This window comes from Bacteroides nordii, assembly GCF_019930665.1.
Lineage (GTDB): Bacteria > Bacteroidota > Bacteroidia > Bacteroidales > Bacteroidaceae > Bacteroides > Bacteroides nordii.
The window spans coordinates 2,825,905-2,883,575 of sequence record NZ_CP082886.1 but is presented as its reverse complement, the minus strand read 5'-3'; the positions used below and the strand labels follow the sequence as shown (position 1 = coordinate 2,883,575).

The window sequence follows — 57,671 nt, the reverse complement described above, 5'->3', positions numbered from 1 at the left end:
TTTACTGGCTATTCTAAACTCAAAATTAGGGGAATGGTCTTTTAATCAAATAGGTACAAGAACAGGAATGGGTACCAATAGATGGAAAAAATATACATTAGAATCTCTAGTAGTCAAGACTCCAACATCTGAAGAGAAGACTCAAATTGAAATATTGGTTACTAAAATAATTCACGAACCTAGTAAAGAAAATATTACTGCTTTAGACAATGCTATTTATCAACTTTACCAGCTGACTGATGAAGAGATTTCATTTATTGAAGCTCAATAAATCCTATTGTTTTTCGTTCATTTATAGATAAACCATATAAATCAAATATCATCTCATCTATCTGTATTTCAATGTGTTTTGTAGACTTATTACACTGTTTTAATTTTTGAATCTCCAATACTAAGTCTCTAAATTTGGAGTCCATTTGGGTATTAATTTCAATAACGGGAATTTTATCAAAAAATATTTTGCTCAGCTCTCTCGTATCTCCAAACAGTTCAGGAAAATTATCTTTAAAGCAAAATTTGAAAAGGCTCGAATTGAAGAAAGCAGATAAAAATCCGATATTATTCCCTGTTATTATAAAACATTTCTGATTAACCATATATCCATCAATATCCAAGAAGAAAGGCATAAACTTCGTCATATTGGGGTATACGATTTTCTGTTTAGAGAAATCCTCCATATAAATGCAGCTACGTAAGTTGTATGGTGTTATTCCTTTATCTTTTCTTTTCTGTAAATCAGCGATATAGCAATCAAGATGTACTTTTATGTCGGGATAATCTTCAATATTAACCGCAGGAATATTGCCATAACCATTATGGGAATTGATTATCCACAAGTCTGCGAAATCTGCCTTATATCGTTTTATGTCCCTGCCACGTAAAATTGGTCGAATGAGTTCGGCATTTTTAGGCGATTTTTCAATCAGTGTATCTTTTGTCTTTCCATCAATTATGAATGCCTCATTGAAACCTGTTTTTATTCCATAGTTAATCTGAATATCCCAATTTTTCAGAGGTTTACCTACCTTTTCTACCTTTGATTTTATACTTTGCTCTATTGGACTTAGTATTATCCAGCTATCAGATGAAAATATATTTGGCATCAGATTTTCTCTACAGTAATCGCTCGTATAAAATATATTATAATTATATACAGTTATCGATGTAATATATTATCTTTGATATTTTTTATATCAATTAAATGTCTAAACAAATAAATGCATCATATGATTTACGGATACATCAGAGTCAGCACCGATAAGCAGACAACAGAAAATCAAAGATTTGAAATTAATAACTTCGCTACCGATAGGCAGTTTGAAGTAGATGAATGGATAGAAGAAACAATTAGTGCCACAAAAAAGCTTGCGGACAGAAAATTTGGAGAATTGCTTCAAAAGATGACGAAGGAGGATATATTAGTCGTTACAGAGTTATCCAGAATGGGGCGTAATCTGATGCAAATAATGAGTATTTTGCATACATGTATGGAGAAAGAAATTAAAGTATTTACTATTAAGGAAAGGTATGAGTTAGGCAACAATATTAACTCTAAAGTTTTAGCTTTTGCTTTTGGGCTTTCTGCTGAGATTGAAAGAAATCTTATATCTCAGCGTACAAAAGAGGCTCTTGCACGCAAAAAATCAGAGGGGGTAATACTTGGTCGACCCAAAGGAAGTAAATCAAAAACTCATAAACTTACAGGTAAAGAAGATGAAATAAGAGCTTTATTGGCAAAAAAAATTTCAAAGAGTGCTATTGCAAGAATATTAGGTGTTCATCGTCTTACAGTTGCTGAATTTATAAAAAACACCCATATAGGATTTTGAGAAAACTAAATTCAAAATCAGGAGTAACTGAAAGGAAAAGCCCCTGACTTTTACATATCAAGATAATCTAAAATAATAAAAGATGTATGTTGAATTTAGCCATTTTCCAGCTTTTGCGGAGTGCATCGGAGAATGTCGGGTACTTTGCACGTGCATTGTTATACAAGTTGTGTGCTCTCTTCATAATCTCTGATAAATTGTATCGTTTCATATCCGTAATGTTTTATGTTTTGTTTATGATGCAAACGTAATATATAGCGGTACATTAACCCAAATGGAAAGAAATATTTAACATTACTTTAACTGAAAAATGTACTGTAAAAACATTACATTTAATAATAATTCTTATATTTGTACCGTAAACTAAAACATTACGATATGGATTTAAGAATAAAGGAAGTTATAAAAGAAAAAGGCATGACCATAACAGAGCTTGCCGATAAGATGGGAATAAATAGAGTAAATCTGTCTAATATGGTTAATGGTAACCCAACGGTCGAAACATTAAACAAAATAGCGGATGCTTTGGAAGTTTCGGTTACTGAACTCTTTGAGCAATCCAAGACCGGAACCGCCTCTTTGTCCTGTCCTCACTGTGGAAAGAGTATCAATATCAAAGCTGAATGACCATGAATGAAGAAATGAAACAACTATTGAATGAAGTTGATACACTCAAAATACAATTATCAGCTTTGCGTCCGCTCCCTGAAGAAGCACTGAAAAAGATTCAGGATGCTTTGGATATTGAATATACTTACGAAAGCAACCGTATAGAGGGTAACACCCTTACTTTGCAAGAGACTGCCCTTGTTGTAAATGAAGGGGTAACCATATCAGGCAAATCCATGCGTGAGCACTTAGAAGCAATTAATCATGCGGAAGCAATAGACTACATTAAAGACATTGCGAAAAAGGATATAGAGATAAGCGAACATACCATTAAAGAAATACACGCCCTTATTCTTCATGGCATAGATCGTGAGAATGCCGGAAAGTATCGTACTGTCCCTGTTATGATTTCAGGTAGTACACATATGCCACCCCAACCTTATTTGATAGAGAAGCAAATGGAAGACTTTATTATCAAGTTTCAGCAGATGGAAAAAGAAAAGATTCATCCGGTTCTTATTGCTACCTATCTCCATGATGAACTTGTACGCATCCATCCGTTTATTGACGGTAACGGACGTACTTCCCGTCTATTGATGAATCTATATCTCTTACGTAATGGTTATACCCTTATCACATTAAAAGGCAGTAATGAAGCCAAAATAAGCTATTACAGGGCTTTAGAGAAATCGCATACAGAAAATAAACCGGAAGACTTTCGAAAACTTGTTGCTGAGGCTGAAAAAGAGTCTTTGTTACGGTACTTAACTATTATGGAATAGTTGAAATATGAAAAAAGTAAATAAAATTTCATGGAGAGCAAAGACTTTCTGTGAATGGTATGGATACGATGTAAACAAGGTTAGAAATTGTATGAAATTACCAGAATTTGAACTTCTTAAATGTGAAACTACTCAGGAAATTAAAGCTGCAGGAGTAACCAAAGATACTCCATATATGATAAACAACCCTTTACATTATGAAATCTCTAAAGAATAAGGCAAGAATGGATGCAATAATTGTATTTATATCAAAGGATATAGAAAGCATTGAATCAATTTTAAATTTTGGAATTAAAACTTACTATAAATGTAAGGATGAATATATATATTATAAAAAATATCCTCAAATAAGGATGGCAAAAGATGCATTAACTTTGGATTTACTTAAACTGAATTTAATATCTGAGGACTTACAAAAAGAGATAAGAAAAGGCAAAAAGCGTTGGTTCTCAGTGAATGGTGTCGATGTAAGTATTAGGGTTGAAAACGAACTAAAACACATGGAGCGTCTATGTAAAACACTTCCATGTTTTTAAAGATACGTAAAAAGTAACTGTGTGCTATTGATTTAGATGTTTTATGCCACATAACTTAAATTATTTAGTCGTCCCTTAAAAAGTATTTTATTATCTGATATTCAACAATATAATTATCAAACTTCTATTGTAAATCTGCAAGTTTTCGTATCTTTGGGTATTGAAACTTGCAGATTTTTATGATAAATACAACTCCATCTTCTCCGTCTCTGTTCTCATCCCTGGATGATTTACTAAACCAGCAACATCCTTTGTATAAACTCTCTCACAAGATAAACTGGTGCGTATTTGAAAACTCCTTCACGCCTCTTTACTGCTCAGACAATGGCCGTCCGGCTAAACCGATCCGTTTAATGTGTGGCTTGCTGATTCTCAAACATCTGCGCAACATCTCTGATGAGTCTGTAGTTGAACAATGGAGTGAGAACGCCTATTTTCAGTACTTCTGCGGTATGCATGAGTTTGTGCCCTCTTTCCCTTGCGCCTCATCCGAGCTTGTGCATTTTCGCAAACGGATAGGTGAGAAAGGCATGGAACTTATTCTTTCTGAAAGCATCCGTGTGAATGATGACAAGAGTGATGATGACCATCATGCCACCGCCTTTATAGACTCTACCGTACAGGAAAAGAATGTGACTTATCCCACAGATGCAAAATTGCACAAAAAGATAATTGGTAAAGTATTGAAAATTGTAAAAGAACTCAATCTTCCCATGCGGCAATCATACACCTTTGTTTTGAAAGGTATTTATCGGGATCAACGTTTTCGTAATCATCCCAAGAACCGGAGGAAAGCCATAAAAGCCGATAAACGTTTACGCACGATTGCCGGGCGTCTGGTCAGAGAACTGGAGCGTAACTTAGGGCAGAATCGTCAACATGATGAATTGCTATCCATCTTTAAGAAGATACTCTTACAACGCCGTAACTCCTCCCATAAGATTTATTCAATTCATGAACCTGAGGTTCAGTGCATCAGTAAAGGCAAAGAACAAAAGAAATACGAGTTCGGGAACAAAGTCTCCATCATACGCTCTGCCACGGGCGTCATACTTGGTGCCAGCTCTTTCCGCAATGAATACGATGGGCATACGATCCAAAAGAGTCTGGAGCAAGTACGCAGGTTGACGGGTAAAAGCATCAGACGATTAGCCGGAGACAGGGGTTATCGGGGTAGGAAAGAAATAGACGGGACACAAATACTTATTCCCAATGCGCCAAGAGCTAAAGATACATACTACCAACGGAAAAAGAAACATAAGTTATTTTGCAAGCGGGCAGGAATAGAACCAACTATCGGACATCTAAAGGCTGATTATCGTCTAGGACGAAACTTTTATAAAGGATTAGTGGGAGATGCTATCAATGTTATATTAGCAGCGGCTGCATATAACTTCAAAAGAGCCATGAAGGTTCTTATGTGGCTATTGGAAAAAATCAGCGAAACACTCATAAAAGAGAATCTTTCGCTGAAATATACTTTTTAAGGGACGACTATTTAGGTTATGCCTTTTTTTTATAGCAGTCCCAAAAGTTTCATTTTCCGGTATAGTTTTAGTTACCATTTAAGTTTCCTCAAGTAACTAAAGAGGTAACATAAAAAACATACCTCTTTTGAGGTATCGGTAAGCCTCATCACGCACGTGTGTAATGATTATTAAAAAATCTTCCGGAACAGGTGTATGTATACTCTTCAGTTTTTTTTTGTGATTAGCTTTCAAATTAGTATCTTTAACAGCACTAACTTCGGTCAGTGCTGTTTTTAAGCATTTTACGAGCCTTGTATATAGATTTTTTTGAGTGGAGATAGTTGCTTATCCTTTATTGTAAATAAAAAAGTGGTTCGAATTGTAGAGTTCCAAAGCTATAAAATAGGGGGATGAGGTCAATAACTAATTGCTTACTTTTTTTATTTGTTTATGAAACGGTGGCCAAATACTAAATATTAAAAGCTGAACACAAAAACATTGTGCTCAGCTTTTAGCCTGAATGTAAGAGATTGTATGATATTGGCTTTATTTTTTAAGTTTCTTTCCGGGGACATCATGTAATTTCGGACGAGTTGGGCGGATATTATAGGTATTCATCCAATTTTCAAGAATATCACGATGCTTTTGTAACTCATTATTGTAAGTATTTTCCATTGTCAGGTTTCTTGTTTCGCCTCTATCTTCTTGCATGTCAAATAGTTGTTCACGATGATTCCCTTTATCGTAAAGTACATATTTATAACGTTTGCTACGTACCATCCAACCTCTGGTTTTGCTGCCATCAAACTGTGTTTCGGTGATGATATAGTCCTGATGCGGACTTTGTAGGTTTCCTTCTTCCACAATTTTACGAAATGATTTTCCGGTTGCACTCTTCGGTATTTCAGCACCTGCCCAATCACAGATAGAAGCAAAGAAATCTACGCCATTGCTGATGAGCTGAGGCAGTATTTTACCTGCATGCTTCTTACCAGGTAATGTGATGATGAGAGGAATATTGACCACTTCTTCATATAAGGCAGATTTCTGATTCCAGTGGTGAGCACCTATACCATCTCCATGATCGCTGGAGAAGATAACGACTGTATTCTTCCAAAGGTTGTTTTTATCGATAGCATCAATAATTTTTCCGATTTCCTTGTCTACCTTTTCTACCAGACGGTAGTAGTTATACCGGTACATGCGCCAGTCTTCGGGGGTATAGTTGGCTGTAGGATATACATTATAGTTATTTGCTCTTTCGTTTTCTATGATATCAGCATCATAAGGACTTTTTGCAAAATTGGCAGGCAGCCCCGGACAATCCCGAATGTCGGGGGTGTCTATATTGCCATAAGGTAAATTCTGACTTCGTGCATATTCACAAATGTTGTGCGGGTTATCGTACGAAGCGACCAAAAAGAATGGCTTCTTGTGCTCGCGTGAAAGGTATTCGGCACAAGCTTCCGCCAATCCGTCATCGCTATGTTTATATATATTGTCGAAGCCATATTCTTTATCGGGTATATCAAGCAAAGGGATATGCCATTTGCCACCATAAGCACAATCGTATCCGGCATTTTTTATCAATGTACCCAATGTTTGGTTCTTGAGTGAATCGGGCATTGGTGAGCCGTTTACGGATAATCCTACTGCACCGGGATAGTGGCCCGTAAACATTGCACCGCGTGAAGGACCACTAAGGGGAGAGGTACAATAAGCATTGTTGAACATCACACCGGCAGCAGCCAACCTGTCAAGATTAGGAGTATGTAAATCCGGATTTCCGGCACAACTCATGGCGTTGGCTGTTTGTTGGTCAGTGAAGATGTAGATAATGTTGGGGTGTTCGGCAGCAAAAGCCACAGAGGGGCATAACAAAGAGAGTGATGCCAGATACTTCATTGAATTTGGTTTTACCATATTATTTAGTTTTGATAAATAAATCATCTTTGATGAGGATTATTTTCCTGATTGCTAAGTTACTCTTTTTTGTCTGTTTGGATTGATGTTTATGTCCTTTTTGTTCAATGGAATGTTTATTAGGCTATCAATTTTGTGTGAATTACCTGTAATTTTGTGCAAATACTATTTCAGTGTTATGTGATAACTACTTTGAATGTGATTGATATATGTAGTTGGACGGAATGTATATTCAAAAAGAAAGTGGCCTGTTACAGTAATATGTAACAGAATACACTTTCTTTTTACTGGGATTGTAGCGGATTTTTTTCTTCGTGTTCTTATCCGAAGCAGAAGTAATATTCCGAACCGTTACTGATGTAGATGGTATCTTCTCTTTTTTCAATAAAGATACAGTTTTCCCTTGCTAACCATCCGATAGCTAACATTACATCTTCAATAGCCAGATTGGTTATTGTACATAGTTCGTGAACGGAGATTTTCTTCATCTCGTTAAGTACCCGCCATACTTTGCTTGAATTTTCTCCAATTCTTGCTTTTTCCATAATGCAGATATGTTTATTGTTTCCCTGATTATATAACAAAACAGAGGGGTGAAAAAGTCGGGGGGAATGCTTCTGAATGAACACTATAAATGAAATAGCGGTTCTGATTTTGTAACTTTGAAACGAAATAGATACGAAAAGTGGAAAAGTTTCGATAAATGAAAAACGTTTTCCGATATTCGAAAAACGTTTAAAAGATAAGTGAGCCTCTTGTCGGATTCGAACCAACGACCCCGAGATTACAAATCACGTGCTCTGGCCAACTGAGCTAAAGAGGCGTTTTCTGTTTTGCGGGTGCAAAGGTAATCATTTACTCCAAATTTCCAAATAAGGAAATGAAAAAAAATAGGGTGAGAATGCTATTTGATAAGTCATATGATTTGTTTACTTTTGCAAATCAATTAATTAGGTATAAGAGAAAATGAAAAAGATTTTTTTTAATGTGTCTTGTCTGGTCTTATTGGCTACAGGTGTTTTAGCTTGTTCCGGACAAGGAAAAAAGGATAAAGAGAGTGCTGCTACAGATAGCGTATCGGTTGTTATAGGAAATAATAGTGCTATACAGGCTGATAGTACGGGATACATTGTTAAGGTAGGAGAGATGGCTCCTGATTTTACGGTGACGTTGACCGATGGAAAACAGGTGAATCTTTCCACACTTCGTGGGAAGGTGGTAATGTTGCAGTTCACTGCCAGCTGGTGTGGAGTATGTCGTAAGGAGATGCCTTTTATAGAGAAAGATATCTGGTTGAAGCATAAGAATAATCCCAATTTTGCTTTGATCGGTATTGATCGTGATGAACCGTTGGATAAAGTACTTGCTTTTGCAAAAGCTACCGGAGTTACTTATCCGTTGGGACTTGATCCGGGAGCGGATATCTTTGCTAAATATGCACTTCGCGATTCGGGAATTACAAGAAATGTATTGATTGACCGTGATGGAAAGATTGTGAAGCTCACACGCTTGTATAATGAAGAAGAATTTACTTCTTTGGTGCAAAAAATTGATGAAATGCTAAAGAAGTAGTTTCAAAAAGACAAAAGCCGGTGTTGACTGGCTTTTGTCTTTTTGAAACGAACAGAATACTTAAACTTTATTAATCCCTAAACTCATTTTATGGTTATAACTCTCATTATTTTAGTACTATCTGCAGCTTTTTTTATGAGTGGTAAGGTGCGTTCTGACCTCGTTGCTCTTTGTGCATTGATTTCTTTACTTATTTTCCAGATACTTACCCCTGAAGAGGCTCTTTCGGGGTTCTCCAATTCGGTAGTTATTATGATGGTAGGACTGTTTGTGGTTGGTGGAGCTATCTTTCAGACAGGGTTGGCAAAAATGATTAGCAGTAAGATTTTGAAGCTGGCAGGGAAAAGTGAATTGCGATTATTTTTATTGGTGATGTTGGTTACTTCTGCTATCGGGGCTTTTGTTAGTAACACAGGTACTGTAGCGCTGATGCTCCCCATTGTAGTGAGTCTGGCTGTCAGTGCGGGTATGAATCCCAGCCGCTTGTTGATGCCATTGGCTTTTGCAAGTAGCATGGGAGGTATGATGACTCTGATTGGTACACCACCAAATCTTGTGATTCAGAATACATTGACAAGTGTTGGATTTGAACCTTTGTCTTTTTTCTCTTTTTTACCTGTGGGGATCATTTGCGTAGTAGTAGGTACACTCGTGTTGTTGCCTCTTACCAAGTGGTTTCTTTCGAAGAAAGGAAAAAAACAGGAGAGACTCTCTTCCGGAAAGTCATTGAACCAGCTAGTGGCAGAGTATGGATTATCCAGCAATTTATTCCGATTGCGTGCTGTTTCTACATCTGCATTGGTAGGAAAAACAATCATTGATCTGGATGTACGGCGTAAATATGGATTGAATATTCTGGAGGTACGTCGTGGCGATGCTTCTCAGAATCGTTTTCTGAAAACGATTACACAAAAACTAGCCTCCCCTGATACTGTGATGCAGGCTGAAGATGTGCTTTATATTACAGGTGAGGTTGAAAATGTGGATCGGTTTGCTCAGGATTATCTGTTGGAAATGCTCGACGGGCATACAACAGAAGAAGCTGCAAAGGCTGATAAATCACTTGATTTTTATGATATTGGTATTGCTGAGATCGTATTGATGCCTTCTTCCAATCTATCGAACCGTACTGTGAAAGAGGCTGGTTTCCGCGATAAGTTTAATCTGAATGTGTTGGGTATCCGTCGTAAAAAAGAGTATATCCTGCAAGAACTGGGTAATGAGAAGATGCACAGTGGAGATGTACTTTTGGTGCAGGGAACCTGGCTGGATATAGCACGATTGAGTAAGGAAGATGCCGATTGGGTAGTGTTGGGTCAACCTTTGGATGAGGCAGCTAAAGTAACATTGGATTATAAAGCTCCAGTGGCAGCTGCTATCATGCTCCTGATGGTAGTGATGATGGTATTCGATTTTATCCCGGTGGCTCCTGTTACTGCGGTGATGATTGCGGGAGTATTAATGGTACTTACAGGTTGTTTCCGTAATGTAGAGGCGGCTTATAAAACAATAAACTGGGAGACAATCGTATTGTTTGCAGGTATGCTTCCCATGTCTTTGGCATTGGAAAAAACGGGAGCGTCAGAATACATATCCAATAGCCTTGTCAGTGGATTGGGAAGCTATGGGCCGATTGTTTTGATGGCAGGCATTTATTTCACTACCTCACTGATGACAATGTTTATCAGTAATACTGTGACGGCAGTATTGATGGCGCCTATTGCCTTACAGAGTGCTTTGCAGGTAGGGGTTAGCCCCGTGCCCTTCTTGTTTGCTGTCACTGTAGCTGCCAGTATGTGTTTTGCATCTCCGTTCTCAACACCTCCCAATGCTTTGGTGATGCCGGCAGGGCAATATACGTTTATGGATTATATAAAAGTAGGATTACCGCTTCAAATAATAATGGGCGTGGTGATGGTATTTGCATTGCCACTACTGTTTCCGTTTTGATAATATGCTAATATGCCAATATGCCAATGTGCCGATTGCTGTGCAGGGTAATAGCGCAGCCAATTGGCACATTGGCATATTAGTAGCCCATTAGCCCATTATTAATTTAGCCAGATAATCGTAATGTTTTCCTTCTTTGACAAGCTCGGCTTTGAAACCATATTCAGCAGCATAGAGGCTGAGGGTCTGGAAATCGATATATAGCCAGTCGAATGAGTCTCCTTTAATATCTTTATATTGCATTTGAAAATCAATCTCACCATAGTAATCTCCGGCAAGGTCTATTTCAAAACTACCATCCTCGTCTTCAAAAAGATAGCGTAAATCACTTGAGTCCATTAATATACAGCCACCCGGGCGAAGTAACATTTTCATTCTCCGGAAAAAAGCAGGCATATTTTCCAGTCGTCCGATGATACCGGATCCATTCATCAACATTAGGATTGTATCGAATGTGTCAACAAATTGTTCATCGAACAAATTAATAAGTCGGGCGTTAGTAACACCACGTTGTTTCATTACTTCTACAGACAACGGAGAAATGTCGATAGCACATACTTCTTTCCCCATTTCCTGAAGAGCGATGGCATGGCAACCACTTCCGGCACCAACGTCGAGAATACTTCCGTTTGCCAGTTGCAGAGCAGTGCGTTCAAGCAATGGCATTGTTTTGGCATTACGGAAAAGCTGTCTTACGGGGATTTCGTCTTCATCAAACTGTGAAGAGAATACTTGTAAGCGGTTTGCCTTATGATGATTGAAATAGTCGGCTATGGCAGCTCCCATAGGATCTTTGTCTGTTGTGAGTAAGGTTGTTTCCATTACGTCGTTATTGGTTGTTAAGGAAGCAAAGATAGATAATTCGGAGAAAAGGATTATCTTTGTACATTGAAAATATGAATTAAAGAAGTAAGATTATGAGCTTAGAAGATGCAATGATGGGTGGTATCGTTTTCAAAGGAAAGAAAGACGGTCCTAAAAAAGAGGAAGATAAGGTGAAGACGAAAGCTAAGAAAACAACTTATATTAAAGGAACCCATGGCTCTGGCGCTGCAAAAATGAAGGCGGAAATAAGAAGGAAAAGGGCGGGAAGGCATAAGAAATAGTTATTTAGTTGACAGTGGACAATTGACAGTGGACAGTTAGCTGCGCATCATGCCACATTGTAACTATTAACTGTCCACTGTCAATTGTCCATTGTCAACTGTCAACTGTTCACTGTGGTAATATTTCAATCCAGTAATCGTCCGGATCATTGATGAAATACAATCCCATAGCTGTATTTTCAAAGCATACGCAGTTCATCTCTTTGTGATACTGACGGATGGCATCATAATCGCCTGCTACGCGAAAGCAAAGATGGCTTTCGTTTTCTCCTAATTCATAAGCCTCTGTATGTTCTTTCAACCAGGTAAGTTCCAGTAGGAATCCGGTCGTATTATCAGTGAGATAAACCAATATGAATGAACCGTCTTTAGCCTCCTTACGGTGATGCTCTTTCAGGCCGAGCGCTTTTTCATAAAATGCGATACTGCGCTCTAAATTGGTTACATTGATGTTGAAGTGATCAAATCTGCTTTTTATTTCCATATTTAATAATGTGATAATTTGTCAATATGCCAGTGTGCCGATTGTTATGCGGTATATTTATTATAGCGCAGCCAATCGGCACATTGGCATATTAGCATATTGAATAATTATTTAATCCAGGCTTTTACAATTTCTCCTACATATGTACGTGGTTGCCCTTCCAGTGGAGCTTGTGACGGGAGTTTCTTGCATTCAAGAATTACCGAAGGCTCTGTTTGGTTGGAAGGATAGAATCTTACAGAGTAGGTTTCTGCCTTCTCTATTTGCTCGTTGGACTGATCGGGAGAGAATATGGTGAAAACAACAGGTTTACCGTCCATTTTTCCTAATGAACCACCTGCATTGGCAGTCATCATTGTCATGTTGAATGCATCTTTACCGATGGCAATTACAAGTTTGCCTGCACCCATCTGAATAGCACTGGCCGGTACTTGGGAAGGTGCTACTTCCGTATAGCCGGGTATGTTGCCTGACGCAGACGGAGTAGTACTTGCAGATGGGGTAGTAACGGTGACAGGGGTTGCCGGGGTGATAACGATTGGTCCGGGAGCTGTTACTGGCTTTTTTGCAGTTTGTGCTTCTGGTTCTGTTGGTTCTGCTGCTCCCAATGCCTGGGCTGCACTGGCGAATAGCTCATCTGCAAAGTCTATTGTCTTTTTACGCCATTTGGCCAGACCGCGTATCAATTTGGTTTTTGATTTGTTGAGTGCATATTTATCGGTAATCCACTCTTCGGCGGTATATCTTTCGGTTTCACGATAACTGAAACGTATCTTTTCTATTTCCATCAGGCACTGACCGGGTTTGCAGGTTACAGTAATCTGATAGTTTGTCAGTGTGCGGTCCAATGACAAGGCACTCGATCTGAATACGATCCACTCCTCGCCAATTCCCGCTATCATTCCTTTTTCTTTGTCCCAGTACGCAATACGGCTTCCCTGGTTTTTATTCTCTTTCAGCCTGTTTTCCATCCATTTCATCATTCTGTCGAATATCTGATCCTGTGACATACCTGGTATGCTGAATTCTTTGGAAAATACAACTTTCCCATCTACTTCGGGAACCGCACCAACAAGGTATCTGCTGTCGTCATTGTCATCTTTATCTTTCTGTGCCATGATACTTACCGGCAGGCAGAGAAGAAATAATACAAGAAAAAAGTGTGTTAATCTGTTCATAATTCTATGTTTTATTTAGTAATATCAAAAGTTTCTCCTCGGTGAGTGATACTGATAAAATGGCATCCATTGGCCTCTGCTATGCTTCGGAAAGCATTTCCTCCCTCATAATCTTCACTGAAGTGCATGGGTACAAATATAGTAGTTTTTATTTGTTCAATGAATTGTTTGGCTCCTTTCATGTAATCTTTTCCCATCCGCCGGTCTACCGGAAATAAGACGAGGTCAATGGTAGGAGTTTGTTGCTTCAGATATTTCACTTCTGCCAGAAAGTCGCCATTCGCTTTACGTATTTCCTCTTCGGTAGATTCTTCACTCCAATGCCAATTGTTGAGATCGCCGGCATGGAATATATGCATACCTTGCAGGTGAATGAGGAAAGAAATTCCCACGTCTGTCGAACCGAATGCGTCAATTCTCAAAGCATCATCCTCATAGCTTTCTCCTTTATTAATATAAATAGCGTCTTCCTGCTTGGCACGACGATGTTTCAGGATATCTTTTGAGAAAATATAGATGATGTCCGGACGTTGTTCTTTCCACGTCAGTATCTCGCGATTAAAATGATCGGGATGGAAATGGGTAGAAAGAACATATAATTTACCGGGTTTCTGCAATAGATAGTCATGTACGACTCCCCGGTTTCGTTCTGTTTCTGACGAATCTTTATAATAATCAATAATAAGGGTTACACCTTCGGCTTCGATGGCAAAACCACTGTGGTAGATATAATCCAGTTTCATGGGTTAATGGTTTAGGAATGCAATATTACGTATTCTTCTCATTACAAACAAGAAAAAGTAGGAAAATCAAGGAGCCAGCCGTGTTACTTTCCAGGTTCCGTCTTTCTGTAGCGTATACAGAAAGCGGTCATGTAGCCTGTTGGGTCTGCCTTGCCAGAATTCTATCCGGGTAGGAGTGACGGCATATCCTCCCCATTGCTGCGGGCGTTCCACTTCTTTCCCTATCCATTGCGCTGCTTCTTTCACGAAGTTTCGTATTAATTGCATCCGGCTTTTGATGGGCTGGCTTTGTGGAGAGATACGGGCTCCGATACGGCTTTTATATGGACGGTTTTTAAAATATTCATCCGATTCATGAGCCGGAACTTTGGCTGCAATGCCTTCTATATGTACCTGCCTTTCCAGTTGATGCCAGATGAATGACAAAGATACATGCGGATTATTTGCCAGATGCCTGCCTTTACGGCTTTCATAATTCGTGTAGAATATGAACTTGCCATTATGAAGGTCTTTCAATAAAACGGTTCGTGTCGAGGGTTGTCCTTCGGGCGACACTGTGCCTACGACCACTGCAGTAGGTTCGTTTACTTTGGCATCAATGGCTTCCTGGAGCCAGCGGTTAAACAGCAAAAGCGGATTGTCGGGAAGTTCACTTTCCTTCAATCCGCCTTTGGTGTATTCTTGCCGAATGCCGGCGAGATTTATTTCCATGATTTTGATGCTATTACATTGGAACTTCTATTAACAGAATATGCGAGTCTTTCAGAGTCTCAAGCTCAAAACTGTTGGTATCATAGATGCCCATGCCATCCCGGCGTTGCATCACTGTACCATCCACTACTATCTCTCCTTCAATAAGGAAAATGTAAACTCCTCCGTGGGTCTGATGCAGATGGTAACCTAACTTTTTACCGGCTTCCACTTTACCGATAGAGAACCATGTATCCTGTAGTAGTGAGGCGGGAGTACTACCATCGGGTGATACAATCAGTGACAGTTCATTTTTTCGTTCCTGTTCGCGGATACTGTAATCATTGTAAGCAGGATGTGTATTCCGTTCGCGTGGCATGATCCAGATCTGCAGGAATTCCACAGGTTCCGTTTTGCTACCATTCATTTCGCTATGGAAGATACCCGTACCGGCACTCATTACTTGTATATCGCCCACAGTAATCACCCGGTTGTTCTTCTTACTGTCTCCGTGCTCCAGTTTTCCTTTCAGGGGGATAGATACAATCTCCATATTCTTGTGAGGATGTGTCTGGAAGCCTTCTCCGGGAGCAACACGATCATCATTCAATACCCGTAATGCACCAAAATTGATACGTTCCGAGTCAAAGTATTCATCAAAACTAAATGTATGGTGACTATCCAGCCAATCGTAGCGTGAACGTCCGCGGGTATCCGCTTTATGTATTACCTTTTTCATTATTTCTCCTTGGTTTATAAGTTTATATATACAATTAACAATTGCGGATAACGAAAGGTTCTATTTCTTCACTTCATTTAGCAAGGGTTTATGATTTATAAAATCACGGATATTTTGTAAAGTGGTCGTTGCAATATTTCCTAATGCTTCTTTGGTGAAAAAAGCCTGATGAGAGGTAACGATTACATTATTGAATGATAGTAAGCGCGCCAGTACATCGTCGTCGATGATACGGTCGGATTTATCTTCGTAGAAATATTCACCTTCTTCTTCATAAACATCCAATCCGGCAGAACCTACCTTCTTATTTTTTAAACCTTCTATAAGCGCATTGGTGTGGATGAGTTGTCCACGTCCGGTATTGATAATCATTACTCCGTCCTTCATCTTGCTTATAGAGTAATCGTTGATCAGATATTTGGTTTGTTCGGTAAGCGGACAATGTAGTGAAATAATATCCGAGCTATGATACAGTTCGTCCAATGAAGTATATACTACTTGGTTTTCACGGGCGAAGTTATAATCCGGATAGAGATCATATGCCAATATATTCATTCCGAATCCGCGTAGGATATGAATCAGTATTTTAGCTATTTTTCCCGTGCCGATGATGCCGGCAGTTTTTCCATGCATGTCAAAACCCATAAGTCCGTGCAGGGAGAAGTTTCCGTCGCGGGTACGCCAGGAAGCACGTGGTATTTTACGGTTGAGTGATAACATGAGTGCTACGGTATATTCTGCTACAGCATAGGGAGAGTAGGCAGGAACACGTAATACGGTTATTCCGTTGTCGGCCGCAGCATCGAGGTCCACATTGTTATATCCGGCACATCTTAGCGCCAGGAGTTTTACGCCATTGGCTGCCAGCGTGCGGATGACTTCTGCATCAGCTGTATCATTAACGAAGATACAGACGGCATCCACACCTTGGGTTAATAACACATTGTTCTTGTTCAGATGTCCTTTGAAATAACGTATTTCATATCCGAACTCTTTATTTTTTTCGTTGAATGAAGTTTCATCATAGGGCTTGGTACCAAAAAATGCGATTGTATATGCCATAATTTCTATGTTTATTATCCATAATAACACTGGAAAACCTCAATAAGTTCGTATCTGTTGTCTTGCTTTTAAAAGTTCTATTTTAACAGTGTGTTAAATACCTATTTAAGTCACTGTGAAAATGCATAGTTTATACTTCGAAAGTACTATACTTTGCATCACTAAAGATGGATAGTTTGTCCGTATGTTAATATTGTTAATTGGGTTTTGATGCGTTTGTTACAAACGAAACTATTTCGTTTTTTCATCAAATACTTCTTATTAGTGAAATTAAATGCACAAAGATGCTTCTTGTGTGCAATATTATTGTACCTTTGCGCCCGAAATAACTTAAAAAAGATTTAAATGAGAAAATTATCTTTGATTAGCATTGTGTTGCTGATCGTTTCAATTCCAACTTTTGCGGGAGGTCTCCTGACAAATACTAATCAGCATGTTTTATTTTTAAGAATGTTGGCTCGTGATGCTTCAACAGATATTGATGCTGTATATTCCAATCCTGCCGGTCTGGCTTTTATGGAAGATGGATTTCATCTCTCTTTTAATGGTCAGAGTGCGTTTCAGACGAGAACAATAACTTCCACGTTTGCTCCATTTGCCGGGTTCGGTGGAAATGCTACTAAAGAATATAAGGGCGAAGCTTCTGCTCCGTTTGTCCCCAGTTTTTTTGCTGTATATAAAAAAGGTGACTGGGCATTCTCAGGAAGTTTTGCCGTGACAGGAGGTGGTGGTAAGGCTACCTTTAATGAAGGGCTTGGCTCTTTTGAGTCTCAGGTATCTGTCATTCCAATGGCGATGAAAGCAGCTGGAGCGAGCTTAGTAAGTGGAGGATTGCTTCCTGAAAATCCGTTTGCAAATACGAATAAGTATTCTGTAGATAGTTATATGCGTGGAAAGCAGATGATTTTTGGTCTTCAATTGGGAGCCACCTATAAAATAACAGATTATCTGTCTGTTTTTGGTGGACTACGTATGAATTATGTAAGTAATGGGTATGAAGGACATATTCGTGACATTCAGGCTAATATAGGCGATAAAATGGTGAATTTGAACCAGACGTTTACTGCCTATGCAGACCAGTTTAATAAACTGGCGGCAGCAGCGGAAGTTGCCGGACAACCTGAAGCGGCAAAAAAGTATGCAGCAGCTGCTGCAATGGCTAATAAGTATGCGACAAATACTCAAGATAAATATTTGGATTGCGACCAGACCGGTTGGGGAGTAACACCTATTATTGGTGCTGACTTTAAGATGAACAAATGGAATGTTGGTGTGAAATATGAGTTTAATACCAAGCTGAATGTAGAGAATAAAACACGTGTGGATGATACTAAGTTATTTGCTCCGGGTGTAAACACTCCACATGATATTCCAAGTTTATTAACAGTTGGTGTGTCTTATGAAATTCTTCCTGTGCTTCGTGCTTCTGTAGGTTATCATCATTTCTTCGATACTCATGCTAAGATGGCCGATGCTACTAATCTAATTACTGGAGAAAGAACCGGGAAACAGCATTTCATAGATAAAGGTACTAATGAATATCTGGCTGGTATCGAATGGGATGTATGTAAATGGGCACAAATCAGTGCCGGTATGCAACGCACAAAATATGGTGTGGAAGATAGTTATCAAAGTGATATGAGCTTTGCTGTAAGTTCTTACTCTTTTGGTTTTGGTGCCGGTTTCAATATCGCTAAAAACCTGAAGTTGAATATAGCTTACTTCTGGACTGATTATGAAGATTATACAAAGAATTGGAGTGACTACAACGGGATTTCTGCTTTGGCAGGACAAGCCATTCCGGGAACAGATGTTTTCTCACGTACCAATAAAGTATTCGGTATCGGTCTTGACTATAAGTTCTAAATAACACGAACTAATTCTCTTATATATAAAAGGAGATTTCTCTGCTACTTCTATTGAGAAGGCGGTGAAATCTCCTTTTTCGTTTTTATAGAGATGAAATATTTTCTTTTTTAGAAAGAATACTGTACCAACAGATTCATACGGTTCGCATTGCGGGTATCATCATTAAAATCCGTACGCCATCCTCGCAGATACTCGGCACCTACCTGTAGGTTGCTGGTTACATTCCAGAATAAATTAGCTACCAGATACTGTCCTTTACGATATGCTTCCGGATTTTCACTTGGATATCCATGTTCGGAGTAAAGTCTTGACAAACTATAAGTCCCTGATACAAACATATTCTTGCATAAATTATATTGTACTCCTGCATACCATCCGAGCATAGGAAGTGCTTGCATTTTGCCCTCTTTCTCCGGATTTGGAACAAGGTCTACATTCAGATTGCTAAGATCGTTGAGGAACTGCCCGATTCCCTTTCCATAATTAAACTGCCCGAATAGTTGCCATTTCGGAGTAACAGCAAATGTGGTGGATGCCTGCAATCCGAATCCGGTGGTGGAATAGGCTTTCTGATAAACATCACTTGAATAAGTCATACTGCGAAGAATAGCTGCCAGGCGGATGTGGCTGTTCTTATTCCAGTTGTATTGAGCAGAAGCTGCAAAGTCCGGCATACGTTGTGTGCTGATAGACAGTTTGTCGGTGGTTGTTCCGTCTACCGAAGGCATCTCGGCAGCAATACCGAATTTCCAATTTTTCAATCCGCTGTACATATAACTTAACTGGGTGGTACGATAGAATGCAGAACCGTTAGGGCCGGCAAAATCTATGGTAGGGGGAAGTGCTGCTAAATCCATAAACGAACCATAGCTGTATCCTAATGTAAATCCTAAGAATGAAGCGTATGCATTCTGGAGTTCAAATGTTTTCCCATTTCCCCGGAAGTTTCCTGCAGTATAGACAACAAAGTCTCCCAGATTCTTGGTATGCCCTACCAGTTTTAAGAATAGGGTAGAAGTGGTAGCATCCATCTGAAACTGATTTCTTGCATAATCCGTTCCTCTGTTGGGTATAAGTGCCGGATAGAAATCTACATCTTTAACGATACCTCCGAAGTCATATTCTGCCGTAGCGCGTACGTATCCTCCAATACCGAGGGCAAACTTTCCTTTTTGATCTGTCAGCAAGAAGCGGGGAGCTTTGGGTTCGTGAAAGCGTTTAAGTTGTGTCTCCTCCATGATTCGGATAATCTCATCTCCGGCTTTATCCCTTGAGACAAACATGATAGAGTTTGGCTCTTTATCTTCAATGATTACTTTTTTCTGGGCATTTGCGCAGAGTGGGAGTAGTCCCATTCCAAGTAGCAGCGCTACTGTTCTAAATGTTGTTTCCATTATAAGTTAAGTTTTAGGTGAATGTGCAAAGAACAACTAAAATTTGAAAAGGTTGAGACAGCTTTGCCAAAAAAGCGAAGATAAGCTGCACCCCGGCATAAAAAATGAACTCGTTCATTTTATTCTGCCCTCGGTTTGCATTATCTTTGGGAAAAATAGACAAATATTGCGGAAGTATTGCCATAGGTAAATCCTTTTAGAAACTTCATCTTTGCATTCAGTAATAATTTGAATAATAAAACCACAATGGATAAACTGACAAGTAAAATAGTAGGGATGGAATCAGAGTTGCGTCACTTTGCTCTCAAGCTGACTGCCGATCAGGATTCGGCTAATGATTTGGTGCAGGATTGTATGTTGAAAGCTCTGGATAATAAGGAGAAGTTTGTTCATGCGCAAAACTTTAAGGGCTGGATGTACACAATCATGCGTAATCTTTTTATTAATAATTATCGTCGGGTTACGCGTGAAATATCTATGATGGATGATAGTTATAGCATTGGCCGTCAGAATCTGTTGGAGGTAGAAGATGGAGAACGTTTTGAATATGCTTATGATCTGAAGGAACTTCATAAAGTGATTAATGCGGTACCGGAATCTATGCGAAAACCTTTTCTCATGTACGTTGCCGGATTCAAATACAATGAGATCGCAGAGAAAATGGGGCTTCCGATTGGTACGATAAAAAGTCGTTTGTTCTTTGTGCGTAAAAGGCTACAGAAGGAATTGAAAGAATTTGGTAAATAGTGAGCAGTGATGAGTGATTAGTGATAAGTGATTAGCAGGGAGTGATAAACGGTTAGTGATAAGTGAGGAGTGATTAGTGCCATGTGGATTCATGGCGCAGCCCACTAATCACTTATCACTCCTCACTAATCACTATTTTTTTTGCCTATTTCCAAAAGATGCCGTATCTTTGCTGCCCGAATTTAAAAAAAAACGTATGATGCCGTGAATAGCGGTCGTGTATTCTAGAACACCACGTAAAAAACAGGAGTATGAAAGAAAAAGTATCCATTCCCTTCATGTTGCTTGGCATATTGTTTAATGTATGCCTTATTGCAGCCAATCTTCTTGAAACTAAAGTGATTCAGGTAGGTAGTATTACCGTTACTGCCGGATTGCTTGTATTTCCTATTTCCTATATAATCAACGACTGTATTGCCGAAGTATGGGGATTCAAAAAAGCCCGTCTCATTATCTGGAGTGGTTTCGCCATGAACTTCTTTGTTGTAGCATTGGGCTTGATTGCCGTAGCTATTCCTGCTGCTCCTTTTTGGGAGGGGGAAGAGCATTTTGATTTTGTGTTTGGTATGGCACCACGTATTGTCTTTGCCAGTTTGATGGCATTTCTGGTGGGTTCATTCCTTAATGCTTATGTGATGAGTAAGATGAAAGTTGCCAGCGGTGGAAAGAACTTCTCCGCGCGTGCTATTATTTCTACGGTTGTCGGAGAAACGGCGGACTCTTTTATCTTCTTTCCTGTTGCTTTTGGTGGTATTATTGCCTGGCCGGAACTGTTGGTGATGATGGGAATCCAAATCGTGCTGAAATCTATGTACGAGGTTATTATCCTTCCTGTGACAATTCGGGTTGTAAATGCTATCAAGAAGATAGACGGCAGCGATGTCTACGATAAAGATATTTCCTATAATGTACTTAAAATAAAAGACGTTTAATAAGTGATAAGTGAGTAGTGATAAGTGATTAGTAAGCTGCGCTATGATCCGCATGGCACTAATCACTTATCACTACTCACTTATCACTACTCAAAAGTCATAATTTATGATTAATAAAAATACTGCCTTAGTCGTGTTCAGCGGTGGGCAAGATTCAACGACCTGCCTGTTTTGGGCAAAGCGTGAATTTAAGAAAGTGGTTGCCCTGAGTTTTCTTTATGGGCAGAAACATAAGAAAGAGGTAGAACTGGCACGTGAGATAGCCCGTAATGCCGGTGTGGAATTTGAAGCAATGGATGTTTCCTTTATAGGACAATTGGGGCACAATTCATTGACGGATACAATGATGGAGATGGATCAGGATAAGCCTGCCGATAGTTTTCCGAATACGTTTGTACCGGGGCGTAACTTGTTTTTTCTTAGTATTGCCGCCGTATATGCGCGTGAAAGAGGTATCAACCATATTGTGACCGGTGTGTCGCAAACCGATTTCAGTGGCTATCCCGATTGCCGGGATGCTTTTATTAAGTCTCTCAATGTAACATTGAATCTGGCAATGGATGAGCAGTTCGTTTTGCATACTCCGCTGATGTGGATTGATAAAGCACAGACCTGGGCATTAGCTGACGAATTAGGGGTGCTTGACATCATCCGTAATGATACATTGACTTGCTATAACGGTATACAGGGTGATGGCTGTGGGCATTGTCCGGCATGTAAATTGCGTCGGCAGGGATTGGAAGAGTATCTCACCAGAGAGTAACATATATAATCATCGCTTGCCGTACTTCCTCGTGCGGGAAGCACAACTTTTCATTTTATGACTGAATTAAAAGATCAACTCTCCCTTTTGGGTAGAAAAACAGAGTACAAGCAAGATTATGCTCCCGAAGTATTGGAAGCTTTTGATAATAAGCATCCCGAAAATGATTACTGGGTGCGTTTTAACTGTCCTGAGTTTACCAGCCTTTGTCCCATTACCGGACAGCCGGATTTTGCTGAGATACGTATCAGCTATCTTCCGGATGTGAAGATGGTGGAAAGCAAGAGCCTGAAACTTTATCTCTTCAGTTTCCGTAGCCATGGCGCTTTCCATGAAGATTGTGTGAATATCATTATGAAAGATCTTATCCGCCTGATGGATCCGAAATATATTGAAGTGACCGGCATCTTTACTCCGCGTGGAGGTATTTCCATCTATCCGTATGCTAACTATGGCCGCCCGGGAACGAAATATGAGCAAATGGCGGAACACCGATTGATGAATCACGAATAAAAGAGTTGTTATGCTGTACTTTTCTAAAGTAAGGAATTGTGCCAAAAGCTTTTGAAATCGAAGAATTATTCTCATTTTGCTCTTTTATTGGCTGATTCTATAACATGTGCTTTGAGATAAATACTCCTTTTAGAGGACGAATTGCATAAATGTTTGTAATAATATGCGGTCCGTGTTGTATATTTCTGCTCTATCTGCATAGATATGTACTATATCCCGGTATGTAAACCCATTTATCCCGGTAAGATAAGTCCGGTTTCTCTACGAGGAACGGTCCAAGTCTCGTAGAGAAACGCTCCGAGACTCTACGAGGAAAAAATATTTCTTCGGAAATATCCTTTTTTCAGGCTAACTGCTACTGATATTTGATCTGTCTTCAGGTAGAAAAAAGAATTATATCTGCCGGTTTTGATAATATATTGTATGGCAAATGTGAAAGAAAGAAGGAAAATGTTGCCTGATGGACAATAATCCGTGTTATCTGAAAAAATGAATATGAAAATGAAGGCGATTTTAATGACTGGTGTTCCAGTCGGTCCAAACAAGAGGAGTCTGTGGCGTCAGGAATATCACTTTGTCAAATAGTAAATTGAAAAGAAATCCAAGGCAGGCTCCCCGAAGCAATTATTCATGATGATAGGGTCCTCCATTCAATATTGTCATTGCCCGATATATCTGCTCTACAAAGATAAGGCGTATCATCTGATGAGAGAAGGTCATTTTCGACATTGAAATCTTCTCCTGTGCGGCATCATATACTCGCTGTGAGAAACCGTAAGGACCTCCGATGACGAACACCAGCCGTTTGTTCACCGTATTCATCTTCCGTTTCATGTATTCGGCAAATTCGAGAGAACGCATTTCTTTGCCATGTTCATCAAGTAGCACCACCACGTCTCCCGGTTGTAAGGCTTTGCATATAAGTTCTCCTTCTTTCTCTTTCTGTTGTTCCATCGAGAGGCTTTTGGTATTTTTAAGCTCAGGAATGACTTCCATATCGAAAGATATGAAGCGTTTGGTACGTTGGATATAGTCGTTGATAGCAGTAATATAATGTTGTTCTACCGTTCGTCCTACGACGAGCAAAGTCGTTTTCATGCTGATACAGTTCTGATTATCGCACAAAAATAGGTATTTTTTATTGTTTTCTGCAATAAATGCTTACCTTTGCGTATCATTAGATACCAGATTTAGTTGAAAACTGATATCTGAAAAGCTTGTGGTTATGAAAAAACGAGTACTTTTATGGATTGCCGGATTGCTCTTTTCCGCGTCTACGCTTTTGGCACAAGATGTACCGGTGGGTGTAGTTCTGGCATTTAAAAAAGGAAGCTCTCAGGAGCTGAACAAATTCCTGGGTGATAAGGTAGACCTCATCATTCAGAACCGCTCGACGAATGCTGACAAGCAAGCAGCAGAAAGTACCATGAATACTTTTTTTACCGAAAATAAGGTCAGTACTTTTAATGTAAATCATCAGGGGAAGCGTGACGAATCGAGTTTTGTCATTGGTACCCTGACAACTGCTAATGGAAACTTTCGGGTGAATTGTTTCTTCAAAAGAGTACAGAACAAATATTTAATTCATCAAATAAGAATTGACAAAACCAATGAATAAGGAAAAAGAACTTATAGACAAGTTGATTGACCTTGCCTTTTCTGAAGATATAGGTGATGGTGACCATACCACCCTTTCATGTATCCCTGCTACAGCAATGGGGAAATCAAAACTCCTCATTAAAGAAACCGGTGTATTAGCCGGCGTTGAAGTTGCTAAAGAGATATTTCATCGTTTCGATCCCACTATGAAGGTGGAAGTGTTTATCAATGACGGTACTGAAGTAAAACCTGGTGATGTGGTAATGATAGTAGAAGGAAAAGTACAATCGTTATTGCAAACAGAGCGCCTGATGCTGAACGTAATGCAACGTATGAGCGGTATTGCTACTATGACCCGTAAATACGCTCAAAAGCTGGTAGGTACGAATACCCATGTGCTTGATACCCGCAAAACAACACCGGGCATGCGTATTCTTGAAAAGATGGCTGTGAAGATTGGTGGTGGGGTGAATCATCGCATAGGACTGTTTGATATGATCCTCCTGAAAGATAATCATGTGGATTTTGCAGGTGGCATTGATAAGGCTATCACTCGTGCAAAAGAGTATTGCAAGGAGAAAGGCAAAGATCTGAAAATAGAAATTGAAGTACGTAACTTCGACGAATTGCAACAAGTGCTTGATTTGGGTGGAGTAGATCGCATCATGTTTGATAATTTCACTCCTGAGATGACAAAGAAAGCGGTTGAGATGGTGGCCGGCAAATATGAGACGGAATCATCCGGCGGTATCACTTTCGATACATTGCGCGATTATGCCGAATGTGGAGTGGACTTTATCTCTGTGGGTGCTTTGACGCACTCGGTGAAAGGACTTGATATGAGTTTCAAGGCTTGTTGATAACTGATTCTGATAAAATAAAATAGACTTAACCTCCTGTATGCTCAATCTATTGTAGTATGCAGGAGGTTGTTTGTTATAGGTAAGTAATCGTTCAAAATTATATGATACTCTTATTGAAATGCAGAAACTCACAGATTCACGCAAAGCATATCATCGCTCAGGTATAGCGCAGCCATTTAATCTGCGAAAATCTGCGATCATTTGCGTTTCAATAAAATGTTTGAACTAAATTTGAAGTACTACTTAAAGTCTATTGTTTTTTGTCTTTAACTTCTTTTAAATATTATCATTGCAGCATTTCTCAGAATGCTGCGTCTAACTAACAAACGACGCAGAGAGGCGTCCGTAAAAAAGCACTGACATTGGAAAACGAGATAGAACTGATAAAGGACTGTCGGGCAGGGAAAGATTCCGCTCGAAAGGAGCTTTACACCCTCTATTCTAAGCAGATGCTGGCGGTATGTTACCGTTATACGGGCGATATGGATGCGGCCCATGATGTGTTGCACGACGGTTTTATCAAGATATTCACCAATTTCTCGTTTCGTGGAGAGGCGTCACTGTCTACATGGATCACGAGGGTGATGGTAACTCAGGCACTTGATTATCTCCGACGGCAAAAACGCATCACACAGGTGATGGTTCATGAAGAACAACTGCCCGATATCCCCGATATATCCTCTGATAGAGGAAGCAGTATCTCCGAAGAACAACTGATGGCGTTTGTGGCTGAACTACCCGATGGATGCCGAACCGTATTTAACCTCTATGTGTTTGAGGAGAAGTCGCACAAAGAAATAGCAGGCATGCTTCATATAAAAGAGCATTCGTCTACTTCGCAACTTCACCGGGCCAAGTATTTGTTAGCAAAAAGGATTAAAGAATATAGAAACCATGAAGAGAGAAAATGATGAAATAACCGATCTGTTCCGTTCGCGTCTTGGGCATGCCGAGATGACGGTAAGGGATGGCTTTTGGGAAGAGTTGAGCCGTGATGTGGCAGTTAGTAGCCATCAGCGCCGTCGTGTGCTATTCTTCCGGGTAGCTGCGGCAGCCTCTGTTTTATTAGTGCTGGCAGCGTCTTCGGCAGCTTTCTGGTTTTTCTCACCGAAAGAAGAAATAGAAGAGGCATTTACACAATTAGCAGTTTCCGGTGTAGGAAATCTGGATGGTGACCGGGTGAATCAATCGTTCTCACCTGCCCATACCGAACCGGTATTGCAGAAACCGGCTCCCGGTCGGTATGCTATGTTGGTTCAGTCCGAAGGAGAAGAGGATGATTCGATATCAGTAACTGTATCTTTGTCATTCAGCTTTTCATCAACCACCTCAAGTCATCATGGATATGGAAGAGAAACGGAGAATTCCGGAGAAAATATTTGGAAGGCAGGAGTAAACAATGAGCCTGCTACTACTGTTACAGAAGAACAACCAGTGAAGCCGGTGTTGGCAGAGGTAAAGAAACCACGTACCTGGGCTGTGAAAGCTGCTGTTGGTACGGCTCTTCCGGCAGAAAACGGGAAATATAAGATGCCTGTAATGGCAGGTGTCACGGTAGAGAAGATGTTGAACAAGTATCTGGGAGTAGAATCCGGGCTGACTTATTCAAGTCTTCGTTCAGAGAATCAGAATCTTCATTATTTAGGTGTTCCGGTAAAAGTGAATGTGCATCTGGCGGAAACAAAGAAGCTGGATTTGTATGCTTCTATAGGAGGAATAGTTGAAAAATGTATAGCAGGTGCGCCGAATAATGATTTTAAGAATGAGCCTGTACAGTTGGCTGTAATAGCCGGAGTAGGGGTTAACTATAAAGTAAATGACCGGATAGCACTTTTTGCAGAGCCGGGAGTATCGCATCATTTCAAGACGGATTCAAAACTTGAAACGATACGTACAAAGCGTCCCACGAATTTTAACCTTATGTGCGGAATTCGCATGACTTATTAACCATTAAAAGAACGAACGTTATGAAAAAGACATGGATACTGCTGCTCACCGTTTTTGCGGTTCTCGCACTGACCGGATGCAGTAAAGAGACCCTGGACTATAATAATCCGGATGTTGATCTTTTTGTGAAGCAACTCAAAGCCGGAACCTATAATACAAAAAATGACAAAGGGATTGTTGAAGTCCCTCATTTTACCGAAAATGACATTCCCGAATTGCTGAATTATGCCGAGGATATGAGTGTGATCCCCTCATTTCCTTCCGTATATAACAGTAATAGTGGCAAGATCCGTTTGGGCGAATGTATTTTATGGACAGTAGAAAGTATTCGTCTGGGCTTTCCGGCTTCAATGGGGTGCCATATGGTAGAAGTGAATGCCGAAAATTACGAAGCAATCTATTTCTTGTCCGATGAAGAACTGCTGGATGCTGCAGTCCGTTACCGTCGCTGGTGGGAAAACAGACAGTATCCGCGAACGGCATGGACCATTGATCCTTGCTACGATGAGCCGCTCTGTGGTAGCGGTTACCGCTGGTGGTAGGGTAGACTAAACAACTGAACATGGCTAAACGTTTTAATCTATTGCTGCTGATTTTTTCAGTGGCCGGGACAGTACATGCCCGATGGACAAAGAAGGATGTACTACTAACTTATTAAAATGATTAATGCATTAGAGAATGACGAAGCGCTTTATATTATTTATATTAATCAGTCTGACTGCCTCAGTAGTCTGTTCGCAAGAATGGACCACACAGGATTCTATTAAATTGAATCGAATCCTGCAAGGTAGCGAAGAGATTAAACTGAACCCGGAGGCTGTGAAACAGATTGACTTCGGTTCTGACGTTATGGGCACTCCTCTCATGTCTACGGAAAAGAGTTGGATGTTGCCGGATGCGACGCTTCCGTCTGTATTGCCTAATACGTTGCCACTGAATAAAAGACAGATGCTTACCCTGCATCCTTATAAGCCGAATACACCTTATGATTGGGATCCGGTATATCAAAAAAAGATAAAAGTAGGGCAGGATACCTGGCGGGGCGATCCCTTTTATAGGATAAAGACGCTGAGATCCTATACTAACATGGAAAAAGTTCCTCAAAAGCCGAAAAGAACAGGAGGGGTACCATCCGATATTGAAGCTGTGAACCTGCGATATAATCCTTTGATGGGGCAGGCAAATGGTGCAATGGCGGGTGTGGGCATTGGTGGCCTTGATTTTATGTCTATCTTTACAAAAGATTTTTGGGATGTGAAAGGGCGTGAACGACGCGGCCGTACGTTAGAGGTATTGAAAGCCTATGGGGATTCGACTACCAGGCTTATTCCGATGCCTATATTGCAGCCCATCGCTCATTGAACTATCTGAAAGCCCGATTTGTTTAGTAAATAGTTAAGGAGTATTCAGTATTCAAATAATTTAGTTGAAACACAGATTAACGCAAATTTTCGCAAAGAATTAATTCAATTATTGCGTTGCTTTATAGTTTGCGAAAATTTGCGTTAATTCTGCGTTTAATAAAAGACGTATTAGGTATACAAAATAAAATCAAAACAAATTCAGTTTATGAATAGAATTTCTACTCTATTGGGTATTCGTTACCCTATCATTCAGGGCGGTATGGTGTGGTGCAGCGGTTGGCGTCTGGCATCGGCAGTAAGTAATTCAGGTGGATTGGGACTTATTGGCGCCGGGTCTATGCATCCGGAGGTTCTTCGCCAGCACATCCGTAAATGTAAGGCAGCTACCGATTTTCCTTTTGGAGTAAATATCCCTTTGATGTATCCTCAAATTGAGGAGATAATGAATATTGTGGTCGAAGAAGGAGTGAAAATCGTATTCACCTCTGCCGGTAATCCTAAAACGTGGACAGGCTGGTTAAAAGAACGTGGAATAACTGTCGTCCATGTAGTGTCTTCATCTAAATTTGCTGTAAAGTGTGAAGAAGCCGGAGTAGATGCTGTTGTTGCTGAAGGTTTTGAGGCAGGCGGACACAACGGGCGTGAAGAGACAACTACATTCTGTCTTATTCCGGCAGTACGTCGTGCTACGACTCTCCCTTTGATTGCTGCCGGTGGTATTGCTACGAGCGAAGGTATTCAGGCTGCTATGGTGCTGGGAGCCGAAGGTGTACAAATAGGTACCCGTTTTGCACTGACTTATGAAAGTTCTGCCAGTGATGTTTTCAAAGAATACTGTTTGCGGCTGAATGAAGGTGATACGAAATTATTACTTAAAAAATTAGCTCCCACCCGTTTGGTTACGAATCATTTTCGTGATGCAGTAGAAGAAGCTGAGGCGCGTGGTGCTTCGGCAGATGAACTGCGTGAACTATTGGGAAGAGGGCGTGCGAAGAAAGGTATTTTTGAAGGTGATCTTGAAGAAGGAGAACTGGAAATAGGACAAGTAGCTGCTTTGTTTCGTCAGCAACAATCGGTGGCAGAAGTTATGAAGGAACTGACTAAAGAGTTGAAAATTGAAAGTTGAAAATTGAAAGTTAGGCTGCGCTGTAGCTGTTGTTATTGCGCAGCCTAACTTTTAATTTTTTAATAAATAAGACTTTTAACTGTCAATTGTCAACTGTCAATTGTCAACTAAATAATTCCAAAAACATCCGCTATAGCCTTATACACTATTTTTCCTTCTACGATATTAAGGCCGAGTGCTAATGCGGGATCGTCTTTACAGGCTTGTTTCCATCCTTTTCCGGCAAGAGCTTTTACATACGGTAGTGTTGCATTTGTCAATGCTAAGGTAGAGGTATATGGTACAGCTCCCGGAATGTTGGCTACGGCGTAGTGTACGATACCATCTACTATATAGGTTGGGTCACTATGTGTGGTGGGATGTGAAGTCTCGAAACATCCTCCCTGGTCAATGGCTACATCTACTAATACCGTACCCGGTTGCATCATTTTCAGCATATCACGTGTAATGATGTGGGGAGCTTTATCTCCCGGAATAAGTACGGAACCTATCACGAGATCTACCGTCGGCAATTCCATTTTTAATCGTAGTTCCGAAGCATAGAGTGTTTTTACGTTTTTGGGTAATGTTTCGCTTAAATAACGTAAGCGGGCCAGGTTGATATCAGCTATTGTTACGTCTGCTCCCATGCCTGCTGCCATTTGTGCTGCATTACTTCCCACGATACCGCCACCAAGAATCAGTACTTTGGCCGGTTTTACGCCAGGTACACCGCCCAACAAGATCCCTTTACCACCTTGCGGACGTTCCAGAAAACGGGCCCCCTCCTGGGTTGCCATTCGTCCGGCAACTTCACTCATCGGTATTAACAGGGGTAACGAGTGGTCTGCCTTTTCTACTGTTTCATACGCCAGGCATACAGAACCATTCTCCATCATTGCCAGTGTCAACTCTTTATCGGAGGCGAAGTGGAAGTAAGTGAACAGCAATTGTCCCTTTTTAATAAGCTTGTATTCAGGAGCTATCGGCTCCTTCACTTTCACAATCATTTCGGCAATGGCATAAACTTCTTCCATTGTCGGCAGAATCTGTGCACCCACGGCTGTGTATGCCTCGTCCGGAAAGCCGCTGTTGATACCTGCTGTATGCTGTATATATACAGTATGCCCGCATTTCACAACTTCAGCAACTCCGGAGGGTGTCATACCCACACGATTCTCATTGTTCTTGATCTCCTTTGGTACTCCGATAATCATAATGTTACTGTATTAAGGATTAAATATAGGCGAATGTACAGAAAAGATCCTTATGTTATTACTCGTAACCGGATGTTTAACAGCATATTGTCAAAAATGAGTAGCCTTTGACTATTTCTGTTTATAATAGGTCGATCTTGCTGTTTTTTGAATTAATTCTGCCGGTGGGTTTTAATATTTACCCGGAATGACGTACATTTGTGATTCTAAATAGATAAGTACTGTATCCTAATTAAATGATCGTATCATTGAAACGCAGATTATCGCAAATTTACGCAAAGAATATCGTCCCTTAAGTGCAGCAAGCCATCTAATCTGCGAAAATCTGCGATCATTTGCGTTTCAATAAAACATTGGTATAGTATGAATTAAATTTGAAGTACCACTTAATGAACTATATGAAACTATATATTGCAGCTTTGTTGCTTATCTGTAGTGTACAGGCTTTTTCGCAGGAAAAGCCACAGGCATCTTTTGTCCCGCCATTTGACTTTCCGTTGACTTTGAGTGGTAATTTCGGAGAAATACGTACCAATCATTTTCACGGCGGGCTCGATTTTAAGACCGGAGGTGTTATTGGAAAGCCGGTTCGGGCGTTGGCAGACGGGTATATCTCACGTATTCGTGTTACTCACGGATCGGGGTATGTACTCGATGTTTGTTATGATAATGGCTATTCTACCATCAATCGGCACCTTAGCGGATTTACAGGAGCTATTGCAAAGCGGGTAGAAGATTTGCAGTATAAAGAGGAGAGCTATGAAGTGGAGATTGTTCCCGAACCGGGTGAATATCCTGTCAAAGCAGGACAACAGATTGCGTGGAGTGGTAACACAGGCTATTCTTTTGGTCCACACTTGCACCTGGATGTCTTTGAAACGGCTACGGGTGATTATGTAGATCCGATGCCTTTTTTCCTTAAAAAGATCAAAGATACGACTGCACCGAAAGTGGAGGGTATTATGTTGTTTCCTCAACCGGGCAAAGGGGTAGTGGAAGGAAGTCCGGAACATCGTACATTCTTACCTAATGTGGCACATCCTGTTGAAGCCTGGGGAGTGATTGGCACCGGTATCAAAGCATACGACTACATGGATGGTGTACACAATCGTTACGGAGTACATACGGTTGTCCTTACCGTAGATGGGGAAGAGGTGTTTCGCAGCACTGTGGATCGTTTTTCTCAGGAAGAGAACCGGATGATAAATTCCTGGACATGCGGACAATACATGAAGTCGTTTATTGATCCGGGAAATACCCTTCGTTTGCTGAAGGCCTCTAATGGTAATCGCGGTTTGGTGACTATTAATGAAGAAAGAGACTATCAGTTTTTGTATACGCTGACGGATGCGTTTGGTAATACTTCACGATGTCGTTTTACGGTGCGTGGAAAAAAACAGCCGATAGAGCCGTTACAACACCGTGAGAAATATTTCTTTGTCTGGGATAAAACCAATTTTCTGCAAGAACCGGGGTTAACGTTGGTTGTACCCAAAGGAATGCTTTATGATGATGTTGCTTTGAATTATCAGGTAAAAGCCGATAGTGGTGCCATTGCTTTCACCTATCAGTTGCATGATAAACCTGTTTCATTGCATAGCAGTTGTGAATTGCGCATTGGTTTGCGGCGTAAACCAATAGAGGATGCTACGAAGTATTATGTGGCACGTGTAACTCCCAAAGGTTTGTATGGGGCAGGCGGTAAGTATGAAGACGGGTTTATGAAAACGCGCATTCGTGAGTTAGGCACTTATACGGTTGCAATAGATACGGTTCCTCCTGTGATTACTCCGGTCAATCCAAAGAATTGGGCACGTACAGGAGAAATAGTGTATACTATCAAAGATAAGTCTACCGGAATCCGTTCTTATCGCGGAACCATTGACGGGAAGTATGCGTTATTTGGCAGGCCCAATATGATTCGTTCACAGTACGTATACAAGCTTGATCCGAAGCGTGTGAAGAAAGGCGGTAAACATACAGTAGAGATGGTTGCCACGGACGACTGTGGCAATGAAACGGTGGTGCGTAACACTTTCGTATGGTAAATAATCACATAATTAAGTAATATAACAATAATGAACAAGAAACTGATCCTTTGTGCTGCCTTTCTTGTGGCGGCTGTGGCGAATGCTTTCGCCTGTACCAATCTCATTGTCGGCAAGAATGCTTCTGCTGATGGTTCAACCATCGTTTCCTATTCTGCCGATTCATACGGGCTCTTCGGAGAATTATACCACTATCCGGCTGCTACCTATAAGAAGGGAACTTTGCTCGATGTTTATGAGTGGGATACCGGTAAATATCTCGGAAAGATTGAACAGGCACGCCAGACCTACAATGTCATTGGTAATATGAATGAGTTTCAGGTGACTATCGGTGAAACAACTTTCGGCGGACGTCCCGAACTGGCCGATTCTACCGGTATCATCGATTATGGAAGCCTGATTTATATCGGTTTGCAACGTTCGCGTACGGCGCGTGAGGCTATCAAGATTATGACAGATCTCGTGCAGGAGTATGGGTATTATAGTAGCGGAGAGTCTTTCACTATTGCCGATCCTAATGAAATATGGATCATGGAACTGATAGGTAAAGGCCCCGGAATCCGTGGAGCTGTATGGGTAGCTGTCCGCGTGCCCGATGATTGTATTTCGGCACATGCCAACCAGTCGCGCATCCATCAGTTTGATATGAATGATAAGGAGAATTGCCTCTATTCGCCGGATGTGATTTCTTTTGCCCGCGAGAAAGGATACTTCAGCGGTGTGAATAAAGATTTTAGTTTTGCCGATGCCTATGCTCCGCTTGATTTTGGTGCACGCCGCTTTTGTGAGGCCCGTGTGTGGAGTTACTTCAATATGTTCACAGATCAGGGTAAGGCATTCCTTCCCTATATACAGGGTGAGACAAATGACCCCATGCCATTGTTTATAAAACCGAATCGTAAAATCTCCGTGCAGGATGTGCAGAATGCAATGCGTGATCATTATGAGGGAACTCCGTTCGATATTAGCAATGATTTTGGTGCCGGCCCTTATAAAACCCCTTATCGTCTCTCTCCGTTGAATTTCAAGGTAGATGGTCAGGAATATTTCAATGAGCGTCCTATTTCTACCCAACAGAGTGGTTTTGTATTTGTGGCACAGATGCGTGCCAGTATGCCCGATGCAGTGGGTGGAGTGCTCTGGTTTGGTACGGATGATGCGAATATGACAGTTTTCACTCCGGTATATTGTTGTACGGATAAAGTTCCAGTATGTTATACCCGCGTAGGTGGAGCCGATTATATTACTTTCTCCTGGGATTCTTCTTTCTGGATTTTCAATTGGGTATCCAATATGGTATATCCCCGCTATGATCTTATGATTGGTGATATCCGTGCTACACAGCACGAATTGGAAGGTACCTTCCATGAGGCACAGGCCGGTATTGAGAGTATGGCTACCCGTCTTTATCAGAAAAATCCGGATGAAGCAAAAGCTTTTTTGACCAATTATACCAATATGACGGCACAAAGCACTTTTGACACCTGGAAACGGTTGGGCGAGTTCATTATCGTGAAATATGCTGACGGAGTGATTCGTAAAATGAAAGATGGTAAATTTGAGCGCAACTCTATTGGTCAGCCGGCAGGTGTTATCCGTCCGGGTTATCCGAAAGAATTCCTTGAAGAATACGTAAAACAGACGGGTGAACGCTATAAAGTGAAAGAGTAAATAATAGATTATTTAAAATTATTTATTAGGAATTCTTATTTTATTCTTTTACATTTGTGACTCTGAGAAAAGATTAATCAAACATTAACCAATAAATAACAATCTAAATGGAGAATCAGGAACTCATCAAGCAGGTAACTGAGAAAGCCGAAAAATGGCTAACCCCGGCCTATGATGCCGAAACTCAGGCTGAAGTGAAACGTATGTTGGCAAACGAAGATAAAACTGAGTTGATAGAAGCATTCTATAAAGACCTAGAATTTGGTACAGGCGGTTTACGCGGTATCATGGGTGTTGGTAGCAACCGTATGAATATCTATACAGTGGGTGCTGCTACGCAGGGACTTTCCAACTATCTGAAGAAGAATTTCAAAGATCTCTCTCAGATTTCTGTAGTGGTAGGATATGATTGCCGTAACAACAGTGATCTTTTTGCCCGTATCTCTGCTGATATATTCTCTGGTAATGGTATTAAAGTGTATTTGTTTGAGGATATGCGCCCTACACCGGAAATGTCATTTGCCATTCGTCATCTTGGTTGTCAGAGTGGTATCATCCTGACAGCTTCTCACAACCCGAAAGAATACAACGGTTATAAGGCGTACTGGGACGATGGTGCACAAGTATTGGCTCCGCATGACAAAGGGATTATTGACGAAGTAAACAAGGTTACTTCTGCTGCCGATATTAATTTTAAGGGTAATCCTGATTTGATTCAGATTGTTGGTGAAGACATCGACAAACCTTATTTGGATATGGTAAAGACTATCTCTATCGATCCGGAGGCTATTGCTCACCAGAAAGATATGAAGATTGTCTATACACCGATTCATGGTACGGGTATGAAACTTATTCCGCGTGCATTGAAGATGTGGGGATTTGAGAATGTATATACCGTTCCCGAACAGATGATTAAGGATGGTAACTTCCCGACTGTAGTTTCTCCGAATCCGGAAAATGCTGAAGCATTGACTATGGCTGTGAATCTGGCTAAAGAGATAGATGCCGACTTGGTGATGGCAAGTGATCCTGATGCCGACCGTGTAGGTATTGCCTGCAAAGACGATAAGGGTGAGTGGGTACTTATCAATGGTAACCAGACTTGTCTGATGTATCTGTATTACATCATCACTCAGTACAAGAAGTTGGGTAAGATGACCGGCAAGGAGTTCGTTGTGAAGACCATCGTAACTACTGAACTTATCAAGAAGATTGCTGAAAAGAATAATATTGAAATGCTCGATTGCTACACCGGTTTCAAATGGATTGCCCGTGAAATTCGTCTGCGTGAGGGTGAAAAAGTATATATCGGTGGTGGAGAAGAAAGCTATGGTTTCCTTGCCGAAGATTTCGTTCGTGATAAAGATGCCGTTTCTGCTTGTTGTCTCATCTCTGAAATAGCTGCATGGGCAAAAGATAACGGTAAGTCATTGTATGAAATGCTGTTGGATATCTACGTAGAATACGGATTCTCTAAAGAAAAGGGTATCAGCGTAGTGAAGCCGGGTAAGAGCGGTGCCGAAGAGATCAAACAGATGATGGTAGACTTCCGCAACAATCCTCCACGCGAATTAGCTGGTTCTAAAGTAATTCTTTGGAAGGACTTCCAGACTTTGAAGCAGATTGATGCTGACGGTCGTGTGACGAAGATTGATATGCCGGATAAATCAAATGTTCTTCAGTATTTCACAGAAGATGGTGATAAGGTTTCTATCCGTCCGTCGGGAACAGAACCTAAGATTAAGTTCTATATCGAGGTGAAGGGTGAGATGGGCTGTCGTAACTGCTTTGCCAGTGCCGATGCTGCCGCTGACGAGAAGATCAAAGCTGTAATGAAATCATTAGGCATTTAGTGGTGCTTCCCGCACGGGGAGATACGCCGAGCGATAATAAAAAAGCGGCTGGTTTGTGATGAACCAGCCGCTTTTTTATTACTTCATGCCTTTCAAAGACAAATATTTATTGGTATCTGTTTTCAATGTGCCAGTATGGTAGAATTATGTTTGAGAGGAGAAGAGTTTAAATTAGATCATTACTTAGATATAAAGTAGAAAAATCTTAGATAAATGCTGATATGGTGGTAGTGCTTGAAATTTTGAATTGGAAAAGTGTTTCAATAAACGTTCGTTTAATGACACAAAGTTAAAACGTATATCTGAAATGCCAAAATATTCTTATGATTATTTTTGAGGGTATTGAAAAATAGAGATGTAAATTTCTTATATTCAATATATTATCAGATTGATAAAATTGGTGGTTTAACCTATTATTCTATAATCGTTATCTGTTTGAAATCTTTAAAAAAAACATGTGTCATTAAACGAACGTTTATTGAAACACTATTTCTATTTAAATGATTCGTTTACAATATTTTAAGTAATATAGTTATTTCATGTACCTCCTTCTGCGATAGTGGAGTGTTTTGAAATGATATGAATGCATTAAGATCTTCATCAATATTCGCATTACATAATTTAGCCGGGAGGTATTTCACTCTTCTGGTGTCCCCAAAGAATATCCTTTTGTGAACGATAAAACAACTATTTGCTGGTACGCTCTGCGTGTCACTTACGGCCGTGAGCTTACCTTGAAATCATATCTTGATAGCGAGGGTATCGAAAACTTTATCCCTATGCGTTATGAATTTATTTTGAAAAACGAACGCCGCGTACGTAAATTAGTTCCTGCAGTTCATAATCTTATATTTGTTTATTCTTCCCGTAACCGTATTGATGCTATGAAGGAGTTGCACGGTACAACGTTGCCTATTCGTTATATTATGAATCGTGAGTGTCATCGTCCCATTATCATTCCAGACTCTCAGATGCGCAGTTTTATTGCTATTTCAGGGAATCACGATCAAGCTTTACTCTATCTCGATCCTTCTGAGCCGGCACTCCGTAAGGGAACCCGTGTACGTATCATCGGTGGCGTTTTCGCCGGTGTTGAAGGCGAATTTGTTCGTGTGAGGAATGACCGTCGCGTCGTTGTATCCATTGATGGAGTGATGGCCGTTGCCACTACTTTCATTCATCCTTCCCTTGTTGAACCTATTATTGAAAAATAATCATTGATATATGAATTCATTAGAATCTGAAGTTTCCGCCTTGTCTACCTTGGCGGACGAGTTGCTTTATCTCGGTATAGACGATACTCCTATTTACAGCGATGATTTTACTCGCTTGAACCACGAGGTTTTTCAAAAAGCCAATGCCTTATATCACCAGCGCGGTAGTACCTTTGAAGAGGAAGCTTCGCTGTGTCTGGCGCTCTTGAAAGGATATAATGCTACGATTTACAATGATGGGGATAAGGAAGAGCGTATTCAAACAATTTTGAATCGTTGCTGGGAAGTACTTAAACACTTGTCTGCCTCATTGCTAAAGGTACAATTGCTAACGTATTGTTATGGGGAAGTGTTTGAAGAGGAGCTTATCCGAGAAGCATACATAATAATTGAGAGCTGGAACGGTAAAGAGCTATCGGAAGAAGAACAGGGGATTATTGAATATTTGAAGAATCTGGAAGAATATCCGTATCCGAATTGGGAAGAATGTAATTGAATTTTATATGCTTTCCTAACTTTTGTCTAATCGGAATTAAAGTAAAATAATTACAATATAAAAAGATATGAAGGTATTAGTGACGGGTGGAGCTGGTTTTATCGGTTCTAACCTTTGTGAGTATTTACTAAAGGAAGGGCACCAGGTAAGATGTCTTGATAATTTTATTACTGGAAAGGTTGAGAATTTATTACCCTTAATGAAAAAATATCCTGATTCTTTCGAGTTATCTGTAGGAGATATACGTAATATAGAAGACTGTAGAAAGGCGGTGGATGGGATGGAATATGTTTTACATGAAGCGGCTTTAGGTTCTGTTCCACGTAGTATTAAAGATCCCATTACTACCAATGAAGTTAATATTGGAGGTTTTCTTAATATGATTGTAGTTTCGCGAGATGCTGGAATTAAACGTTTTGTTTTTGCTGCAAGTTCCTCTACTTATGGTGATAGTCAGTCACTTCCTAAAGTAGAAAATATAATTGGAAACCCTCTTTCTCCCTATGCAATTACTAAGTATGTAGATGAGCTTTATGCAGATGTTTTTGCACGTACCTATAATTTTGAATACATAGGATTGAGATATTTTAATGTTTTTGGTAGACGTCAAGACCCATTTGGAGCATATGCAGCTGTTATTCCATTATTTGTAAAAAAGTTTATGAAACACGAAAGTCCTGTTATAAATGGAGATGGAGAATATAGCCGTGATTTTACATATATTGATAATGTAATACAAATGAATATGTTGGCATTGACAACTACTAACCCGGCAGCTGTTAATCAGATATACAATACGGCATTTGGAGAACGTACGACATTGAACCAATTGGTTAGTTATCTGAAAATGTATTTGAGTGAATTTGATCCGGAAATAAGCCAGGTAGAAATAGCACATGGCCCTAATCGTCAGGGGGATATTCCCCATTCTTTGGCATCTATTGATAAAGCTAAAACTCTTTTAAATTATGATCCGCAATATTGCATGAAAGATGGATTAAAAGAGGCTGTAAAATGGTACTGGGAGAATATCTGATTTTATAATCATTAAATCGTAAAATATTTATGGATACAATAAAAATTGCCGTAATCGGATTAGGTTACGTCGGACTTCCTTTGGCTCGTCTGTTTTCAACAAAATATAAAACTGTTGGTTTTGATATGAATCAAGCACGTGTTACTGCTTTAATGGAGGGACATGATGCGACTTTAGAGGTAGCTGATGAGCTACTTCGATCTGCAATTGAAAATGGTTTTGTATGTACTTCTAACATTGAGGATATAAGAGATTGTAATTTTTATGTAGTTGCGGTTCCTACCCCTGTTGACGAAAATCACAATCCGGATTTAACACCTCTGTACAAAGCGAGTGAATCTGTTGGTAAGGTTATTTCTGAAGGTGATATTGTGGTTTATGAGTCTACTGTCTATCCTGGTGTAACTGAAGATGAATGCATTCCGGTTGTTGAGAAGGTGTCTGGATTGAAATATAATATCGATTTTTTTGCAGGATATTCGCCGGAACGTATTAATCCGGGAGATAAATTACACACTGTAGAAAAAATCAAGAAAGTAACATCGGGCTCTACTCCTGAGATTGCTCGTATAGTTGATGATGTATATGCATCGGTTATCACAGCCGGAACACATTCTGCACCTACTATAAAGGTTGCCGAAGCTGCTAAAGTGATTGAAAATTCACAGCGTGACATCAATATTGCTTTCGTCAACGAATTATCCAAAATATTCACAAGAATGGGAATAGATACACAGGATGTCCTGGAGGCAGCTTCTACAAAATGGAATTTTTTACCATTCAAACCAGGATTGGTGGGCGGCCACTGTATTGGGGTGGACCCGTATTATTTAGCACAATGTGCTCAACGATATGGCTATAATCCTGAAATTATTCTTGCTGGGCGTAGAATGAATGATGGGATGGGCGAATATGTAGCTAATCAAGTCGTAAAACTTATGTTGAAAAGAGGTATCCAAGTATTAAATTCCAATATACTTATTCTTGGTTTTACATTCAAAGAAAACTGCCCAGATGTAAGAAATACGAAAGTAATTGATATTTATCATGCACTAAAGGAGTATGGAGTGAATATATCCGTATACGATCCTTGGGCGAATCCGATGATTGTAGAGAAAGAATATAGTATTAAAACTACTAATGAGTTATTGAGTAGTAAATTTGATGCTGTTATTTTGGCAGTAGCACATGAAGATTTTGAAAATCTTGATATAAATCGTTTTGTAAATTCTTCTAGTGTTATATATGATGTGAAAGGAGTACTAAATTCTAAAATGGTGGCAGGTAGATTATAAATAGGAGTTTGTTATTGTGAGAACTAAAATTTGTTTTGTAATTCCTGATCAATTTGGATATGCAGCGGGATATTATCAATATGCTAAATATTTATCAGAGTATGGTTTTGATGTAACAGTTCTTTCTGTTGATAAAGGGTTACCAAGAATTGAGGAAATACCAGACGTTACAATTGAATATCTATCAATAAATGAAAAATCTGTGTTTTCGAATACTATTTCATATATAAGAAAGTCAAAGCAGTATTTGAATACATTAGATATCAATACTATTATTATTTTAAAGTATATTCCATTTATTTCAGTACTTCTTCTGAATCTGAGAAGAAAGAAAAGAGTGTTCTTAGATATTAGAACTGGTGCTGTAAATAAGTCGAGAGTAAAGTCTGTTTTATTAAATGCTCTGCTGACATTTGAAAGTTATTTTTTTAGTCATATTTATATTTTATCTTTAGAGTTGGCTCGGATGCTTCATTTAAATATGAAGAAAATTGTCTATCTACCATTAGGGGCAGATGTGTACTCGGTCCAGTCAAAAAGTTATGAACATGATTTCAATCTACTTTATGTTGGTACTTTTAACTTCAGACGTATTTATGAAACCATTTACGGATTAAAAAAGTTTTGTGACAAGTACGCTTCACGTCTAAAGATAACTTATACTATAATCGGATATGGAGATGAGGATGAAATCCGTAATATAAAAAATGCTATTAACACATGCCATTTGAATGATTATGTTAACTATGTAGGTCGTAAAACATATACGGAATTTTCTACTTATTTTGCTAAAGCCAATATTGGAATCGCATATATACCTATGGTGAAATATTATAATAACCAGCCTTCGACAAAAGTTTTTGAATATGCATTATCCGGACTTGTTTGCCTGGCTACGAATACAGATGCCAATAAACAACTTATATGCTCTAAGAATGGAGTACTGTGTGATGATAACCCGGATGCTTTTTTTCTTGCGCTGGAGAAATTATATAGAGAAAGAAGTAGGTTTGTATTTACTGATATTACTCAGTCTATGAAACAATATTCGTGGAAGAACATAGTGAGAGAGGTTATAATTCCTTCTTTAAAAGATAAGTCGATATGGTAAAAAATAAAGTAATCGGTAACATCGCATATCTTGTTTCTTCGAGTTTAATAACTAAAATCGTGCTTTTTTTATTTTATATCTATGTTGCACGAATATTAGGTCCGAATGGTTATGGATATATTTCTTCTTCTACAGAATATGTAGGTCTTTTTTTGATTTTTGCAACATTTGGTCTTCAAATGGCAATTGTAAGGGAGGCTTCACGAAATTTGGATAATCAAATAGAGCTTTTTAACAAGATTCTTCCTGCCAGATTTGTTTTTAGTATTATTTCTTTCGTCTTTTGCATTACTATTTGTTATTTTTTATATTGGGACACAGTTAATTTTCCTTTGATAATGATTCTTGCAATAATGGTATTATTGCAACCATTGGAAGATCACTGTTATTCTTTCTTTTGGGTTAAACAAGAATTAAAGTTTGTTGCATTTGGCGAGTTAGTGAAAATTGTAGTTTATATTGGAAGCTTTATTTTATTAAATGTTTTGTTTGGTTTACAACTAACTAATCTGGTCATATCTACTTTGTTAGGCTTTTTATGTTCCATATTATTTAAAATGAAATGGCTGAAGAGGCGTTACGGGTATCAGTATCAATTTATAATTGATATACCGTATATTAGAAAAGTATTTTATATATCTTTCTATTTCGGGATTGTATCTATTATATATGTATATTCTTTGAAAATTGATATTCAGATGTTAAATGTGATTTGTGGCTCTACTGAAGTAGGATACTATAGTGTTGCCTGGCAAATGGTCCAGATCGGTATTGTTTTTATTCAATCGTTATCTACCTCACTATTTCCTAATTCTGTTCAGAAAATACATTTGAGAAGTTTTCGGATGAAGCTATTGAAGTATATTACTTATCTTACCTTCTTTGTAATTTTATGTGCTTTATTGGCAACATTTCTTTCTGATTCTATTATAAAATTGTTATATGGAACAGCTTATGGTAATTCTGCTTTGTTATTGAATCTTTTGGTATGGTATCTGCCAATGCGTTTATTTGCAGTATGGGGCTCTCAGATATTAGAAAGTGGAGCGTGGTATAAAAAAAGAGTTCTGATATATATTACTCCATTGGCTATTAACATTGTTTTAAATTATATTTATCTTCCTCTTTATGGTGCCCAGGCTGCTGCTGTTATTGCATTAATATCTAATTTTATTTTGGTGTCTTTAATAACTATATTTGCTTTTATTTATTCTAAAAAATATTATTCCAATGAGGACTGTAAAATGGTTGAAGTCTGAAATCAAAAAGTATCCTTGTTTGGTACACTTTATAAATCTGATACTATCGTTTATTAAATATTTACCTCATATTAGTTTCAAGCATGTGGATAGCAAGTACGAACTGATCAGATATGAGGATGGAAAAAATGAAACATTTTTTGGATATTATGATAAATCTCCTAAAAATGAAACAGGTGAATATATTCTTTATTACTCAACTTCTCATTCTACAAAAAAGAAACCAAACCCTAACTGCCCGATAAATCTAATTGTTTTTGATTGTGTTAATAATGTAATAGTGAAGCGTTTTCTTGTATATGCATACAATTGGCAGCAAGGCTCGAAGGTACAATGGATAGGAAAGTATAGATTTATATTTAATAATTATGATTTGGTTAAAAAAAGATATTATTCAGAATTGTATGATGTACAAATGAATATAAGTACTTCGATAGATTATCCTGTTTATGATGTCTGTAATAATAAAGCTTTATCTCTAAATTTTAGTCGTTTGGCTCTTTTGCGTCCAGATTATGGGTATTTTAATGTTGCCATGAGTAAGGAGGAATTGAAAGATATAAGTAATGATGGTGTTTATATAGTAGATTTAGAGTGCAATTCCTGTATCTTGCTATTATCTATAGAGAGATTGTTGCAAACTTTTCCAATTCGTTATGATATTGAAGAAGTAACTGCACATAAGGTAAATCATATTATGTTTTCTCCAAGCGGAGAAAGTTTTATTTTTCTTCATCGTTTTTTTATTAAAGGTAAAAAGATAGACCGACTTTTTCTTTATGAATTCGAATCACAGAAAATAAGTCTTTTAAGTGATAATGATATGGTGAGTCATTATAGTTGGATTGATAATAAACAGATCATTGTTTATATGAGACGTTTTGATATCGGAGATATGTATTATGTAATAGATTTATATCCCGTTAAAATTACTCCTATACAAAACGTAGAACTTCAGTCATTCGGTGATGGACATCCTACTGTAAAGAATGGCCTTTTGGTAACTGATTCATATCCTGATAATTCATGTACTCAATATTTATTATTATATGATTTTTCAATGAATAAAAGTTTGTGTTTAGGTACTTTTCATCATTCGCTATTGTATAGTCGAGAGATGAGATGTGATTTACATCCTAAGTGGACGTTTAATGGACAAGAAATTTTTTTTGATTCGATTTATAATAGGGGCAGACACTTGTATTCTTTAAAGTTATCCTAAGTGGTTTATCTGTTTTTTTTGTTCTATTCTCAGGTTTACTTTTATTTTTTAGGAAAATATTCTACTAAATTATATAAGTATTATCTCCTCTTAACACCTATTATATTACTCTGGGTAATAATTATAGGTGGACAATATAATGTGGGTACAGACTATTTCTCTTATATGAAATTATTTGTAGGTAGAGAAAGTTTATCTAGATATATTGATAATGGTGAATTGTTATTCGTTTTTTTAATTCGATTTTGTCATAATATTGGAATATACGGGCAAGGAATTCTTTTAGTGATTGTCTTTATTGAGGTTATATTGTATTTTTATATATCACAATTGATTGTTTCCAATAAAAATATTTGGGTTTTATTTGTTGTATATATTTGTTTCTCAACAATATTTAATAATCAAATGAATGGTATACGACAGTATTTTGCTATGTATTTTTTTACATTATCCGTATTGAAAATGCTAAATCGTAATTATGTTGTCATGAGTCTTTTGATGCTTGCTTCAGTACTTATTCATAAGTCTGCTTTATTGTTATCCTTATTTTTATTATTGTTTTTTTTCTTGAAGAATATCCGAACTTCTAAAATTTTATATTTGATCATTATTATTGGTGTGATTATAAGTGCTGTTCCGCTTTATAATAGTTTTATTGGATTTATTATGGAATATTCGTTTTATGATGGCTACATAGAAAATGGTTATATACAGGAAGTAGGAATCAATGATAAACTTATAAAATATGCTTTTGTTCCTGTATTTATGTATTCAATAAGAAAAGTAAAATTTTTAGATTTTCCTTGTTTTCATCGATATTTATTTATCATTGGTATTATTTCTTTTTCAGTTAGATTAATGGCTTTAAATTTATCTCTTACGAATCGGTTTGGCATGTATTTTGAATTTTTGATGTGCATACCATTAGTTTATTTAATTATTGCGTTGAAACGCCAATCTACTTTTAAATTTCTGTCATTATTACTTTTTATATATATGGTATATGCATTAAAAGTAACTTTTTTTGCTAAAGGGGAATATTTGTATGATTCTTATTTTCTCAATTGATACACATAGATTTTTATGAATGTCGATATTCTTATTTGTACATTTAATGAAGGTATAAATCGCGTAAAAGAGGTATTACTTGATTATCGAAAAGATATTCATTACGTTGTTTCTCATCAAATTACGAATAGCGATTATGATTACATCCCTTTGGAGTTGAAGCGCAAGGATGTTGCTGTTTTTCAAATAAAATCTAAGGGACTTTCTTTAAACCGTAATGCTTGTTTAAATCATGCCAAAGGTGATATTTGTTTTATTGCTGACGATGATGTCAAATACACGTATCAATATATTGATACTGTAAAAGGTATATTCCTCAAAGATTCACGTTTGGATGTTTGCATAGGTAAAATAAAAACAGATACAAATGTAGATTATAAAGCATACCCTTCTTATAGTCGAACAATAAAGAAATGGAATGTTACTAAGATCAGTAGTATTGAAATAATTGTGAAAAGATCTAGTATTTTGCAATTCAATGTCATTTTTGACATAAGGTTTGGGCTTGGAAGTTCTTTGTTTGCTTATGGAGGTGAAGAAGCTGTGTTTATAATGGATTGTTTGAATGTTGGGATGAATGTAAGATACTATCCTGTTTATGTATCTCAACATCCTTTCGAGTCTTCAGGGAAATTGGTACGACATGACGATGAGTTTATTCAATATCATGGCGCATTGATAAAACGCCTATATGGACAGTTTTCTCTATTATTAATGGGAGTAGTCTATTTAAAGAACTACTGGAAATATATATCACCATTTTTATTTGCAAAGAATTTTTTTATAGGTTGTAATAAAATTTAGTAATTTGTTTAAAAATAATACATAAATTAATTTGATTATGAAAGCATGTTTTATGGGCCTTGGTTATATAGGTCTTCCTACAGCCATCATTGCAGCCAAACATGGTATTCAAGTTATCGGGGTTGACATTAATCCTGTTGTTGTAGATATGACTAATCAAGGTCAATTACACATAATAGAGCCCGGTATGCAAGAGATACTTCAAGAAGTAGTTGGTAACGGATTATTAAAAGCATCTACAGTGCCAGAGGTTAGTGATGCCTATTTTATAGTAGTCCCCACTCCTTTTAAAGGGAATCATGAACCGGATATTTCTTTTGTCGAAGCTGCAACACGTGCTATAATTCCATTGTTAAAGGAAGGAGATTTGTATGTTATTGAGTCTACTTCTCCTATTGGTACAACAAACACGATGGCTCATTTAATATTTGCTCTTCGTCCAGAGTTAAAAGATAAAATTTATATTGCTTACTGCCCTGAACGTGTATTGCCAGGAAATGTTATTTATGAATTGGTTCATAATGATCGTGTAATTGGAGGAATAGATGAGGCTTCTACTGATAAAGCTATTGCTTTTTATAACAAATTTGTACAAGGGACACTTCATCGGACCCATTGTAAAACTGCAGAGATGTGTAAATTGACAGAAAATTCTTCACGCGATGTACAGATTGCATTTGCAAATGAGCTTTCTTTAATTTGTGATAAAGCTGGTATTAATGTTTGGGAGTTGATTTCTTTGGCAAATAAACATCCTCGTGTGAATATTCTACAGCCGGGCTGTGGTGTTGGTGGTCATTGTATTGCAGTGGATCCCTATTTTATAACAACAGATTTTCCGATAGAATCCCAGTTAATAGCGAAAGCACGTGAGATAAATAATTATAAGGCATTTTGGTGTGCGGAGAAAGTTGAAAATGCAATGCTGAGATTTGAATTGGAACATCATCGTAGACCTACTATTGCGATGATGGGACTATCTTTTAAACCAGATATTGATGATTTACGTGAAGCTCCGGCAAAGTATATTACTACAAAGGTTATGCAAAGTTGTAATAATGCTGATTTATTAATAGTGGAGCCTAATGTCGTTGAACATAAAGTTTTTAAGTTAACTGATTATAAGAAAGCTTACAAGAAAGCAGATATTGTAGTTTTTTTAGTGGCTCATTCAGTGTTTAAGTCTTTACCATATGATAATAAAAAGGTAATTCTAGATTTTTGTGGAGTTTATAAAAAGTAGGATTTTTTTATAATAAACTTATATCGTTATACGTATGAAAAAAGTAATGTTGGTTTTTGGCACTCGCCCAGAAGCTATAAAAATGGCTCCTTTAGTAAAAGAATTCCAAAAAGATTTGGTGGCATTTCAAACAATTGTATGTGTTACTGGTCAACATCGAGAGATGCTTGACCAAGTATTACATCTCTTTAATATAACTCCTGATTATGATTTGAATATAATGAAATCAGGGCAAGATTTGTATGATGTGACTTCACGTGTACTTATTGGAATGCGTAAGGTTTTGAAAGAAGTCCTTCCGGATATTGTGTTGGTACATGGTGATACGACAACTTCTACAGCAGCAGCTCTTGCGGCTTTTTATCAACAAATACCAGTCGGGCATGTGGAAGCAGGATTACGTACATTTAATATTTATAGTCCTTGGCCTGAAGAAATGAATCGTCAGATAACGGGGCGCATTGCGACTTATCATTTTTCTCCTACGCAGCTTAGTCGGGAGAATTTGTTGAAAGAGGGGATAACAGATGAAAAGATAATTGTTACAGGTAATACTGTAATTGATGCTCTCCATGTGGTAGTGGATAGAATAAAAAAAGATAAACTCTTGGAGAGAGAACTAAGTGAAGCATTATTATTGTCCGGTTACGATGTAAATCGATTGCATAACGGTAAGCGACTGGTATTAATAACAGGACATCGTCGTGAAAACTTTGGTGATGGATTTGTTGCAATTTGTAAGGCCATAAAAGCTCTAACTGAAAAATATCCAGAGGTAGATTTTATATATCCAATGCACTTAAATCCCAATGTTCGTAAACCTATTTATGAAGTTTTTGGTGAGAGTCAGCTTTCTAATATCTGTTTTGTAGAACCTTTGGAATATCTATCATTTGTTTACTTGATGGAAAAGTCAGCCATTGTGTTGACTGATAGTGGAGGTATTCAAGAGGAGGCTCCCGGATTGGGTAAACCTGTGCTGGTAATGCGTGATACAACAGAACGACCGGAAGCATTGGAAGCTGGAACAGTGAAACTGGTAGGTAAAGATTATAATAAAATAGTTAGTGAGGTTTCTGTTTTGTTGGATAACCAAACTTATTATGATAAAATGAGTAAAGCTGTCAATCCTTATGGAGATGGTCAAGCTTCTGGTCGAATAGTTGACGTACTTAGATGAAAATTGCGATTTTAACTCAATATTATAAGCCGGAAATGGGAGCACCTCAAAATCGGCTTTATGAAATGGCTGTCGGACTTAAAAAATGTGGTGCAGACATTACTATTATTACTGGTATGCCAAATTATCCTACAGGAAAAATATTTAAAGAATATAGAGGTAAATGGTTTTGTAAAGAGAGTTTGGATGAGATTGATGTATTTAGATTTTGGTTGTTTGCATCTAATGTAAAACGTGTTTTGCCTCGTGTTTTAAGTATGCTATCTTTTTCTTTTTCAGTTTTGTTTTCATTGAAATACGTTCGAAAAAAAAGATTCGATTTTATAATTGTTGAAAGTCCTCCTTTAACATTAGGGGTGAGTGGATATTTCTTATCGAAGACTTGTAAGTCTAAAATGATAATGAATATATCTGATTTATGGCCTTTATCTGCAAGAGAGTTAGGGGTCTTGACTGATGGAGTAATTTATCGTATACTTGAAAAGTTAGAATGTTTTTTATATAAGAAATCAGTAGCATGTATGGGGCAATCTCAAGAAATAGTCAGCTATGTTTCTCAACATGGTGCATCTCAAGCGTATCTTTTTAGAAATGGGGTTACGCCAGAACGTTTTCAGAATATCTCAAATAAGAAAAAGACGAATGGTAATCTTATTATTGTATATGCCGGACTTTTGGGGGTTGCTCAAGGAATTTTAGAAATTTGTCAAAAAATTGATTTTAAATCGTTAGGAGCTGAATTTCATATTTATGGTGCTGGAGGTGAGCAATATTTAATTGAAGAGTTTTTGATGACTAATTCAGAGAGAGGCATTTTTTTTCATGGTAGAGTTTCGCGTGATGAGATACCAGGTTTATTAAAACAGGCTGATGTTACTTTAATACCTTTAGTGAAAAATATATTCGGAGCTGTACCTTCCAAAATTTATGAATCTATGGCTGCAGGAGTTCCTATCTTATTTGCTGGTGAAGGAGAAGGGCAGCGTATAATTGAAGAAAATTGTTTAGGTTGGGTTTCTCGTTCAAGAGACTATGAGAAATTAATTGAAAATATAAAATTAATTCGTTCAAATGATATTGATATGTTACGAAAAAGAGAAAATTGCAAAAATGCTGCAGAAAATTTGTTTAATAGACCTAGACAGATTAAAGCACTATTTCAATACCTCTCTCAATTAAATACTTAATATTTGGTTATTTTACAGCATATTCGTTTGCTCAATATTGTTTTTCTATTAAGAGAAATTACTTATTATAGAGCATCTAACTTTATTTTATCATAATAACTCATTTATGAAAATACCCTTTTCACCACCTTATATTGACGAGGCGGTTATCAACGAAGTCGTTGATTCGTTACGTTCCGGTTGGATCACATCCGGTCCGAAAGTAAAGGCTTTGGAGGAAGAAATAAAATCTTTTTCGGGAGCAAAAGAAGTACTTTGTGTCAATTCCTGGACATCAGGAGCTATTATGATGTTGCGTTGGCTGGGAGTGAAGGAGGGCGATGAAGTGATCGTTCCTGCCTATACTTATAGTGCAACGGCGTTGGCGGTGCTTCATGCCGGAGCTAAACCTGTAATGGTGGATTCTGGAACGGATTTTAATATTTCGGTGGAGGCTGTTCGTAAAGCTATTACTTCTAAAACAAAGGCAATTATTCCGGTAGATATTGCCGGCTTTCCTTGCGATTATGAAAAGATCATGGCACTGGTGCAGGAATCTGAAATGATAAAATTGTTCCGTGCGGAATCTTCCGTGCAAGAAAAATTGGGACGTATCTTGGTGATGAATGATGCTGCCCACTCTTTGGGAGCACGCTACAGTAGTCATCAGCGTACCGGTTGTGAAACTGATATAGCTATCTTTTCACTCCATGCCGTGAAAAATGTGACTACTGCTGAAGGTGGAGCCATTTGTTTGAACTTGCCCAATCCGTTTGATAATGCAGAATTATATAAGGAACTACGGATGATGAGCCTAAACTGCCAGACTAAGGATGCTTTTTCAAAATCAAAAGCCGGAGGATGGCGTTATGATATTGTTGGTTTCGGAATGAAAATCAATATGGCTGATGTGAATGCTGCCATCGGACTGGCGCAAATACGGGAATATTCGGAGTTACTAAAAGAGAGAAAACGGGTCTTCGATACTTACAATAATGCTTTTTCGGCTTGTGACTGGGCTATTGTTCCACCTTCTGTGGATGGAGAAAAAGAAAGTTCTTATCATATTTATGCTTTACGCGTTAAAGGTTTTACCGAAGAACAACGCGACCGGATGATTGATGAGATCGCTAAAAGTGAAGTGGCTGTGAATGTACACTTTATACCGATGCCGATGTTGTCGTTCTTTAAATCGATGGGATATGATATTAAGGATTATCCACAGGCTTATCAGAACTTTAAGAGTGAGATATCGTTGCCGATATATCCCCAATTGGATAGTGAAAAATTAAAATTCATTATTGATACTGTAAAGGCGGCCTATACGACCGTGATTGCAAAAAACAGATAGTATATTTACAAACACTAAACAGATAAGCTTCTTGATTCGTTTTTTTGATATCGTTTTTTCCCTTTTGGGAATTTTATTACTTTCTCCTGTCTTTCTTCTTCTTTATATAGCCATTTGCCTCGAAAGTAAAGGAGGCGGTTTCTATAAACAGCTCCGTGTGGGACAATACGGGCGGGATTTTTATGTCTATAAATTCCGTTCAATGCGTATGGGAGCTGATAAGAAGGGGTTGATAACGGTAGGGGGGAGAGATCCCAGAATAACCCGTACCGGATACTTTATTCGGAAGTATAAATTGGATGAATTGCCTCAATTGTTTAATGTGCTGAAAGGTGATATGAGTTTGGTGGGACCACGTCCTGAGGTTCGTAAATATGTGGATTTATATTCCGATGAACAGAAGAAGGTATTGAGTGTACGTCCGGGAATTACGGATTATGCTTCTATTGAATATGTAGATGAAAATACGATTCTTGGAGGGGCTTCAGATCCCGACAAAGCATATATAGAACAGATTATGCCCGATAAAATACGGTATAATATGAAATATATATGTAATCGTTCGGTGAAGGAGTATTTTAAAATTATATTTCAGACATTTTGGAGCATCATACGTTAAATATAATCGGGGGAAAAATAAAAGAGATTATTCTAATTTTGTTTGTTCCTTATTATGTGAGAAGGGGAAAGAAGTAATTCTTCTTGGAGGCAGAGTGTGAAAATAGCCAGGGTCATCTTTAAAGGTGATTTCGGCTATTTTTTTGTTAATTTAGTATAGGTGAAATCATGAATAATTTTATCCAACCAGTATGCAGAATTTTGAAAAAAATATGGAAGAATACTTTTATATGGATAATGCTACTTTTATCAGAATACACTACCTTGAACGGAGGAATTGATATGTTGTTGAAAACTGATCGGTATATTTCTTTTTTTCCATCGCTTACCGAACCTCCCCGTGCGGGAAGTACGTTTCGTTTTTTTTTGATTCTTTAGACTATTGGGGCTAATCATTCTGTGTTAAACGTTGTTCTATGAGCAACATCTAAACCAATAGTAATATGAAAGATTTAGTAGCTGACATCAAGTATGATGCCTCAAAAGTGATTAATCAGGCCGTGGGGCCAAGTAAAGAATTTTGTATAGGATATATGAATCCCGGTGCTGGTGAGGGATACATCTCTACCATGAAGCTCTCCGTCGGTACAGTCGATGTGAAAGACCTCGATACAGTAACCGAGAACATTGTTTCTTATGACCGTTGCGAGAAGAATGATGCTTATATTGGTCAGATCAACATGCTTACTGTCTCTTCTTTTTGTGGACTGAATGGTGCGGTCTGGGGTTTTGATCTTGCTAAACATGACGACATTGCAAGTGGAGCAGAGAAGCCGATGTACATGCAATCTCAACCCGATGGACCTGATATTCCTGTTTACAATGTTCGTCCGCTACTCGAAGCTACCGAGCGCTTGTTCGGTAAAGAGCAACAACGCCGTTTTCCGCCTATGCCCGGTTCACACATTATCTGTGCTAATAAGGATGTCACTGCCCGTGGTCCGCTATGGGTATGGTCTGCCATAGGTATTGCTATTCTGAAAAACCGTAGTAAAGGTTCTTCTCTTTTCATAGAAGATGCCAATACCTACGGAAATGATTCTACTACAGAGTCTGAGATGATTGGCTATCTTGAAGGTACTCTTCGCAAAGTGACCAATAGTATTGCCTTGTGCGGACAAGATCAGGGAGTGGAATACGAACGTATCTATGTAGGTTACAAATACACATTCGTAGAACCTCATCAGGTAGGTTGCGCTCTTACCTGTGCCCCTTATATTAACCTCGCTCAGAATGCAATTCCTGAGGGTATGCAAGCCTCCGACCTGCGTCAACTCACTATCAGCGAGTGGGAAAAGAAATTGAAACTTGAAGAGTTGACTATCTGGTAATGAAGCCTTCCCTTTTATACATTCATTGGTTTCTTATTACAGGATTATAGAAAGAGAAAATACAGGTTGCGAGGGCACACGGGTTTATTGATACTTTTGAGAGAGGAACGGAGTGTTCGTTTCATTCATAAGTTGTTCGTTTGTAGTTTGTAAGTGCTTCGTAACCTGTATCTCTTTTTTAATTGTTTTTTATCCACCAATCGATCATTTTACGTGCCAGGCTGAGTTTACGTGGCAGTTCCGGTAGGTTCTCACGTGTGTAGAAAGCTCCTGAACTCAACTCTTCGTCTTGTAAACTGATTTCTCCGCCGGCATAATCGGCAATGAATCCTACCATTAACCCGCTGGGATAGGGCCACGGCTCGTTACCAAAATAAGTGATGTTTTTAATATCAAGTCCTGTTTCCTCTTTTACTTCGCGCATTACACATTCTTCCAGTGTTTCTCCGGTTTCCAGAAAACCTGCTACCAGGCTATAGAAAGTTCCTTTAAAATTTCGTGCATGTACCAATAGTAACGAATCTTCTTTACGTACCAACACCAGTATGGCTGCTGAAATAGAAGGATACATTTCGTTTCCGCATGCCGGACATTTCTTCATGATAGTATCTTTCATTTCCGTTTTTGTGCCACATACCGGGCAGAAACGGCTATGCTGATCCCAATGTAGTATTTCGAAAGCTTTTCCTGCTGTATGGTATTGTTTCAACGGGATAAAATCATAAGAAGCACGTAGCCCGGTCATACAATATTCGTCGGATTCTTCTATGGGATGGCTGACTACGAAGGCCTTGCAGGGCTGTCCCTCCAGAATACATATTTCGTGTACATGGGTATCTGCCGGGATAGGTAGAGGAGGTTGTTCGTTACAAGGGATTGTCAACTTATTATTCTGCTTTTTAAGTAGTAGCTGGTCTTTGTAGAATACAATCCACCAGGTAGTAGTTAATTTGCTCATTTCTTTAATAACTTTTTTATATCCGATTCATTGATCCATTGCTGTTTTGACGGGCGTCCGCATCCAATAGTGGTTCCCGTTTCCGGCATTCTCACCTGTCTCATTTGCGCCTTTTCGCAGGCTGTTTGCATGGCTTGCATGGGATCTTTCCGGCGGGGTTTGATACTGGAATATTCTGTGGGAAAATCGAGTCCTAATTCTTCCATTAATAATTTTAGCTGCCGGCGTGGTTCTTTAGCATTCGGGTGTTCTTTGATGAGGTACATCAGCTTCCGACGCTTGTCAAAAGGTTCCTGATATTCCCGCAGCATTTCTTTGTTTACAAAAGTGATGTAAGTAACCGTTCCGTTTCCGGCGTGGTCTATTACACTTAGTCCTTCGTTGTGTGCCAGGTATTTTGTATTGCGATGCCCACACATGACGGTATCTTTCAGAAGAGACAGGTAGATGAATCTGATTATGTCATGTTCGTCATTATACCGGATACCTTTGGGCTTCAGATACCGGCTGTTGAGCCTCTTCATATAGTGGGGCGTCACCCGGCTACACCTGTATTCGTCGATGAGGTAGATGCCTTTTTCACCATATTCGTTGGTATAGAAGGTATAAAAGGCATAATGAATGACCTTTGGATCTTCAAGCATGATCATAATGTTCCATACTATTCCTGTGCGGGGAGAGGTGACACTCACATGACTCTCTACCGGAAACGACAGGGAATACTTCATTCCCCGTCCGGTTCTTGCCAGTAGTCCGATATATTCTTCGGATAAAAAATCCCACTCTTTATTCAGTTCTCCTTCTATCTGTATAGGTAGTAGCTTGTTGCTTAGTTCTTTCATTCTCTTTATGCTCTCATCAGGAACACCTCTGATTTAATAGAGTTACAAAGATATGCATTTTAAAGGATGATTTTCCTTTCCACTCCTATTTCATTTATAAAATATTTATCATGTGATACTACCAGCACTGTTCCTGTATAATCTCTGATGGTCGATGTGATGATTTCTATACTTTGAATATCCAGGTTGTTGGTCGGTTCATCCAGAATAAACATATCGGGCGTATTATTACTGATCATCAGACAACAGAAGGCAAGCCGCATCTTTTCTCCGCCACTGAGTTTCTTACAGGGTTTATCCCATACTGTGGAGGGGAACAGATAGCGATTGAGTCTGATTTTCACCTCATGTTCGGGCAGGTTGCGAATGTTGAAAGCCTCCGCTTGCTGAAGAACACTCCGTTCATTCTGAATGATAGAGTACTCCTGATTGAGGTAGACATATTTGAAATCGGCACGGAGTAATGTTCCTTCCTTGGGCGTGATATTTCCGGTGATGAGTTTGAGCAAAGTGGTTTTACCGCATCCATTTGAACCTTCAATGCAAAGACGGTCACCACTTTTCAATTGAAAGCTGAGTGGATCTTTCCATAACAGCTCGTCTTTATAGCCAAAATTAATATCGGTTGCCGTAATCAGAATCTTTCCGATACGTAATCCTGAAGTATCAAAATCGGTTTTTAATACTGCCGCATCAGAAAGGGAACTTCTGATTTGAGTCATCTCACCGGTTAACTTTTCCGCTTTCTCAGCATGTATATCATTAAGTTTGGTAGTACTCTTTTCTGCTCTGTCTTTCAATGTATTCATCATAATGCGTGGAATACCTTTCCTGGCACTTGCTTTCTCGCCGCGTACATTCTGTTTTTCTTTTCGTTCGGTCACTTCACGGGCTATCTTCCGGGCTAAACGAAGTTCTTTTTCTTTTTCTTCGAGTTGTTGTTGCAGGGCATTTAGCATGATACCTTTTTGTTCTTTATAAAACTCATAGTTGCCTCCATAAGTAGTAATGTTGTTTGGGGTTAGTTCACAGGTAGTATTCAGCAGATTGAGCAGTGTCCGGTCATGGCTGACAACAATAAGTGTGGAAGCTGCTTTCTTTATGAAATCATAAAGCCGTTTTCTCCCTTGAATATCCAGATGGTTGGTCGGCTCATCCAGCAGAATTACGGAGGGAGAATGTATTTCCATACCAGCCAGGAATACCCGGGTTTTCTCTCCGCCACTGAGTTGGCACAGGGGGAGTGAGGCTGTTTTGTCTCCTAATCCCCAGGACTCTAAAGCAGCTTGTATTCTTTCTTCAATATTCCAATCTTCATCAAGAGTATTAAAGTTTTCTACAGACACATCACCGTTCAGTATGGCGTGTAGCGCTTCTATTTTTTTGTCTACTCGTAAGGCTTGTGCAATGGTCTGTCCGTCATATTGTCCGAAATGTTGGGGAATATAATAGATATCGTCCGGCCGGACCACCGTTCCTGATGAAGGCGGCAGCCATCCGGCTATAATCTGTAGCAGGGTTGATTTGCCCGAACCATTATTTCCGATTAATGCAATCTTTTGCCCCTTGTTTACAGAGAGGGTAAGGTCTTTAAACAGAATTTCTTTATCTGCATGTATATACGTGATTTGTTGAATGGATATACTCATACTAACTACTGGGTTTTGAATGTTAAATACTTGGGATAATTAAAAAAAGGAGGGGAGGGACAAACACAATAGTGGCTAAACATACACGTTTGTGATGCTTAGCGTCAATAGAAAGATAGCATATAAAAAGTGATGTTTACCGAAATGTCTTGTCTTACTTAGATATTCTCATCGGGGTAGTTTAAATTGATTCGGTGGCAAAGATAGGATAAAAATTGGAATAGACAAAATAAAGGTTCATTTGATAAATGTGTAGTTGTCAAAAAAGTAATTATAAAAATCCTTTAAGAGAGAATATAAGGTAGAATATAAATACTCACTCTGATGTAATCTGCTGATTGATAATGAATATAAATCTTCTGTTTAAAGATAGGCAAGAGTGTACAATTATGCGAGTGTTAATTGTACATCTTTGTGATACTAAAATGTACACATTTGATATGCTAAAATGTACATTCTTATAAAGCAAAATCAGGGGTGTTAAAAAATGAATTAACATTATTAACGAACTACGCATTTGTAGGATGAATCGAAATAAAAGCCCCTGTAGAAAGACGAGGGCAACCTAAATGTTTTCAATGGTTCAAAGATACTAATTTGAAAGCTAATTACAACTTTTACTTTGGCAAAAACTAAACAGTATCTTAATAAAGTATCTTCTTAAAAGTTGTGCTATCAATCAGCGTGTTGAGTATTTTGAAACTAAAACCGATAATCATGATCGATAACTGGAAGAGTTAGCAAAAAAGTGAATTTCTTAATTCGGACTTCACTACCTCCGATGTTATATATTATGGGGAGTATGGATAGCACAAATAGTGCAGTTAACATCTTGTAAATCAATGCTTATGAAAGTACGTACTTTTAGGGTATAAGAGTACGTATTTAAGTCACTACTAATTACGTATTTAACTCATATTTAAATACGTACTTTTGCGAGGTAAGGATTATAAGAGCTTTTCGTATGCCATCCTAACTCCCCTGCCATATATTATTTCCCCACAATATACAAAGCCAAGCCGTTCTAACATCTTATGCATATAGAAATTATCAAAATTGGTATCTACCTTGAAACTATGGATTCCTTTCCCGCGACTAAATTCTTCTACTTTTTGCATGAACAGAGTAGCTATGCCCTTTTGCTTCATTTCATCGGCCACAGCCAGGCGATGAACTACTACATAAGGCTGTTCACTTAACCATTTACCTTCGATGGCTTCATAGGCCGGTTCGCCATCAAAAGAGACTGCACCATAGGCTATTATGACACC

General features: G+C 38.6%; 57 protein-coding genes and 1 tRNA gene (2 of these 58 only partly in view). 39 read left to right on the top strand and 19 right to left on the bottom strand.

The window, feature by feature from the left end:
• Positions 1–271 carry the end of a type IIG restriction enzyme/methyltransferase gene (locus K8P02_RS11645; protein WP_223381307.1) on the top strand. Its footprint begins 3,455 nt before the window's first position, so 271 of the gene's 3,726 nt are visible here — the last part of the coding sequence; the start codon falls outside the window, past its left edge; the stop codon is at positions 269–271.
• On the opposite strand, the gene K8P02_RS11640 is transcribed toward K8P02_RS11645, so the two are convergent.
• The gene (locus tag K8P02_RS11640) at positions 255–1,103 is read right to left on the bottom strand and encodes a TaqI-like C-terminal specificity domain-containing protein (RefSeq protein ID WP_223381306.1); all 849 of its coding nucleotides are present in this window, start codon (positions 1,101–1,103) and stop codon (positions 255–257) included. The genes K8P02_RS11645 and K8P02_RS11640 overlap by 17 nt on opposite strands.
• A gap of 123 nt (positions 1,104–1,226) precedes the next feature.
• On the opposite strand from K8P02_RS11640, the gene K8P02_RS11635 reads away from it, so the two are divergent.
• From K8P02_RS11635 to K8P02_RS11610, 6 genes are all read left to right on the top strand, one after another.
• Positions 1,227–1,829 carry a master DNA invertase Mpi family serine-type recombinase gene (locus K8P02_RS11635; RefSeq protein WP_025868347.1) on the top strand — a complete coding sequence of 201 codons (603 nt, stop codon included), beginning with the start codon at positions 1,227–1,229 and terminating at the stop codon, positions 1,827–1,829.
• 378 nt (positions 1,830–2,207) lie between these two features.
• On the top strand, positions 2,208–2,456 hold the full coding sequence (locus K8P02_RS11630; RefSeq protein ID WP_025868346.1) for a helix-turn-helix domain-containing protein: 249 nt from the start codon (positions 2,208–2,210) through the stop codon (positions 2,454–2,456).
• Between the two features lie 2 nt (positions 2,457–2,458).
• A complete protein-coding gene (locus K8P02_RS11625; RefSeq protein ID WP_025868345.1) occupies positions 2,459–3,220 on the top strand; it encodes a Fic family protein in 762 nt (253 codons plus the stop codon).
• Between the two features lie 7 nt (positions 3,221–3,227).
• Positions 3,228–3,437, top strand: a complete 210-nt coding sequence (locus K8P02_RS11620) for a hypothetical protein (RefSeq protein WP_007486473.1) — start codon at positions 3,228–3,230, stop codon at positions 3,435–3,437.
• Entirely contained in the window at positions 3,418–3,756 is a 339-nt protein-coding gene (locus K8P02_RS11615) for a hypothetical protein (protein WP_025868344.1), read from the top strand. The genes K8P02_RS11620 and K8P02_RS11615 overlap by 20 nt, the downstream gene beginning before the upstream one ends.
• A gap of 179 nt (positions 3,757–3,935) precedes the next feature.
• Entirely contained in the window at positions 3,936–5,243 is a 1,308-nt protein-coding gene (locus K8P02_RS11610) for an IS5 family transposase (protein ID WP_025868356.1), read from the top strand.
• 528 nt (positions 5,244–5,771) lie between these two features.
• Here the strand turns inward: K8P02_RS11610 and K8P02_RS11605 are convergent.
• The 3 genes from K8P02_RS11605 to K8P02_RS11595 form a co-directional block, all read right to left on the bottom strand.
• Positions 5,772–7,148 (bottom strand): sulfatase family protein, encoded by a 1,377-nt coding sequence (locus tag K8P02_RS11605; protein ID WP_044158118.1) that lies wholly within the window; start codon positions 7,146–7,148, stop codon positions 5,772–5,774.
• 320 nt (positions 7,149–7,468) lie between these two features.
• On the bottom strand, positions 7,469–7,693 hold the full coding sequence (locus K8P02_RS11600; protein ID WP_002561336.1) for a winged helix-turn-helix domain-containing protein: 225 nt from the start codon (positions 7,691–7,693) through the stop codon (positions 7,469–7,471).
• A 204-nt stretch (positions 7,694–7,897) separates the two neighbouring features.
• A tRNA-Thr gene (locus K8P02_RS11595) sits at positions 7,898–7,971 on the bottom strand.
• Positions 7,972–8,114: 143 nt separating this feature from the next.
• On the opposite strand from K8P02_RS11595, the gene K8P02_RS11590 reads away from it, so the two are divergent.
• The gene (locus K8P02_RS11590; protein ID WP_025867174.1) at positions 8,115–8,720 is read left to right on the top strand and encodes a TlpA family protein disulfide reductase; all 606 of its coding nucleotides are present in this window, start codon (positions 8,115–8,117) and stop codon (positions 8,718–8,720) included.
• Between the two features lie 90 nt (positions 8,721–8,810).
• Positions 8,811–10,670 (top strand): SLC13 family permease, encoded by a 1,860-nt coding sequence (locus tag K8P02_RS11585; RefSeq protein WP_025867175.1) that lies wholly within the window; start codon positions 8,811–8,813, stop codon positions 10,668–10,670.
• A gap of 90 nt (positions 10,671–10,760) precedes the next feature.
• Here K8P02_RS11585 and K8P02_RS11580 read toward each other — a convergent pair whose 3' ends face one another.
• On the bottom strand, positions 10,761–11,492 hold the full coding sequence (locus K8P02_RS11580; RefSeq protein ID WP_025867176.1) for a class I SAM-dependent methyltransferase: 732 nt from the start codon (positions 11,490–11,492) through the stop codon (positions 10,761–10,763).
• Positions 11,493–11,587: 95 nt separating this feature from the next.
• Between K8P02_RS11580 and K8P02_RS11575 the strand changes: the two genes are divergently transcribed.
• Positions 11,588–11,776: a hypothetical protein gene (locus K8P02_RS11575; RefSeq protein WP_002561340.1), complete on the top strand. Its 189-nt coding sequence runs from the start codon at positions 11,588–11,590 to the stop codon at positions 11,774–11,776.
• 109 nt (positions 11,777–11,885) lie between these two features.
• Here K8P02_RS11575 and K8P02_RS11570 read toward each other — a convergent pair whose 3' ends face one another.
• From K8P02_RS11570 to K8P02_RS11545, 6 genes are all read right to left on the bottom strand, one after another.
• Entirely contained in the window at positions 11,886–12,260 is a 375-nt protein-coding gene (locus K8P02_RS11570; RefSeq protein ID WP_002561341.1) for a VOC family protein, read from the bottom strand.
• A 107-nt stretch (positions 12,261–12,367) separates the two neighbouring features.
• Positions 12,368–13,438 (bottom strand): DUF4468 domain-containing protein, encoded by a 1,071-nt coding sequence (locus tag K8P02_RS11565; protein ID WP_195349314.1) that lies wholly within the window; start codon positions 13,436–13,438, stop codon positions 12,368–12,370.
• An 11-nt stretch (positions 13,439–13,449) separates the two neighbouring features.
• Positions 13,450–14,181, bottom strand: a complete 732-nt coding sequence (locus K8P02_RS11560; RefSeq protein ID WP_002561343.1) for an MBL fold metallo-hydrolase — start codon at positions 14,179–14,181, stop codon at positions 13,450–13,452.
• A 66-nt stretch (positions 14,182–14,247) separates the two neighbouring features.
• Positions 14,248–14,892 (bottom strand): pyridoxamine 5'-phosphate oxidase, encoded by a 645-nt coding sequence (pdxH, locus tag K8P02_RS11555; RefSeq protein ID WP_002561344.1) that lies wholly within the window; start codon positions 14,890–14,892, stop codon positions 14,248–14,250.
• Between the two features lie 13 nt (positions 14,893–14,905).
• Positions 14,906–15,610, bottom strand: coding sequence for a pirin family protein (locus K8P02_RS11550; RefSeq protein ID WP_002561345.1), 705 nt, complete (start codon positions 15,608–15,610; stop codon positions 14,906–14,908).
• 60 nt (positions 15,611–15,670) lie between these two features.
• On the bottom strand, positions 15,671–16,672 hold the full coding sequence (locus K8P02_RS11545; protein WP_002561346.1) for a 2-hydroxyacid dehydrogenase: 1,002 nt from the start codon (positions 16,670–16,672) through the stop codon (positions 15,671–15,673).
• A 345-nt stretch (positions 16,673–17,017) separates the two neighbouring features.
• Here K8P02_RS11545 and K8P02_RS11540 point away from each other — a divergent pair, with 345 nt between their 5' ends.
• Entirely contained in the window at positions 17,018–18,538 is a 1,521-nt protein-coding gene (locus K8P02_RS11540) for an OmpP1/FadL family transporter (protein WP_007486499.1), read from the top strand.
• A gap of 110 nt (positions 18,539–18,648) precedes the next feature.
• Here K8P02_RS11540 and K8P02_RS11535 read toward each other — a convergent pair whose 3' ends face one another.
• Positions 18,649–19,935 carry a DcaP family trimeric outer membrane transporter gene (locus tag K8P02_RS11535; protein WP_007486501.1) on the bottom strand — a complete coding sequence of 429 codons (1,287 nt, stop codon included), beginning with the start codon at positions 19,933–19,935 and terminating at the stop codon, positions 18,649–18,651.
• A gap of 246 nt (positions 19,936–20,181) precedes the next feature.
• Between K8P02_RS11535 and K8P02_RS11530 the strand changes: the two genes are divergently transcribed.
• From K8P02_RS11530 to queF, 4 genes are all read left to right on the top strand, one after another.
• Positions 20,182–20,682, top strand: a complete 501-nt coding sequence (locus tag K8P02_RS11530) for an RNA polymerase sigma factor (RefSeq protein ID WP_025867178.1) — start codon at positions 20,182–20,184, stop codon at positions 20,680–20,682.
• Positions 20,683–20,933: 251 nt separating this feature from the next.
• A complete protein-coding gene (locus K8P02_RS11525) occupies positions 20,934–21,614 on the top strand; it encodes a queuosine precursor transporter (protein ID WP_002561351.1) in 681 nt (226 codons plus the stop codon).
• A gap of 106 nt (positions 21,615–21,720) precedes the next feature.
• Positions 21,721–22,377: a 7-cyano-7-deazaguanine synthase QueC gene (gene queC, locus K8P02_RS11520; RefSeq protein WP_044158114.1), complete on the top strand. Its 657-nt coding sequence runs from the start codon at positions 21,721–21,723 to the stop codon at positions 22,375–22,377.
• 57 nt (positions 22,378–22,434) lie between these two features.
• Positions 22,435–22,890, top strand: a complete 456-nt coding sequence (gene queF / locus K8P02_RS11515; protein WP_002561353.1) for a preQ(1) synthase — start codon at positions 22,435–22,437, stop codon at positions 22,888–22,890.
• Positions 22,891–23,514: 624 nt separating this feature from the next.
• Here the strand turns inward: queF and rlmH are convergent.
• Positions 23,515–23,988 carry a 23S rRNA (pseudouridine(1915)-N(3))-methyltransferase RlmH gene (gene rlmH / locus K8P02_RS11510; protein ID WP_025867180.1) on the bottom strand — a complete coding sequence of 158 codons (474 nt, stop codon included), beginning with the start codon at positions 23,986–23,988 and terminating at the stop codon, positions 23,515–23,517.
• 127 nt (positions 23,989–24,115) lie between these two features.
• Between rlmH and K8P02_RS11505 the strand changes: the two genes are divergently transcribed.
• The 7 genes from K8P02_RS11505 (at position 24,116) to K8P02_RS11475 (ending at position 29,789) form a co-directional block, all read left to right on the top strand.
• The gene (locus K8P02_RS11505) at positions 24,116–24,508 is read left to right on the top strand and encodes a DUF4783 domain-containing protein (RefSeq protein ID WP_007486505.1); all 393 of its coding nucleotides are present in this window, start codon (positions 24,116–24,118) and stop codon (positions 24,506–24,508) included.
• Positions 24,501–25,349, top strand: a complete 849-nt coding sequence (gene nadC / locus K8P02_RS11500) for a carboxylating nicotinate-nucleotide diphosphorylase (protein ID WP_002561357.1) — start codon at positions 24,501–24,503, stop codon at positions 25,347–25,349. The genes K8P02_RS11505 and nadC overlap by 8 nt, the downstream gene beginning before the upstream one ends.
• A gap of 365 nt (positions 25,350–25,714) precedes the next feature.
• Entirely contained in the window at positions 25,715–26,263 is a 549-nt protein-coding gene (locus K8P02_RS11495) for an RNA polymerase sigma factor (RefSeq protein ID WP_025867181.1), read from the top strand.
• Complete coding sequence (locus tag K8P02_RS11490; RefSeq protein ID WP_025867182.1) at positions 26,247–27,299, top strand: outer membrane beta-barrel protein; 1,053 nt, start codon at positions 26,247–26,249, stop codon at positions 27,297–27,299. The genes K8P02_RS11495 and K8P02_RS11490 overlap by 17 nt, the downstream gene beginning before the upstream one ends.
• 20 nt (positions 27,300–27,319) lie before the next feature.
• Complete coding sequence (locus K8P02_RS11485; protein WP_007486507.1) at positions 27,320–27,841, top strand: DUF4943 family protein; 522 nt, start codon at positions 27,320–27,322, stop codon at positions 27,839–27,841.
• A gap of 136 nt (positions 27,842–27,977) precedes the next feature.
• Complete coding sequence (locus tag K8P02_RS11480) at positions 27,978–28,661, top strand: DUF4858 domain-containing protein (RefSeq protein ID WP_002561361.1); 684 nt, start codon at positions 27,978–27,980, stop codon at positions 28,659–28,661.
• A 207-nt stretch (positions 28,662–28,868) separates the two neighbouring features.
• A complete protein-coding gene (locus tag K8P02_RS11475) occupies positions 28,869–29,789 on the top strand; it encodes an NAD(P)H-dependent flavin oxidoreductase (RefSeq protein WP_002561362.1) in 921 nt (306 codons plus the stop codon).
• A 107-nt stretch (positions 29,790–29,896) separates the two neighbouring features.
• Here the strand turns inward: K8P02_RS11475 and ald are convergent, their stop codons facing one another.
• Positions 29,897–30,985, bottom strand: coding sequence for an alanine dehydrogenase (gene ald / locus K8P02_RS11470; RefSeq protein ID WP_007486512.1), 1,089 nt, complete (start codon positions 30,983–30,985; stop codon positions 29,897–29,899).
• Between the two features lie 398 nt (positions 30,986–31,383).
• On the opposite strand from ald, the gene K8P02_RS11465 reads away from it, so the two are divergent.
• The 9 genes from K8P02_RS11465 to K8P02_RS11425 all read left to right on the top strand — a co-directional run bounded on the left by K8P02_RS11465 (position 31,384) and on the right by K8P02_RS11425 (position 42,968).
• Complete coding sequence (locus tag K8P02_RS11465; RefSeq protein ID WP_025867184.1) at positions 31,384–33,033, top strand: M23 family metallopeptidase; 1,650 nt, start codon at positions 31,384–31,386, stop codon at positions 33,031–33,033.
• Positions 33,034–33,063: 30 nt separating this feature from the next.
• Positions 33,064–34,704 (top strand): C69 family dipeptidase, encoded by a 1,641-nt coding sequence (locus K8P02_RS11460; protein WP_025867185.1) that lies wholly within the window; start codon positions 33,064–33,066, stop codon positions 34,702–34,704.
• Positions 34,705–34,811: 107 nt separating this feature from the next.
• Positions 34,812–36,557: a phospho-sugar mutase gene (locus K8P02_RS11455; protein ID WP_025867186.1), complete on the top strand. Its 1,746-nt coding sequence runs from the start codon at positions 34,812–34,814 to the stop codon at positions 36,555–36,557.
• Between the two features lie 671 nt (positions 36,558–37,228).
• Positions 37,229–37,771, top strand: coding sequence for a UpxY family transcription antiterminator (locus K8P02_RS11450; protein WP_007486521.1), 543 nt, complete (start codon positions 37,229–37,231; stop codon positions 37,769–37,771).
• 10 nt (positions 37,772–37,781) lie between these two features.
• Positions 37,782–38,267 carry a UpxZ family transcription anti-terminator antagonist gene (locus K8P02_RS11445; protein WP_025867187.1) on the top strand — a complete coding sequence of 162 codons (486 nt, stop codon included), beginning with the start codon at positions 37,782–37,784 and terminating at the stop codon, positions 38,265–38,267.
• Between the two features lie 67 nt (positions 38,268–38,334).
• A complete protein-coding gene (locus K8P02_RS11440) occupies positions 38,335–39,303 on the top strand; it encodes an SDR family oxidoreductase (protein ID WP_025867188.1) in 969 nt (322 codons plus the stop codon).
• 29 nt (positions 39,304–39,332) lie between these two features.
• Entirely contained in the window at positions 39,333–40,598 is a 1,266-nt protein-coding gene (locus K8P02_RS11435; protein WP_025867189.1) for a nucleotide sugar dehydrogenase, read from the top strand.
• Positions 40,599–40,614: 16 nt separating this feature from the next.
• Entirely contained in the window at positions 40,615–41,709 is a 1,095-nt protein-coding gene (locus K8P02_RS11430; RefSeq protein WP_223381305.1) for a glycosyltransferase, read from the top strand.
• Entirely contained in the window at positions 41,703–42,968 is a 1,266-nt protein-coding gene (locus K8P02_RS11425; protein ID WP_025867190.1) for a flippase, read from the top strand. Before K8P02_RS11430 ends, K8P02_RS11425 begins: the two co-directional genes overlap by 7 nt.
• Before the next feature lie 1,148 nt (positions 42,969–44,116).
• Here K8P02_RS11425 and K8P02_RS21905 read toward each other — a convergent pair.
• On the bottom strand, positions 44,117–44,248 hold the full coding sequence (locus K8P02_RS21905) for a plasmid partition family protein (protein ID WP_155921439.1): 132 nt from the start codon (positions 44,246–44,248) through the stop codon (positions 44,117–44,119).
• On the opposite strand from K8P02_RS21905, the gene K8P02_RS11415 reads away from it, so the two are divergent.
• From K8P02_RS11415 to K8P02_RS11380, 8 genes are all read left to right on the top strand, one after another.
• Complete coding sequence (locus K8P02_RS11415) at positions 44,191–45,258, top strand: EpsG family protein (protein ID WP_025867191.1); 1,068 nt, start codon at positions 44,191–44,193, stop codon at positions 45,256–45,258. The two genes, K8P02_RS21905 and K8P02_RS11415, sit on opposite strands and share 58 nt — an antisense overlap.
• Before the next feature lie 15 nt (positions 45,259–45,273).
• Positions 45,274–46,062, top strand: a complete 789-nt coding sequence (locus tag K8P02_RS11410; protein ID WP_223382364.1) for a glycosyltransferase family A protein — start codon at positions 45,274–45,276, stop codon at positions 46,060–46,062.
• 37 nt (positions 46,063–46,099) lie between these two features.
• Entirely contained in the window at positions 46,100–47,305 is a 1,206-nt protein-coding gene (wecC, locus tag K8P02_RS11405; protein ID WP_025867192.1) for a UDP-N-acetyl-D-mannosamine dehydrogenase, read from the top strand.
• A 34-nt stretch (positions 47,306–47,339) separates the two neighbouring features.
• Positions 47,340–48,485, top strand: a complete 1,146-nt coding sequence (wecB, locus tag K8P02_RS11400; RefSeq protein WP_025867193.1) for a non-hydrolyzing UDP-N-acetylglucosamine 2-epimerase — start codon at positions 47,340–47,342, stop codon at positions 48,483–48,485.
• On the top strand, positions 48,482–49,672 hold the full coding sequence (locus tag K8P02_RS11395; protein WP_223382362.1) for a glycosyltransferase family 4 protein: 1,191 nt from the start codon (positions 48,482–48,484) through the stop codon (positions 49,670–49,672). The genes wecB and K8P02_RS11395 overlap by 4 nt, the downstream gene beginning before the upstream one ends.
• Positions 49,673–49,778: 106 nt before the next feature.
• Positions 49,779–51,002 (top strand): DegT/DnrJ/EryC1/StrS family aminotransferase, encoded by a 1,224-nt coding sequence (locus K8P02_RS11390; RefSeq protein WP_025867194.1) that lies wholly within the window; start codon positions 49,779–49,781, stop codon positions 51,000–51,002.
• A gap of 31 nt (positions 51,003–51,033) precedes the next feature.
• Positions 51,034–51,621: a sugar transferase gene (locus tag K8P02_RS11385; RefSeq protein ID WP_025867195.1), complete on the top strand. Its 588-nt coding sequence runs from the start codon at positions 51,034–51,036 to the stop codon at positions 51,619–51,621.
• Between the two features lie 442 nt (positions 51,622–52,063).
• The gene (locus tag K8P02_RS11380) at positions 52,064–52,951 is read left to right on the top strand and encodes a histidine decarboxylase, pyruvoyl type (protein ID WP_025867196.1); all 888 of its coding nucleotides are present in this window, start codon (positions 52,064–52,066) and stop codon (positions 52,949–52,951) included.
• Positions 52,952–53,129: 178 nt separating this feature from the next.
• On the opposite strand, the gene nudC is transcribed toward K8P02_RS11380, so the two are convergent.
• From nudC to K8P02_RS11360, 4 genes are all read right to left on the bottom strand, one after another.
• Positions 53,130–53,909, bottom strand: coding sequence for an NAD(+) diphosphatase (gene nudC, locus K8P02_RS11375; protein ID WP_002561368.1), 780 nt, complete (start codon positions 53,907–53,909; stop codon positions 53,130–53,132).
• Complete coding sequence (locus tag K8P02_RS11370; RefSeq protein WP_025867197.1) at positions 53,906–54,751, bottom strand: hypothetical protein; 846 nt, start codon at positions 54,749–54,751, stop codon at positions 53,906–53,908. The genes nudC and K8P02_RS11370 overlap by 4 nt, the downstream gene beginning before the upstream one ends.
• Positions 54,752–54,810: 59 nt before the next feature.
• Positions 54,811–56,400: a ribosomal protection-like ABC-F family protein gene (abc-f, locus tag K8P02_RS11365; protein ID WP_025867198.1), complete on the bottom strand. Its 1,590-nt coding sequence runs from the start codon at positions 56,398–56,400 to the stop codon at positions 54,811–54,813.
• 947 nt (positions 56,401–57,347) lie between these two features.
• Positions 57,348–57,671: the 3' portion of a GNAT family N-acetyltransferase gene (locus K8P02_RS11360; protein WP_025867199.1), read on the bottom strand. Its footprint extends 213 nt past the window's final position; 324 of the gene's 537 nt are visible here — the last part of the coding sequence; its start codon lies off the right edge, out of view; it ends in the stop codon at positions 57,348–57,350.

Excerpts from the sequence above, each read along its gene's own strand:
- K8P02_RS11540 (WP_007486499.1), top strand. The coding sequence starts at position 17,018 with ATGAGAAAATTATCTTTGATTAGCATTGTGTTGCTGATCGTTTCAATT.
- K8P02_RS11390 (WP_025867194.1), top strand. The coding sequence starts at position 49,779 with ATGAAAATACCCTTTTCACCACCTTATATTGACGAGGCGGTTATCAAC.
- ald (WP_007486512.1), bottom strand. The coding sequence starts at position 30,985 with ATGATTATCGGAGTACCAAAGGAGATCAAGAACAATGAGAATCGTGTG.
- K8P02_RS11615 (WP_025868344.1), top strand. The coding sequence starts at position 3,418 with ATGAAATCTCTAAAGAATAAGGCAAGAATGGATGCAATAATTGTATTT.
- K8P02_RS11490 (WP_025867182.1), top strand. The coding sequence starts at position 26,247 with ATGAAGAGAGAAAATGATGAAATAACCGATCTGTTCCGTTCGCGTCTT.
- K8P02_RS11545 (WP_002561346.1), bottom strand. The coding sequence starts at position 16,672 with ATGGCATATACAATCGCATTTTTTGGTACCAAGCCCTATGATGAAACT.
- K8P02_RS11480 (WP_002561361.1), top strand. The coding sequence starts at position 27,978 with ATGACGAAGCGCTTTATATTATTTATATTAATCAGTCTGACTGCCTCA.
- K8P02_RS11475 (WP_002561362.1), top strand. The coding sequence starts at position 28,869 with ATGAATAGAATTTCTACTCTATTGGGTATTCGTTACCCTATCATTCAG.
- wecC (WP_025867192.1), top strand. The coding sequence starts at position 46,100 with ATGAAAGCATGTTTTATGGGCCTTGGTTATATAGGTCTTCCTACAGCC.
- K8P02_RS11635 (WP_025868347.1), top strand. The coding sequence starts at position 1,227 with ATGATTTACGGATACATCAGAGTCAGCACCGATAAGCAGACAACAGAA.
- K8P02_RS11605 (WP_044158118.1), bottom strand. The coding sequence starts at position 7,148 with ATGGTAAAACCAAATTCAATGAAGTATCTGGCATCACTCTCTTTGTTA.
- K8P02_RS11550 (WP_002561345.1), bottom strand. The coding sequence starts at position 15,610 with ATGAAAAAGGTAATACATAAAGCGGATACCCGCGGACGTTCACGCTAC.
- K8P02_RS11395 (WP_223382362.1), top strand. The coding sequence starts at position 48,482 with ATGAAAATTGCGATTTTAACTCAATATTATAAGCCGGAAATGGGAGCA.
- K8P02_RS11575 (WP_002561340.1), top strand. The coding sequence starts at position 11,588 with ATGAGCTTAGAAGATGCAATGATGGGTGGTATCGTTTTCAAAGGAAAG.
- K8P02_RS11620 (WP_007486473.1), top strand. The coding sequence starts at position 3,228 with ATGAAAAAAGTAAATAAAATTTCATGGAGAGCAAAGACTTTCTGTGAA.
- K8P02_RS11530 (WP_025867178.1), top strand. The coding sequence starts at position 20,182 with ATGGATAAACTGACAAGTAAAATAGTAGGGATGGAATCAGAGTTGCGT.
- wecB (WP_025867193.1), top strand. The coding sequence starts at position 47,340 with ATGAAAAAAGTAATGTTGGTTTTTGGCACTCGCCCAGAAGCTATAAAA.
- pdxH (WP_002561344.1), bottom strand. The coding sequence starts at position 14,892 with ATGGAAATAAATCTCGCCGGCATTCGGCAAGAATACACCAAAGGCGGA.
- K8P02_RS11585 (WP_025867175.1), top strand. The coding sequence starts at position 8,811 with ATGGTTATAACTCTCATTATTTTAGTACTATCTGCAGCTTTTTTTATG.
- K8P02_RS11485 (WP_007486507.1), top strand. The coding sequence starts at position 27,320 with ATGAAAAAGACATGGATACTGCTGCTCACCGTTTTTGCGGTTCTCGCA.
- K8P02_RS11445 (WP_025867187.1), top strand. The coding sequence starts at position 37,782 with ATGAATTCATTAGAATCTGAAGTTTCCGCCTTGTCTACCTTGGCGGAC.
- K8P02_RS11565 (WP_195349314.1), bottom strand. The coding sequence starts at position 13,438 with ATGAACAGATTAACACACTTTTTTCTTGTATTATTTCTTCTCTGCCTG.
- K8P02_RS11525 (WP_002561351.1), top strand. The coding sequence starts at position 20,934 with ATGAAAGAAAAAGTATCCATTCCCTTCATGTTGCTTGGCATATTGTTT.
- K8P02_RS11465 (WP_025867184.1), top strand. The coding sequence starts at position 31,384 with ATGAAACTATATATTGCAGCTTTGTTGCTTATCTGTAGTGTACAGGCT.
- K8P02_RS11560 (WP_002561343.1), bottom strand. The coding sequence starts at position 14,181 with ATGAAACTGGATTATATCTACCACAGTGGTTTTGCCATCGAAGCCGAA.
- K8P02_RS11625 (WP_025868345.1), top strand. The coding sequence starts at position 2,459 with ATGAATGAAGAAATGAAACAACTATTGAATGAAGTTGATACACTCAAA.
- K8P02_RS11570 (WP_002561341.1), bottom strand. The coding sequence starts at position 12,260 with ATGGAAATAAAAAGCAGATTTGATCACTTCAACATCAATGTAACCAAT.
- nudC (WP_002561368.1), bottom strand. The coding sequence starts at position 53,909 with ATGAGCAAATTAACTACTACCTGGTGGATTGTATTCTACAAAGACCAG.
- K8P02_RS11380 (WP_025867196.1), top strand. The coding sequence starts at position 52,064 with ATGAAAGATTTAGTAGCTGACATCAAGTATGATGCCTCAAAAGTGATT.
- K8P02_RS11535 (WP_007486501.1), bottom strand. The coding sequence starts at position 19,935 with ATGGAAACAACATTTAGAACAGTAGCGCTGCTACTTGGAATGGGACTA.
- K8P02_RS11460 (WP_025867185.1), top strand. The coding sequence starts at position 33,064 with ATGAACAAGAAACTGATCCTTTGTGCTGCCTTTCTTGTGGCGGCTGTG.
- K8P02_RS11610 (WP_025868356.1), top strand. The coding sequence starts at position 3,936 with ATGATAAATACAACTCCATCTTCTCCGTCTCTGTTCTCATCCCTGGAT.
- K8P02_RS11590 (WP_025867174.1), top strand. The coding sequence starts at position 8,115 with ATGAAAAAGATTTTTTTTAATGTGTCTTGTCTGGTCTTATTGGCTACA.
- K8P02_RS11630 (WP_025868346.1), top strand. The coding sequence starts at position 2,208 with ATGGATTTAAGAATAAAGGAAGTTATAAAAGAAAAAGGCATGACCATA.
- K8P02_RS11600 (WP_002561336.1), bottom strand. The coding sequence starts at position 7,693 with ATGGAAAAAGCAAGAATTGGAGAAAATTCAAGCAAAGTATGGCGGGTA.
- queF (WP_002561353.1), top strand. The coding sequence starts at position 22,435 with ATGACTGAATTAAAAGATCAACTCTCCCTTTTGGGTAGAAAAACAGAG.
- queC (WP_044158114.1), top strand. The coding sequence starts at position 21,721 with ATGATTAATAAAAATACTGCCTTAGTCGTGTTCAGCGGTGGGCAAGAT.
- K8P02_RS11440 (WP_025867188.1), top strand. The coding sequence starts at position 38,335 with ATGAAGGTATTAGTGACGGGTGGAGCTGGTTTTATCGGTTCTAACCTT.
- K8P02_RS11580 (WP_025867176.1), bottom strand. The coding sequence starts at position 11,492 with ATGGAAACAACCTTACTCACAACAGACAAAGATCCTATGGGAGCTGCC.
- abc-f (WP_025867198.1), bottom strand. The coding sequence starts at position 56,400 with ATGAGTATATCCATTCAACAAATCACGTATATACATGCAGATAAAGAA.
- K8P02_RS11455 (WP_025867186.1), top strand. The coding sequence starts at position 34,812 with ATGGAGAATCAGGAACTCATCAAGCAGGTAACTGAGAAAGCCGAAAAA.
- K8P02_RS11425 (WP_025867190.1), top strand. The coding sequence starts at position 41,703 with ATGGTAAAAAATAAAGTAATCGGTAACATCGCATATCTTGTTTCTTCG.
- K8P02_RS11640 (WP_223381306.1), bottom strand. The coding sequence starts at position 1,103 with ATGCCAAATATATTTTCATCTGATAGCTGGATAATACTAAGTCCAATA.
- K8P02_RS11370 (WP_025867197.1), bottom strand. The coding sequence starts at position 54,751 with ATGAAAGAACTAAGCAACAAGCTACTACCTATACAGATAGAAGGAGAA.
- K8P02_RS11410 (WP_223382364.1), top strand. The coding sequence starts at position 45,274 with ATGAATGTCGATATTCTTATTTGTACATTTAATGAAGGTATAAATCGC.
- nadC (WP_002561357.1), top strand. The coding sequence starts at position 24,501 with ATGAATAAGGAAAAAGAACTTATAGACAAGTTGATTGACCTTGCCTTT.
- K8P02_RS11505 (WP_007486505.1), top strand. The coding sequence starts at position 24,116 with ATGAAAAAACGAGTACTTTTATGGATTGCCGGATTGCTCTTTTCCGCG.
- rlmH (WP_025867180.1), bottom strand. The coding sequence starts at position 23,988 with ATGAAAACGACTTTGCTCGTCGTAGGACGAACGGTAGAACAACATTAT.
- K8P02_RS11435 (WP_025867189.1), top strand. The coding sequence starts at position 39,333 with ATGGATACAATAAAAATTGCCGTAATCGGATTAGGTTACGTCGGACTT.